We start from the raw sequence: 57,671 nt of genomic DNA, 5'->3' as shown, positions 1-57,671 counted from the left end.
GTTCTCGCGACCTGCCGACCGGGGCTCGCGGAATCGGATGTTGACGCCGCGCTCTCGGATGTGTATTTTCCAGTTATACGAATAACCGAGACCACGAGGAGGTGGGTCATGGCCGGACGGACGGCGACGATGAGGCAGGTCGCGGAGCGCGCCGGCGTCTCCCAGGCCACCGTGTCCCTCGTGCTCAACAACGCTCCCGGCAACCGCGTCACCGAGGCCACCCGAGCCCGTGTGATGGAGGCGGTCGAGGATCTCGGCTATCGCACCAACGCGTTCGCGAAGTCGCTCCGCAGCGGGCAGTCGGGGATGATCGGCTTCGTCTCGGACGAGGTCGCCAGCTCCCCCTTCGCCGGCCGCCTGCTGAAGGGCGCGCAGATGCGGGCCTGGGAGAGCGGCCACATCATCCTCAGCGTCGACACCTTCGGCGAGCGCGCCCTCGAGGAGTCGGCGATCGACATGATGCTGTCGTACCGCGTGCTCGGCGTCATCTACGCCTCGATGTACCACCGCGTCGTCGAGGTGCCGGAGGCGCTGGGCGACGTGCCCACCGTGGTCGTGAACGCCCAGTCCGCCGGCGGGCGCTTCTCCAGCGTCTTCCCGGACGAGGAGGAGGGCGGGTACACCGCCACCCGCCAGCTGACGGGCGCCGGCCACCGCCGCATCGCCTACATCGACATCCAGCCCGCCGACAGCGACCTCCCTGCGGGTGTCGGACGGCGGGCGGGCTACCGCCGCGCCCTCGAGGAGGCGGGCCTCACCGTGGACCCGCGCCTCGTCCGGCACGGCTCCGGCGGCACCGTCGAGGACGGCCTCGCGCTCACCGCGGAGCTCCTCGACGAGGCCGATCCCCCCACCGCGATCTTCTGCGGCAACGACCGCACCGCCTGGGGCGCCTACCGGGCTCTCGAGGCGCGCGGCCTCCGCGTGCCCGAGGACTGCTCCATCGTCGGCTTCGACGACCAGGAGACCCTCGCCTCCTACCTCGACCCCGGCCTCACGACCGTCGCGCTCCCCCACGAGCGCATGGCCCGCGACGCCGTCTCCCTCCTCCTCGCGGAACCGCGCGAGGAGCCCCGACCCCATCCCATCCATTGCTCACCGGTCCTCCGCGGATCGGTGACGAGTGCAGAGGTGCGCGCATGACGACGATGAAGTCCGCCCCCGGGATCCCCCGGCCACGGCGCCTCCTGAGCCCGAGGCAGCGCCTCGGCTCCGCTGCGAGGCGCGCCCTGCGCTCCTGGCAGTTATACGTACTACTGACCCCGGCGCTCGTCTTCGTGGCGCTGTTCAAGTACTGGCCGATGTACGGCGCCCAGATCGCCTTCCGCGACTACAACCCGTCGCTCGGCTTCTCGGGCAGCCCGTGGGTGGGCCTGGACAACTTCACCCGCTTCGTCTCGTCGTTCCAGTTCGGGCGCCTGATCGAGAACACCCTGACGGTGAACGCCCTGGGGCTGCTCATCGCCTTCCCGGTGCCGATCGTGCTCGCGCTGATCGTCAACCAGCTGCAGAGCGAGCGGTTCAAGAAGTTCACGCAGACGGTGCTCTACTCGCCGTCCTTCATCTCGGTCGTCGTGGTCGTGGGCATGATCCACCTGCTCTTCTCGCCGCGGTCCGGGATCGTGAACAGCGCGATCGTCGCCCTCGGGGGAGAGCCGGTGTTCTTCATGGGCTCGCCGGACTGGTTCCGGCCCCTCTACATCGGCTCCGACATCTGGCAGAACGCCGGATTCTCGATGATCGTCTACCTCGCCGCCCTCACCGCGATCGACCCGGCTCTGCACGAGGCCGCCCGCGTCGACGGAGCGAGCAAGTGGCAGCGGATCCGCCACATCGACATCCCGGGCATCCTGCCGGTGATCACGATCCTGTTCATCCTGGCGATCGGCAATCTCTTCAACCTCGGATTCGAGAAGGTCCTGCTCATGCAGACCGACCTCAACCTCCCGACCTCCGAGGTGATCCAGACCTACGTCTACAAGGCGGGGCTGCAGCAGGCGCAGTTCAGCTACTCGGCCGCCATCGGCCTCTTCAACTCCCTGATCAACCTCGTCCTGCTGGCGACCTTCAACCAGGTCGCCCGCCGTGCGGGCCAATCGAGCCTCTGGTGACGACGCCATGACACAGACCATCCACCCCGACCGCGCCGTCCGCGAGCCGTCGGCACCGACTCCCCCTCGCCGCACCGCCCCGGCGAAGCGCACCGGACGGTACGCGGACCCCGTGTTCAACACGATCGCGATCGCCGTCCTGCTCCTGGCGATCGTCGCGATCGTCTACCCGATGTACTTCATCGTGATCGCCTCGTTCAGCGAGCCGTCGCAGATCCTCAACGGGAACGTCTGGCTCTGGCCGGCCGGCTTCACGCTCGAGGGCTACGGGCGCATCTTCTCGGACGGCGCGATCTGGCAGGGCTTCGGCAACTCGGTCCTGTACACGGTCGTCGGCACCGCGATCAGCGTCAGCACGATCCTCTGCGCGGCCTACGCCCTGTCGAGGAAGGACCTCTACGGGCGGACCGTCTTCCTCCTGATCTTCATCCTCACGATGTTCATCGACGGAGGCCTGATCGCCCGCTACCTGGTGGTGCGCGACCTCGGGATGCTGGACACGATCTGGGCCGTGGTCCTGCCCGGCGCGGTCGGGGTCTGGAACCTGATCATCGCCCGCGCCTTCTTCGAGAACAACGTGCCGGGCGAGCTGCGCGACGCCGCTCAGATGGACGGCGCGAGCGACTTCCGCTTCTTCTTCAGCATCGTCCTGCCGCTGTCGAAGCCGCTGATCTTCCTCATGATCATGATCCACCTCGTGGCCAACTGGAACGCCTTCTTCGACGCCCTGATCTACCTCGACGACGAGAGCAAGTACCCGCTCCAGCTGGTGCTGCGCAACGTCCTGATCCAGTCCGAGGTCACCTCCGCAGGCGGCTCCGGAGCGATGGACTCCTACGCCGCCGCCCAGCGCCTGGGCGAGCTGATCAAGTACGGAATGATCGTCGTCTCGACGATCCCCCTCTTGATCGTCCTGCCCTTCATGCAGAAGCACTTCACCAAGGGCGCCCTTCTCGGCGCCGTGAAGAGCTGACCTTCCACCCCTCCCGCACCACCCTTTCGACAAGAGGAACACGAACGATGAGACACCGCAGTTTCTTCACCACCACCGCACTCGCCCTCTCCGGCGGACTGCTCCTGGCCGGCTGCACGACCGGCGGCGGGAACGACCCCGTCCAGGACCGCTCGAGCGAGGTCGGCTTCAACGAGACCGGCCTGCCGATCGTCGACGACACGCTGTCGCTGACCTTCGGCGGCACCAAGTCCGCCCTGTCCCCCGACTACTCCTCGATGCAGCTCGTGCAGCAGTGGGAGGAGGACACCAACATCTCGATCGACTGGAAGAACCTCCCGGAGCAGGTCTACGCCGAGAAGAAGAACCTCCTCCTCGCCAGCGACGACGTGCCGAACGTGCTGTTCAACTCGGGCCTCACCGACGCCGAGATCGTGCAGTACGGCGAGAACGGCACGCTCCTCCCACTCGAGGACCTGATCGAGGAGCACGCGCCGACCCTCTCCGCGATCCTCGAGGACCGGCCCGACATCCGCGCCGCGCTCACCGCCTCGGACGGCCACATCTACACGCTGCCCTCGGTCGAGGAGCTCGGGATCCTCCAGTACCCGAACTTCCTCTTCATCAACACCGCCTGGCTCGACGCGCTCGGCCTCCCGATGCCGACGACGATCGAGGAGTACCGGGCCGCACTCGAGGCCTTCAGAACCGGCGACCCCAACGGCAACGGCAAGGCCGACGAGATCCCGCTGTCCTTCCGCACCGACTCCTTCTGCGGCAACCCGCACGACCTGATCGCGGCGCTCGGCGGCCAGCCGGAGAACAACGACCACCGCATCGTGGTCGACGGGAAGGTGCAGTTCACGGCCGACACCGACGGCTACAAGCAGGGCGTCGAGGCGCTCTCCGACTGGTACGCCGACGGGCTCATCGACCCCGAGTCGTTCTCGCAGGACGACGTCGCCTTCCTCTCCAAGGGCAAGGCCGACACCCCGGTCCTCGGCTCCTTCTTCTGGTGGGAGGCGAAGGAGATGGTCGGCGAGGACCGCCTCGGCGACTACGCGATCCTCGGCGTGCTCGAGGGCGTCGACGGCGAGAAGCGCGCCAGCGTCACCAGCAACCAGGAGATCAACCGCGGCGCGATGGCGATCACCCGCTCCAACGAGTACCCCGCCGCCACGATGCGCTGGGCAGACCGCCTCTTCGACCCCGAGATGAGTGCCCAGAGCAGCTGGGGACCCCTCGGCGTGACCCTCCAGAAGGACGAGGCCACCGGCCTCCTCGTGCAGATCCCCGCCGCCGCCGGCGAGGCCGAGGGCGAGCGCCGCCAGAAGGTCGCCCCGGGCGGCCCGAAGATCACCACCGAGAAGGACTTCGAGACCGTCGTGGCCCCCGAGCCGCGCGCGAAGGAGCGCCAGGACCTGGTGAACGAGTACTACCTCCCCTACAAGGCGAACGACGCCTACCCGCCGGTGATGCTCTCGAACGACGAGCTCGACCGCGTCTCGTACGCGCTGACCGACATCAACACCCTGGTGAAGGAGAAGTTCGCCGCCTGGATCGTCAACGGGACCGTCGACAGCGAGTGGGACTCCTACGTCTCGCAGCTGGAGTCGATGGGCGCCTCCGACGTGACCGCGACGTACCAGCAGGCCTACGACCGCTTCCAGAACGGCGGCGAGTAGTCCCCGGGGGCGCGGGCGGCAGCCGCCCGCGCCCCTCGTCCGGCCGCACCGAACCCCTCTCCTCAGGAGCCCTTGTGACCATCACCACGACGACCGACGCCTGGCGTCCGTCCGCCCACTTCACCGCCCGATCCACCTGGCTGAACGACCCGAACGGGCTCCTCTTCCACAACGGCACCTACCACCTGTTCTTCCAGAACAACCCGACCGGCAGCACCTGGGGCAACATGTCCTGGGGCCACGCGACCTCGACCGATCTGGTGTCGTGGAGCGAGCAGCCCGTCGCGATCCCCGTCCTCGACGGCGAGATGGCCTTCTCCGGCAGCGCCGTCGCCGACGTCCGCAACACGGCGGGCTTCGCCGGCCCCGGCGAGACGGCCCTCGTCGCGGTCTACACGGCCGCCCGCGACGCCCTCCCGGACGGCACCGGGGCCTCGCAGGCCCAGGCACTGGCCTACAGCGTCGACGACGGCGCCACCTGGACCCGGTACGCAGGCAACCCCGTCCTCGACATCGGCTCCGCGGAGTTCCGCGATCCGAAGGTCTTCTGGTTCGGCGGGGACGACGGCCACTGGGCGATGGTCGCCGTCGAGGCGGTCGACCGCCGCGTCGCGGTCTACACCTCGCCCGACCTGATCGCGTGGACCCGGCGCTCCCACTTCGGCCCCGCCCATGCCACGGGCGGCGTCTGGGAGTGCCCGGACCTCTTCCCGCTGCGCGTGCGCGGCACCGACGAGGTCCGCTGGTTGATGATCGTGAGCCTCAACCCGGGCGGCATCGCCGGCGGCTCCGGCAGCCAGTACTTCCTCGGCGACTTCGACGGAGCCGAGTTCACCGCCGACCGGATCAGCGCGTCCGAGGACCCCGCCGACTACGACTGGCTCGACTACGGCCGGGACTACTACGCGGCCGTCTCCTTCAACGACGCCCCCGAGGGCCGCCGCCTCACGATCGCGTGGGCCAGCAACTGGGACTACGCGAACGAGACGCCCACCGGCCCGTGGCGCTCGTCGATGTCGCTCGTGCGCGAGCTCGACCTCGTCCGCGGGGCCGACGGCCGTCTCCGCCTCGCGCAGCGGGCGGTCCTCCCGACCGGGCCGGCGTCCCGCGACGTCCGCGTCTTCGACGTCGACGTGTCCCGCCTCCCCGGCGACCGCACCGAGCTGCGCCTGCTCACCGGCACGACCGACGACGAAGTGGTGCTCACGGTCGACGGCGACGAGGGAGTGCTGACCTGCGACCGCACGCGCAGCGGCGCGGTCGACTTCGCGGCGTCCTTCCCCTCGGTCGACTGGGCTCCGCTGCCCGGGCCGGACGAGTCGGGGCGGATCCCGGTCCGCATCGTCGTCGACGCCTCGGTGGTCGAGGTGTTCCTCGGCGGGGGTCTCAGCACCCTCACCCAGCTCGTCTTCCCGTCGGCGCCGTTCACGACGCTGCAGGTCCGCGCGGCCGCGGAATGAGCGGGCCCGGCGCGGGCTCCGGCAGCGGCCCCGGCGCGGGCTCCGGCTCGCGCGTCCTCGTCGTCGGCGAGACCGTCGTCGACGTCGTCGAGCGGGACGGGAGCCGGTCGGAGCACGTCGGCGGCTCGCCCGCGACCGTCGCCGTCGCCCTCTCACGGCTCGGCCGCTCCGTCCGCTTCGCCACCGCCCTGGGCGACGACGAGCGCGGACACCGGGCCCGGGCGCACCTGGAGGAGTCCGGAGTCGCGGTGTCGGCGCCCGCGCGCGGCACCACGTCGACCGCGGCGGCGGTCATCGGCGCCGACGGGTCGGCCCGGTACGAGTTCGACCTCAGCTGGGACCCGGACCGCATCGATCCCGACGGAGCCGCGCACCTCCACACCGGGTCGATCGCCGCCTTGCTGCATCCCGGCGCGGACGCGGTCGCGGACCTGCTCGACCGTCTGCCGCCCGCGACCTCCGTCAGCCTCGACCCCAACATCCGGCCCGAGGTGCTCCCTGCGCGCGCTGAGGTCCACCGCGTCCTCGAGCGGCTCCTCCGGCGCTGCGATCTGGTGAAGCTGAGCGACGAGGACGCCGAGTGGCTCCACCCCGGCGACTCCGTCGACGCCGTCCTCGACCGCCTCCTGGCCGCCGGCCCTTCGCTGGCGGTCGTCACGCGCGGCGGCGAGGGGATGGTCCTCGCGTCCCGCCGGGCCCGGGTCGTCGTCCCCGCCTCCCGCATCGCCGTCGCGGACACCATCGGCGCGGGCGACACGGCGATGGCCGGGCTGATCGACGCCCTCCTCGACAGCGGGACCACCGCTCTCGACGAGGACGCCCTCCTCGCGGCGGGCCGGTGGGCGGCCCGGACGGCGGGAGTCACCGCCTCCCGCATCGGCGCGGACCCGCCCCTCCGAGCCGAGCTGGCCGGGGTCTGACGGCCGGGCGGAGCGGACCCCGGCATCGAGCGGACGCACGCGTTCCGAGCAGAGCGGTCGCGCACTCCTCGCATGCCGCCTTCCGCCCCGAGACACTGGCCCTACCGCGATGTCCCGGCGATCGGAGCGGCGTCTCGACCCACGAGCGGGCCCGACGGCACCGGGGTACTCCCGTGTCAGGAGCAGTGCGTGCTCACCCGGACGCGCACCCGCCTCCCTCCCAGACACCGCCCCGCATCCGAGACACCGCCTGCTCAGCGGTGTCCCGACACTCGGAGCGGCGTCTCGACGCACGAGCGGGCCTGCGCGCATCGGCGAGGACACCCGAGAGACGGGCGGAGCGCGATCGTGGGCGCAGACGTGCGCCGGACCCCTCGGGAGTCCGGCGCACGGCCTGGCGGTGATCAGCTACCGGTGATCAGCCGGGATCAGCTGCCGGTGCGCTCACCGCGGCGTCGGAGGGTGAGGAGCATCAGACCGCCGCCGACGAGGGCGAGCAGGCCCAGCACTCCGGCGGTCGCCGTAGCTGCGGCGTCCACTCCGGTCGAGGCGAGAGCCGGACCGCGGGGACCGTTCGACCCGGACACGGGAACAACCGCGGCGTGGGAGGGCGCCGGTCGCGGCGCTGTGGTCGCGGTCGGCGTGGTGGTGGGGGTCACCGTCGGCGTGGTGGTGGGAGTCACCGTCGGCGTGGTCGTCGGCGTGACCGTCGGAGCCACGGTGGGCGCGATCGTCGGGGTCACCGTCGGAGTGATGGTGGGCGTGACCGTCGGAGTCACCGTCGGAGCCACGGTGGGCGCGATCGTCGGGGTCACCGTCGGAGTGATGGTGGGCGTGACCGTCGGAGTCACCGTCGGCGTCACAGTCGGCACGACGGTGGGAGTCACCGTCGGGGTGACGGTGGGAGTCACGGTCGGCGTGACGGTCGGGGTGATAGTGGGCGTGACCGTCGGCGTCACGGTCGGAGTGACCGTCGGCGTCACGGTCGGAGTGACCGTCGGCGTCACGGTCGGAGTGACTGTCGGCGTGACGGTGGGGGTCACGGTCGGCGTGATGGTCGGAGTGACCGTGGGCGTCACGGTCGGCGTGACCGTCGGCGTGACGGTGGGGGTCACCGTCGGGGTCACGGTCGGCGTGACCGTGGGCGTCACGGTCGGTGTGACCGTGGGGGTCACGGTCGGGGCCACCGTCGGCGTCACGGTCGGCGTCACGGTCGGCGTGACCGTCGGAGTCACTGTCGGCGTCACGGTCGGCGTGACCGTCGGAGTCACTGTCGGCGTGACCGTCGGAGTCGCCGTCGGCGACGATCCGCCGTCGGTGGGCTCGCAGCCCGGCTCGGTGAAGTCGTTGGAATCGAGTGTGACCGCTCCCGTGCGGGCCAGTGCGCGGCCCTCGACGGAGACGCCCGTCGTCACCGTGATCGAGACCGAGGCGAGCACGGAGCCCACGAAGTCCGAGTCGGTGCCGAGCGTCGCGGAGCTGCCGATCTGCCAGTAGACGTTGCAGGCCTGCGCTCCGTTGATCAGGGCCACCGTGCTCGACGAGGCCGTCGTCAGCGTCGACGCGGCGCGGATCACGAAGACCGCCTCGTTGACGCCCTCGGCGTCGAGCGTGAGCGTCCCCGTCACTCCGACCGGTCCGGCCGCGGTGTAGACCCCGGGCTTCAGCGTGCTGCCGCCGATCTCGGCGTCGATCTGCGCGGTCGTCGCCTGCGAGGCGAGCTGTCCGTAGGCGGTGCCCACGTCGGCCTGGGCCTGAGCCGCCTCCGCGTCTCCGCGGTGGATCACTCCGTCCGTCCGCCCGGGCGGGAACCCGGTGACGGCGGTCAGCGGGCTGACCCCGACGTTCTGGTCGAGGACGCTCGACCCCGTGTTCGTCACGGTCGACGCGGCCAGGACCGAGTAGTCCTCCGCCGTGCCGAGGTCGGGAGCAGTGGCCGCCTGCGCCGAGACGCCGGCGAAGAGCGCGGCGCCGACGACGGCGAGGACGACACCCGTCCCGATCGCCCCTCTTCTGCGGTTCTGCCGATGACGGCGGAGCGAGGTACGAGAGGACACGTGCGGCATGAGGCCAGCGATCTGCCCACGTCAGCGTGAGCTCAATAACCCGAGGTGGGAGGCTCGAACCGTAGGTCGCGCTCCTCGCCCGCGTCTACGCCGCGACCCTGACGGGGGGCAGGATCCGCCGACGGCGTCCCCCGACCCGGGACATGGCCGCCACCGGAGTCCTCGCGCCGGTGACGGCGGACCCGGCCGGCGGAGCGGATCAGCGGTGACGCCCGCGGCACCCGAACCGGTCGGAGTGCCGTGCGTCCCGGAGCCCTCAGCCGAGAGCCGCCACCCGCTCGATCACGCCCTCGCCCAGCCGGGCGACGTACCCCTCCGGATCCGGCCCGGCCGGCGCCAGCTGCACGTGGTCGATCCCCAGCGCCGCGTACTCCTCCATCGCGCGGACGAAGCCGTCGGGGTCGCCGATCGGATCGCCGCCCCCGGTGATGGTCTTCGTGATCGTCGCGTAGTCGCGCCCGAGGTCGTCGCAGTGCCGCTTCAGCACGTCGAGCTTGTGCGCCACGTCGTCCGCGCCGGTGCCGAACAGGTTGCAGGCGTCGCCGTACTGCGCGACCAGCCGCAGCGTCTTCCTCTCGCCGCCGCCGCCGATGAGGATGGGCGGGCCGGGCTGCTGGATCGGCGCCGGGTGGTTCAGCGTCTCGGCGAGCCGGTAGTGCGTCCCCTCGAACGGCCCGTCGTCGTCGCTCCACATCTGACGGCAGATCCGCAGCGTCTCCTCCAGCCGCTCGAACCGCTCCTTCAGCGGCGGGTACGGCACGCCGAGCCCGAGGTGCTCGCGCTCGTACCAGGCGGCGCCGATGCCGAGCATCGCGCGTCCGCCGGAGAGCACGTCGAGGGTGGTGACGATCTTCGCGAGCAGTCCCGGATGGCGGTACGTCACGCCGGTGACGAGGAGCCCCAGCCGCATCCGCTCCGTCCGGCCGGCGACGAAGCCGAGCGAGGTGTAGCCCTCGAGCATCGGATCCTCGCTCGTCGCGAAGTGCTCCATCTGGAAGTAGTGGTCCATCAGCGTGAACCAGGCGCAGCCGACGTCCTCGGCCGTCCGCGCGGTCGCTCCGAGGATCGGCGCGATCTGCGCGCTCCCGCCCGGAAGGGTGAAGTCCATGAAGTGAATGCCGAGCTGCACGCGCGTCTCCTGTCGTCCCGGGATGTCCAGGAGCCAGTGTGCGCCGAGCCACCGCTCAACACGCCGACGCGGCCGCCTCTGAGCGGCGTCTCATCCGTTCCGCGGCGTCTCGGCCGATCGCACCCGCCGAGCGGCGGTCGCCCTCACTCGCAGACGCGGAAGCGGTTCCGGTCGAACCCGACGACGTCGCCGACGGCGAGCTGGCGCCCGCGGCGCAGATCGACTTCGCCGTTGACGGTCACCATCCCCTCGGCGACCGCCTCCTTGGCCTCGCCGCCCGAGAGGATCCCCGCGAACTTGAGGAACTGGCCCAGGCGGATCGACCCGCCGCCCAGCGGGACGTCGACGGGCTCGGGGACGGCAGCGGCGCCCTTCACGTCTGTGAACGCGCCCGCGAAATGTCGCCGCAGGCCCCCTGGATCAGCGGGTTTCCCACGTAAGTGTCGCCGCAGTTTCCAGCACAACGTGTCGCTCCGAACATGCCCGCGTGATTCCGCGGATCTGAGGCCTCGATGGGGTCATTCGGTGGCCCCTCGCCGCGCAGGAAGTGCCCGGCGGCCATACGAGGTCGGGTTGGCACAGACTTCGGGTTCAGTCTCCACGAAGCCTTCCTCGGCGTCGCGGTCGGCGTCGGAGCTGCCGCCCTGCGCGGCCTGCTCGAACGGGCTGGCTGCCGGAAAAGCCGCAACAAGCGAGGCGTCAGGGCGATGTCGGTGCGGCTGTTTCGCATGCATGCCTGCGGGCGAAGCACTAGAGGGCGTTCTTCGTGGTCGCCAGGTACTCCGGCGTGGCGAGCGCTTGCATGGAGAACCAATGTGTCGCCTCGAGGCTCGCCTCCAGGTGTCGCCAACCGTTCGAGACGAACGAGCTCGTCTGCGCGCCGGTGAACATATAGACGACGGCTCGAGCGGCAGTCGGGATATCGACCTCGGCGCGAAGATTGCCTTCAGCTCGTGCCTGTTCGAGAAACAACGCTATCGCGTCGAGCCAGACTGGATCCGGCAACTTCGCAACGCCGGGGAATTCAGATGAGGCTTGTGCGACGAGACGCAGGCCTGCTTGCGCCGTTGGATCGTGCTGCACTGCTCTCGCGAGGGACCGGGACAGCGTGAGCAGTGAAGCGAGGCCGTCGTCGCCCGACTCCAGAATCGAATCCCGGAGGAGGATGAAGCCCTGGTCCTGGCGGCGGATGATCTCCTCCGCCACCTCGATCTTGCCCCTGCGGAAATGAAAGTAGAAACCACCCTGCGTGACGGATGCTGCTTCTAGGATATCGGCGACGCGAGCGGTCGAGTAGTGCAGGCGCGCAAACACCTTCGCCCCACCGAGAACAATCGCCTCTCGTGTGGCGATCCCGCGTTCCTGTTGTGCCACGCGCACCTCCGACTGATCCCAAAGCCACTCTATCGGCCCATGGTTCAGCGTCTCTGCCGTCTGGTCCCCGTTCGGGAGGGTTCACGCTGAGTAGCCGAACGCCGCGCTGGCGCTCGCACCGTGCTCGGATGTCGAGACCAACCTCACGTCGCGGAGGGTTCGGCCGCCGATGACGACCTCGGCGTTCCTGCGCACGGACGTGCGAGTGGAGAATCGAGCCTGGCCGCCGGACGGAGCGGGCGTCCGAGAGACGGAGGCGCGCCTGAGCCAGAGGTTCGGTACAGCGGAGCGGCTGGTGTCATTGACGGCGTCGATGAGGACTTGCGCCAACTGACCGAACATGACGAGTTCATCGACGGCGTCAAGGCGGGGCGGGGCGGCTGCGTACCCTGCCTGGGATGATGTGACGGAATGGGACGTCTCGAGGTGTCCATCGACGAGGTCCACGCGATCGACGTGGGACGACATCTGGATCGAGTCGCCTGCTGCCGCATGGGTGAGGCCGGGTGCCGCCTCGGCTGCGCCCGGTCGGGCTCGGCTCGGGGCGCACTCCAAGTCGACGTTCAGTCCGCCGATACGAGCCCGCAATGACTTGGTGCTGACGAGCGGTCCGCCGTGATCGGTCGTGATGCCGATGGGGACAGAGCCCACATCAGTCGTCGCCACACGTCCGGCGACGACTGAGAACCCTGTGACATCGAACGGCCCTTCCCACCAAGCGCCGCGATTCGTGTTCTCACACAGGCTGATGGTCTTCAGCGCCAGGCTGATCGCATCGATAGAACTGAGATGGACCTCGCGGGGATCTCCTGCCGCGTCCAGCGACCAGCGTGGCGGATAGATCGCCTGCTTAACCGCCGAAAGTCGGATCCTGTCACCGTCGACGTGTTCGGCCACCTGGCTGACGGTACGCCTGATGTGTCGATGACCCGAACCGAAGTATCGGCCGGGCTCCTTGCCGAGTATCTCCTTTAAAGGCCGCCCATCAAAGTGGTGCATCTCGTCCCTTCGGATCTTCTGATCGGTCTGGTGATATGTGCACGCCTGGAAGGTGTCTCGCCGGATTCGATCCCAGGATCTCGAGCTGCGTCATGCACCCGGACCGTGCCTCGGCTGCGAGGGCTGCCGGTACTTCCAGGCAGATCGCAGCCGCAAAGGCTGTTCAAGACCCAGCAGTCAGAACGAACGATGCTCGATCGCCGGCGCTGCCTTCCACGGTGACTCGGAGACGAGGCTTGATGATGGTGCTCGCGGTCGACGTGAGCATCCGAGGCCGCGTTCGCCGATGTGATGGAAGCCTGAGAGGGCGAACTCGGTGCAGCGAAGACAGCACTCGCAGGAGCGGGAGTAGCAGGAGGAGCTGGCCGCGAGGCAACCCGAGCTCGGCGAACACCTGGATGTCGGTCGCCGCCGTCGTCCTCCGCAGAGCGAACAGGTCGCCGGTGTGCAGTGTCAGGTGAGAGCTCGTCTCAGAGGTCTCAACTGCTCTTCCACCTCTCAGCCTGACCAGCGTCCCGGACCGGAAGCGCCAGCTTCCTGAAGCGAGAACTGCCTGCGACGAAGCTGTGACGCCTGGTGACTTCGAAGTCCTGCCACTCGCGAGGCTCGTCAGGCTGACCTTCTGCGGCTGGTCTATCGTTCGGAGCGCATGCTCGGCGAGCACTTCGGCCAGATACGTGCCGAACCCCGCGCCGGGTACCACGGCGATGCCGCATTCTCGCCAGTGGGCATCCCGTTTTCACGCGTACTCGTGTGTGCGGCCCTCATTCGACAGGTCAGCGTAGGAGACGCAACCTTCCGCGCTGGCCTCCATGAGCGGCTGCGCGGTGGAGGACTATGGTCCGGCTGCGTTGAGCACCCCGCTGACGCCGTCGAGGTGTTGCGTCAGGGAGCTCGCACGCTGCCGGAGGTCGAGCTGCATCCTCGCGACGCCGTACCGGTCAGCCAGCATGTCGAGACTCGCGCCGTCGCGCCCGGCGAGGAGGAACGGCATGCCCCGGCGCCTTGCCTGCATCGCGAGTTCCGCTGCAACCGAGCCCGTGCCGTAGATCAGCCAAGGTGTCACCGGATCGACAGGGATGGTGCTCTCCCGGAGTGCATCGTGCTGGACGCTAGGGGAGGGGCGCTGCTCGCCGGTCGTCGTCGACGCCCGGCGGGGGGACCTGGTGTGCCGCGCGCACGGCGATCGCGCTTCCGAGCAGCACGAAGATCAGAAACGCCGACAGGCCTGCGAGCACGAACGCGTTCGAGTGCGTGGGGTCGACCACGAGGCTGAGCGAGCCCCCCGTGACTGCCAAGAATGCGCCGATCCACACGCAGGGTCGGGCTGCCTGATGGCCCCGCTGCCAGGCTTCATCGGAAGCCATGACCGAGGCTGCTCTGATCCCGACCAGGTTGTTCGGGCCGAGTCGCCCTCGGGCGGCGCATTCGACGGCTACGACGACGGCAGCAGCAGCGAACACGAGGACGAGCACTCCGAAGACCATGAACCAAACATACATGCACGGTTGTATTTCGTCGTTCGCGCCGTCGGTCATCGCGCCAATTTTCGCGCCCAGAAACAAAGCACCGTACATGTTCGGTTTGATTCGACGAGTCTGCGCCGCTCGCGCCGGCCTGCTGACGCTCGCCTGGTGGGACCAGCACAGAACCGGACCGTCCCGCATCGAGCTTCTCGACGCGATGTTCGACCATCCCGACTGGGATGGCGCCATCGGCGACACCGGACGAACTCTCCTCGAACGCAACGAGCAACTCGACCTGCTGCAGCGCTGGCTGATCAGCTACTGGAGCCGACTCGGGACGATCGCCTACATTCCGGGGCACGACGACGTCATCAGGCCTGGCCGCGTGATCGTGACCGTCGACGCCGAAGATAGCGAGCCTCGCTAAGCTGGCGGGCTCTGATCGAGGAGGACGCATGCGCGAGATCGTCATCGGCGGCCGCTCCGCTACGGTCACGCACCTTGATACGAAAACGACCGCGCACGGTGACATTCAGCGCTACCGCATTGACGTATCGGGTTCGGATGTCTCGACCCAACTATCGAGTCTTCGCACGTCCCCTGACGTCGACGCGCGCGTCATGATCTCTGCGATCGACGCAGAGCTGATCCTCGAATACGAGGGAAGCGCGGAATCGGCCCTCCTGCGAGATCCCGCGATCCGCGCGTGGCGCGATCAGAACCGTCAAGCCATCGAGGACGTACTGGTCCGCCTCCGCGACGAGGTGGCGAAACTCGCTCCGGAGCCCGTGAGCGACATCGAACGGATGCTTCACCGCGCATTCGGCGTGGGCGAGGAGGACGACCGTGCCTGAGTACACAACCTTCGACTTCGACCAGATCGACTTCGTCACCTCCGACACCCACTTCAGCCACGCTCGTATCAGCGAACTCACGGGACGCCCCTTCAGCACGGTCGCCGAGATGGATGCTGAGCTGATCCGCCGTTGGAACGACACTGTCGCGCCCGAAAGTGTCGTTTTGCATCTCGGCGACCTCGCGCTTGGTCGCATCGCGGAATCCCTGCCGATCACCGCGCAGCTGCACGGCCGGCGGTTCCTGGTGCCCGGAAACCACGACAGAGTCTCTCCCGCGACGCAGAGCAACCATGCCGTCGAACGGTTCACGCCGCTGTACTTAGCCGCCGGGTGGGAGATCCTTCCCGAGGTCATTACCGGTACCCGCGCGGGACACCGCGTAATCAAGTCTCACTACCCCTACTCCGGCGACACTCAAGACGAGGATCGACACTCGTCGCACCGCCCAATCGATCGCGGGCTGCCTCTCCTGCACGGGCACACGCACGCCCGCGAGAACGGGCCTGTTGGGTACCAGTTTCATGTCGGCGTCGACGCGTTTGAGCTCGCACCCGTACCCATGAGTCTTGTCGACGAGTGGCTCGACGACCTTCGCCGTCGCGAAAGCCTCCAGCAGGACATCGCGGTCGTGAAGGACGCTCTCCAGGCAACGTGGATTGATAGCGTCACCGACCGGTGGCTCGAAAGCTCCAACGCCTTCCTCGACGGGGCGCGCCCGATCGATGTCCTGCGGGCGAACGACCTCACGGCGGTCATGGAGGCTGTCGGCCAAGAAGTTGGCGGCGGGTACCGGTAGGTATCGCTCTGCACGGGTCTGCTTTTCGCTTCCGCTCACGGGGCGAGGACGTGCGCCGCATTAGCGCGCGCCTGGCAGAGTGGGAGCAGGCCGGAAACGGCTTGCTGACGCGCCCGAATAGCTGTGGCGCATCAGCAGACCAACGAAGGGCGATCTAGGTGCCGAGTTCAGCCGCAACCCCTCCGCTTCCCGAGGCAGGCCAGGTTGTTGAAGTCCGGGGCTCGACCTGGGCGGTCTCGAACGTGCAGGCGCAGGGTCTGCCTCGCAGCCCCGCAGACGAGGCGATCGCACAACTCAGCCACGTCGTCGATCTTCAGTCGCTCGATGAAGGCAGCCTTGGCGCGCAACTGAGCGTCGTGTGGGAGCTCGAGGTTGGACACACCGTCACGCCTGCGCAAGGACTCCCGGACATGATCCACGCTGACGGTTTCGACCAGCCTGAGACACTCGCCGGGTTCATCGACGCAATGCGGTGGGGCGCGGTGACCAGCGCTGACCCGAACCGATACCAGGCACCCTTCTGGTCGGGAGTGAACGTCGAGGCCTACCAGCTCGAACCTCTTCGCCGCGCGCTCGGCGCCCCGCGGGCGAACCTGCTGCTCGCCGACGATGTTGGGCTAGGCAAGACCATCGAGGCAGGCCTAGTGATCCAGGAGCTGTTCCTGCGGCACCGCGCACGGACGGCGGTGATCGTGTGCCCGCCGAGCCTGTCGCTGAAGTGGCGGGACGAGATGCGGGAGAAATTCGGCCTCGAGTTCACGATCGTCAACTCCGAACTGATGGCCGAGGTGCGCCGCACACACGGCTTGCAGGCTAACCCGTTCCAGATCTTCCCGCGCGTGATCGTCAGCATGGCTTGGCTCCCGCAGATGCGAGCTCAGCGGCTGCTGCGCGATATCTACGCCCAGGCGAACCATCCGAAGACGGGCAGCCGGTATGCCTTCGACGTTCTGGTCGTCGACGAAGCCCACCATGTCGCCCCGTCCAGCCCGTCCACCATTGCCGGTGGTCGCGGCTATGCGGTCGACACCCAGCGCACCATCGCGGCGCGCCAGCTCGCCGAACAGTGCGAGCACCGCCTGTTCCTCAGCGCCACACCCCACAACGGGCACCCCGAGTCATTCACTGCACTACTGGAGATGATTGACCCCCGGCGCTTCGCCCGCGGCGCCCACCTCGACTCCACGGCGCTAAGGGACGTCACCGTGCGACGCCTCAAAACCGACCTCACCGGCAAGGGCTTCAAGAAGCGCAAGGTCCACACCATCCCATTCGACGCGTCAGACGACGAGCAGCAGATGTTCTCCCTGCTCGACGAGATTGTCGCCAAGAGCGCGAAGCTCAACGGCACCAAGCCCACCGGCGACATCGTGACGATGCTGCTGAAGAAGCGGTTCCTGTCCAGCCCCTACGCGTTCGGGACGACGCTGAGCAACTACCTCGGCTCGCACGCTGGGCGCGGACTGTCGGACGACGAGTACGACGACACCTTCGGTGAGGGCCAGCCCGACGAGGAGGAGGGTCTGTGGGAACAGGACGAGTCCGAACGGCTGCGCGAGTCGAAGGGCTCTGACCCGCTGGTCGGCGCAGACCCCGGCCAACTCGAAATGCTCGCCAACTGGGGCCTCGGCTACGAGAGCCGAGCCGACTCGCGGCTGGAAGAGCTCATCGGATTCCTCGACGCCACCTGCCGCCCAGACGGCAAGAACTGGTCGAACGAGCGCATTGTCGTCTTCACGGAGTACGCCGACACCCTCGAGTGGCTCACCCGCGTGCTGCGCTCCAAGGGCTACGCCGACGACCGCCTCGCGGTCATCCAGGGCTCGACTCCCCCCGAAGATCGCGAATACATCCGCTCGCAGTTCACCGCCGATCCGTCCAAGGAGCCGGTGCGTGTTCTGCTCGCCACCGACGCCGCGGGCGAAGGCATCGACCTCCAGACCTACTGTCACCGGCTGGTGAACTTCGACATCCCGTTCAACCCGTCGCGCCTAGAACAGCGCATCGGCCGCATCGACCGCTACGGACAGACCGAGGAGCCGCTGGTCTACCACTTCGCGCCCGAGCGCGACTCGTCCACGTACGATTCCGATCTGAAGTTCATGGAGATCATCGCGCGCAAGATCGCCCAGGTGGAATACGACCTCGGGTCGGCCAACCAGGTCGTGGGCGCCGAGATCCAAGGCCACTTCGGCAGCCGTCGCGCAGGCAAGACTAAGGCGAAGGGCGTTGACACCAACGACGTCATCAACGCCGCCCTCGCCGGCGGCATGGAGCTCAACGCCCGGCTGACCCAGTTGGAGCAGGGCTACGACGAGTCCCGCACAGAGCTGCACCTCGACCCGGCGAACCTGCGCCGAGTGGTCGATACCGCCCTGCGGATCAACCACCAGTCAGCGCTCGTCCCGAACTATGACTTCGCCCAGGACACCGACGCGGAGGTCTTCACCGTCCCCGCAGTGACAGCGGGCTGGCGTGACACCCTGCGCGGACTCGACACCCGGCTCGACCCCGGCGTGCTGCGCCCGATCACTTTCGACGCAGCTGCCGCCGAGGGCCGCGTGGATCTCGTGTACGTGCACCTTGGCCACCCCATCGTGCAGAAGTCCCAGCGCCTACTCCGCCGGTCGCTGTGGAGCGTGGACTCCACTCTGCGGCGCGTGACAGCGGTGATCGTAGACGACCTAGAAGAGTCCTTCGTTGCCGCGGTCACGCGGATGGTACTCGTCGGCCGAGGTGGTGTCCGGCTTCACGAAGAGGTCTTCCTCGCAGGCGTCCGCCTTCACGGCCGCCGCGCGATGGCCGAGGAGCGCGCCGAGTCAGCACTCGACACCGCCCTCGACGAGGAGAACCTCAACCTCGCCGACGCCCGCGTGCGCGACCAGCTCTGCGACCTGTGGAACGTCGCAGACGCGCCCCTGCGCATGGGACTGGAGCGGGCGATGAGCGAACGCGCCGAGCGCAAGCAGACCCAGGTGACCAAGCAGCTCCGTGACCGTGAGGCGGCCGATGTGCAGCGCGCGACTGAGATCTTCGCTGCCTTCCGCACCAACCTTCGCGAGTCCCTCGCGGCGCTGCGCGCGCAGGAAGCCGAGGCCAAGGGCCAGCTCTTCACCGACCCCGACCAGGATCGTCAGTGGCGCCGCGACCGCGAGGCAATGCAGCGCCGCCTTGACGAACTCGACGACGAGGAAGCGCGCGAGATCGCCGCCATCAAGGACAGGTACGCCGACGTGAAACCCCACACGACCGCCGCCGCCGTGGTATTCGCCTTGACCAGCGCCGACGCAGACGGGTGGCGTGAGTGATGGCGAGCAAGACCGCATACAAGCCGAGGACGCTCAGCGTCGCCGATCAGCACCGTGCGTGGCTCGAACTTGTCGACACCGAGGGCCCGTTCCTCGCGATCCCGCCCCTCAAGCGCGTCTGGCCGCAGGGCATGCCCGCCCTTTCCAGCGTGCGCAAGGCCGCGCTGGTTGATGCCCGCAAGGCCTTCGAGACGGCGTGGGAACGCTACGACCGCGCCCACGGCTCCGAGTCCGCCCTCGATGCCTACCGCGCCGAGCGCGACAAGTGGGTTGAGACCGTCCTGCGCGATGTCGCCGGATGGTCTGAGTCGCTGTCCTGGGGTGAGGTTGCCGGCATCGAGGCCTACTCGCCGAACCGCTTCGTCGCCGTCCGAGCCCAGGCATCCCTCCAGAGCAACGACGGCATCGGCGCCCTCGTCCACGTCATCGACCCGGTCGACTCCCTACGCGACGTGCCAGGCGACCTGTGGGCGGCGAACCCGATTGACCGCGCCGAGGTACTGCTGCGCGAGAACCGCATACCCATCGGTATCGTCACCGATGGCCGTTGGTGGGGACTGGTCTGTGCTCGCGACAACGCGATGGCCGCCTCCGGCATCATCGACGCCCTCACCTGGATCGAGGAGCCGCGCGCCCGCGACGCCTTCCTCGCCCTCATCGGCCGTCAGTACATCATCGGTGGCGACGAGAGCGAGCGCCTGCCCGTGCTCTTCGAGGAGTCCGTCGCTGCCGCGGAGGAGATCACCGAGGCGCTGGGCGCACAGGTGCGCCGAGCGGTGGAGCTGCTCGTTCAGTCGTTCTCCGAGTCCGCCGCGGACGCCAGGCGCCGTAGCTTGCCGGATCCGCTCCCGGCCCGCCCGCATGATGCCTACGAGGCGGCAGTCACGGTGATGATGCGGGTAGTGTTCCTCCTCTTCGCCGAGGAGCGCGGCCTGCTTCCGCAGGGCGAGCTGTTCGACCAGGGCTACGGCATCGCCCGAGAACTCGACCAGCTCATCACCCGCGAGTCCGAGGAAAGCGAGGAAGCCCTCGACGCGACATCGCTGGCCTGGCACCGCCTCCTCGCCACCAGCAATGCCCTTTACCGGGGCGCAAGCTTCGAGAACCTTCGCATGCCCGCCTACGGCGGCTCACTGTTCGATCCGCTCCGCTTCCCGTTCCTCACTTCGACAAACGAACTCGGCACACTCGGTGTCACGGTCTCCGACCGGGTAATGCTGCACGTGCTCCGGTCCGTGCAGATCGCTGATATCAAGGGCGAGGCCCGCCGCATCTCCTTCCGCGACGTCGACGTCGAGCAGATCGGCTATATGTACGAGGGCCTACTCGGCTACACCGCCGTCGTCGCACCCGGGGTCATCGTCGGCATTACCGGCGCCCGCGGCGAAGAACCCGAGATCCCGCTCGCCAAGCTGGAAGAACTCGCCGCCGCAACCAGCGACCGTAGACAGCTTGCCAAGGAGATCCGCGCCTTCATCGAGACCGACCAGCCCTCCGCCAAGCCCTCGTCGGAAGCCGCCATCGCAAAGGCGATCGACGCCGCCGTTGACCCGATCATTGTCAGCTCCCTCACCCAGGCCGTCGGCGACGATCCGGCTCTCCGAGAGCGCGTCAGGCCGTGGCTCGGACTCGTCCGGCGCGACCTGCGCAACCGCCCCTTCGTCGTGCTCGACGGTGCGTTGCTCGTTAGAGAAACCCCGTCGCGGAAGAACGCGGGCGCCCATTACACGCCGAAGTCGCTCGCCGAGGACGTCGTGAAGTACGCCCTTGAACCGCTGTGCTACCTACCCGGCCCACACCAGACCGCCAACCGCGACGAGTGGAAGCCGAAGTCGCCTGCCGACATCCTCAACCTCAAGGTCGCCGACATCGCGTGCGGCTCCGGCGCCTTCCTCGTGGCTGCCGGCCGCTTCCTGGCCGATCGACTCGTCGAAGCATGGGTTAGCGAAAACCCCGCCTTCGCCGGGCGCAAGGACCTGCGTACCCTCGCGATCCGTGAGGTTGTCGCCAAGTGCCTATACGGCGCCGACATCAACGACATGGCCATCGAGATGTGCAAGCTCTCGCTCTGGCTCGTCTCCCTCGACCGCGACCTGCCTTTCTCGTTCGTCGACGATAAGGTATTCCTCGGCAATTCGTTGCTCGGCCTCACAGATCTCAGGCAGCTCCGAGCGATGCACATCGATCCGGCGAAGGCCAACCCGCAGCAGGGAACGCTCGACATCTTCGACGTGGACGTCGACTCGATCATCAAGCGTGCGGTAGAACTGCGCGAGAGTCTCGCCTCCCCCGTCGAGTCGGACGACAGCCCAGCGCGCTCTGCGGCGGCGAAGCACCGTCAGCTTGCACAGCTCCACGAGGTCACAGCCGATCTGCGCAAGCTCGCAGACGGCGTCGTTGCCACAGGACTCGCCTTGGGTGGCAGACCCGGCCGCGCCCTCGACGCCGCCTACGAAGGCCTGCGCGACGCATCTCGAGAGGCATATCCCAGCCCGCGCGGCGGCGAGGCAGACTCGACGTGGCTGGACGCCAAGATCGACCAAGGGCTCACGCCAGCTGTCGAGACGGACTACCTTCGGTGGCGGCCCCTCCACTGGATTATCGAAGCCGCCGACGTCTTGGTCGACCACGGTGGCTTTGACGCGATAGTTGGAAATCCGCCGTTCTTGGCGGGCAAAAAGATCGCCATCGCAAACGGACCGAACATGGAAGGTTGGACCAAGGTCGATCTGGGGGGCGTGCGCGGGTCTGCCGACCTATGCGCCCACTTCATCCGACGAGCGTGGACGTTGGTTCGCGGCCGCAAGGGATCGATTGGCCTTATCGCCAACGACCGAGTTGGTCAGGGCGACACCTCCGCGATGAGCACACAGATACTGGCGACCGAAGGGACCATATATCGTGCCGTATCTCAGTTCCGGTGGCCGGGCGCAGCGTCAACCTCGGCGTCCATCGTCTGGGCCACTCACCTGAAGGGGTCGCGGATTGAGACCGTTCTCGACGGCGAGCCAGTCGAGACGATCTCGCCCGCCTTAGCAAACGGCGACGAGGCGGATCTCTCCGGTGCCAAGCCGCTTCCGGCAGAGTTCCTCGCGGGCATGGGCGTGAGCATGTACGGGGAGGGCTTCGTTCTGCAGACTCACGACCCGATGCTGGAGAGTCTCGGGCCCGTGGAGAGGTCGCACCTTCGTCGGTTTGTGAACGGCGAGTCGTTACTCTCAGGGCGTGACTCTGGGCGACTGGCCGTGGATGTCAACCGCTATTCAACTGAAGCGGCGCTTTTTCAAGCGGTCCCCACACTCGGTGAGCACCTGCGGAAGACGGTGAAACCCGTCCGTGACGAGGTCACGAGCCAAGTCCATGACTCACGTTACTGGGGGCATTGGGACAAGCGCGATGCTCTCTTTGCCTCGCTCTCCGGACTCGAGTGGTTTGTGGTGACGGCCCAAACTACTCGCTTGCCAGTGTTCCTCCGTCAGACAGACCCCAGCCCGCTGTTCACCGACAAGGTGATTGTCTTCGCGACCGACTCCTTTGCTCACTTAGGCGCTCTCTCATCCGCCGCGCATTTCGCTTGGTTCGAAGAGACAAGGACGCCGCGCGGGGCCACAAGCAGTTACACAGTTTCACGGGTGCTTCGTCCGTTCCCCTTCCCTAGCGTCAGCGCGGCCGTCGAGCGCACGGCCGAGAACTTCGACTCGCTACGTGCCGCTGCGCTGGCCAAGTATGTCTCGGTGACGAAGTTGTACAACGCCTTCGACGATCGCGCTGAGACCGATCCGCTGGTCGTGGCTCTCCGTGACGCCCAGGATCGCTTGGACGTGGAGGTGTGCCGCGCTTACGGTTGGGAGGATCTGGACCTTGATCACGGCTTCTTCGACTTCTCGGCAGGCAAGCACTACACCGTGTCCCCTGAAGTCCGAGCAAAGATGCGTCGTCGCCTGCTCGACCTGAACAAGGCAAGGTCGTCGTCCAATACTTCCTCGCAGGCAGGTCGCGCGAACGCCTCAGCCACGACTCCGCAGATGCCTTTGTTCGGGGAGGTCTGATGGTCTCCAGCGCGTCTGACGGACAGGCTCTCCAAGTGGGCACGCGCCCACACTGATATGAGCGGAGCGGCGCTCGAGAGGAGAGGACATGACGAAGGTGCCGCAGCGCCCCAAGCGACATCACGTGGTCTCTGCGTTCTACCTGCGCGGGTTCGCTGACGAGCGCGACCAGTTGCAGTGCGCGCCCCGCGACGGGTCTCCCGAGTTTCGGACGGCGGTTGGCAACGCCACGGTCCACACAGACTTCTACACGTTCGACGACACAGATGGAGAGCCCAGCGGCGATTTCGAAGACTGGATGGCAGGTATTGAGCGGGACGCCGCGCCGGTCTTGCTGTCACTCGTCGCCGGCAACGCACCTCCGCCGGTCGGTGACGAGCGGATGGCACTCGCCGGTTGGATCGCGCTCCAGTATCTCCGCACAGAGTCGCAGCGCGCGATGATGAGTCAGCTCGACGCCTTGGTGCGAACTATCACGGAGCAGCGACCGGGTGTGTTTCGGCCGGAACCCGTGGCCGAGGCAGTTCGCCACGCGCCGACCTCCGCCAACGCCGCATCTGAGCCGCACCTGGATCAGACCCGGATGCTCATGCCGCTTTTCGCCGCGGTGATCATGGCCAGCCCATGGGTGATCTCCCACTTCACGGACGACTACCTCATCACCGGTGATCACCCCGTGCATTTGATGGCGCACCCGGACGCCGGGAACAACCGGCCGCTGGCATTCGGGACAGCGCGGGCTCTGGCTTTGCCGCTGTCCCGACGGGCGAGCCTAATTGCGGTGACATCGCAACCCGCCAAACCGCCGACGGACCCGCCCCCAGAGGACGGCTCGGCGGACGAAGCGCGATACATGAACTTGCAGACCATACTCAACACCAGGCGTCTAGTTCTCCGACATCCTGATGACCCGCTACCGATTCCCGTCGCGGAGTTCCCGCCTCCCCAGACGGACGAGGTGGCCTTCACGATTGCATTGCCGAGCGAACAGTGACCAGCGGGCGCGCTCGTCATCCTCACGTCCCTGGACTCCGGCAGACTGGGACCCATGGCAGAGAGCACGGACACCCCAGCGGAGTCGGGCTACGTGCTCAACTTCCCGACGAATGGCACCGCGTTCGGCGTGCGCGAAAACCTCGTCGACATCTTGGAGCGAGAGCTGCTCGGCCCAATCAACGGCGAAAACGAAATCCTGCCATTTAGCCCGAAGCAGATGTATCTGGCGGGCTTGATCGCTCCGGTGAAACTCACCAGCACGAGCGGGTCGGCCCTCGGTCAGGATGACGCGGACGACCTGACTGAAGTGCGCCTCGACGACGGTGGCGCCACCGAGGGTCGAGGTGTGCCGACGGTTGCGGTCGACGAGAGCGACGCTGACACCGAAGAGGACGACGTCGAGGACCGTGCGCCGAAGCAGGGTCTGATGATCCCGGCGTCGATGGGCCTGCGGTTCCAGGTTCCGACCGATCTGGCGTTGTTTACCGTGACCGCCTCGTGGGGGACCTACGAGACTGTCGAGACAGAGGAAATCTCGAAGAAGACTGGCCGCCCGATCCGGAAGTATCAACGGACCCCGATCGAAGAGACACGCTCCATCGCGGTGTCGACGCTCACTCAGGGACGCACCGAGACCATCGTGCTGCGCGACGCGATCTGCCTACGCATCGACCGCTACGACGACCCCGAGTACGGGAGGGTGCTCGTTGAGATCGCGTTGTGTAACGACCGCGAGACGCCTCTGCCGATCCCATCGAACATGTGGATGTTCCAAACCAAGGTGCTCATCGACGCTGGCGGCGCAGAGGTGTTCCTGCCGGTTCGCGACGTGCTGGAGCAGGAGTGGCCCGAGCACGACGATGAGGTTCGAAGGCTCGATCTCCAGTACAAAAACCGCCTGGAGTTCGCGATCGGCCGCACCTGTTCGGCAGACTGGGTCGTGCGTAAGGACTCGCGCCGAGCAACGTCGGTATCGACAACCTGGCTGCCGACCGCCGAGACCCCTCAGACCCGTGCCGGGGAGGTCGAGGGCGCGATGCTGTTGATGAACGCACTTGCCGTGGCGACGCCCGACGAGTTGCGGGCCGGGCTGGCACCGCTCGTGGCTGGCTATGGCGAGTGGCTCGACCGGCAGGAGACGGCGGCAGGAAAACTGCCTGGGCACCTGCGGGATACCGCCGAGGTCGTGTTGTGGGAGGCTCGGCAGGCGCACCAGCGGTTGGTCGCGGGACTGGAGTTCGTCACCACCGACCCCACAGCCCTGCAATGCTTCCAGTTCATGAACGTTGTCATGCGCGATCAGCGTCTGGCCTCCCAGGTCGCGGAGACCCGCAAGACCGAGTCGTCATTGTCGATCGCGCAGGCGTGGCAGAACCTCGAAGCTGACGAGGCGGAGGGCAAACCGGTCGCGTCGTGGCGTCCGTTCCAGCTCGCCTTCATCCTCATGCAGCTCGGTGCGCTCACCGACCCGACGACGCCGCTGCGCAGCGCAAAGGACCTGGCCCGGGTCGAGCTGCTGTTTTTCCCCACTGGTGGTGGCAAGACCGAGGCCTATCTCGGCCTGGCGGCCTACACATTCGCTATCCGGCGGCGCCAGGCAGTCGTTGCCTCGTCGGATGGCCCGCTGAACGGCAGCGACGGTGTTGCGGTGCTGATGCGGTACACGCTGCGGCTACTCACCGCGCAGCAGTTCCAGCGCGCAACCGCGCTCGTTTGTGCTGCCGAACTCGCCCGCCGCGCAGACGAATCCACCTGGGGCACCGAGCCGTTCCGCATCGGCTTGTGGGTTGGTACCGACGTAAGCCCTAAGCGGTTCGAGGAAGCCGACGAGCAGCTCAAGAAGATCAATGACGGGGCGTCGCACCGGCTAACCGTCCTCCAGATTCAGCGCTGCCCGTGGTGTGGCACCGAGATCACCCCGGCGAACGTGAAGGGCGACCCGACCAGCCGACGGGTCTTCGTCCACTGCGGTGACGAACTCGGCCGCTGCCCGTTCTCGAAGGGCGGGGCCGTCAAGGAAGGCCTGCCGGTGCTGACGGTCGACGAGGAGATCTACCGGCTCGCCCCGGCCTTTGTCATCGCCACTGTCGACAAGTTCGCCCGGCTCGCCCGCGAAGGCGAAGCGGCATCGCTATTCGGCTTCGTCAGCAAGCGCTGCGGTCGCCACGGTTACGTGCACACCGACTACTCGGCATGTACCGTCAGCTCGCACCCTGCCAACAACGGCCACCCCGCCGCGACCGTGACGCCGGTAGGACGGCTGCGCCCGCCGGACCTGATCATCCAGGACGAGCTGCATCTGATTACCGGGGCCCTCGGTACTGCGGTCGGGCTCTTCGAGGTCGCCGTCGAGACGCTGTGCTCGTGGGAAACCCCCCAGGGCCAGCCGGTCAAGCCGCTGATCGTCGCCTCCACCGCGACCGTGCGCAACGCGATCGAACAGGTGCGCCAGCTCTATGGTCGCAAGGTGGAGATCTTCCCGCCGCAGTTGCTTGATGTCGCCGACACGTTCTTCTCCCGCGAGGTCGAAGTCTCCGACGAGAACCCGGGACGTCGGTACATCGGCGTCAGCGCACCAGGCGTGCGCCTGTCCAGCGCCGAGATCCGGCTCGCCGAGGTGCTGCTGCTCGCGGGCCAGTTGCTGTTCGACCGCGCCGGTGAGAAGGCCGATCCGTATATGACGCTTGTGGGATACTTCAACGCCACCCGCGAGCTGGCCGGCATGCGGCGGTATGTCGATGACGACGTAAGTACCCGGGTCGGCAACCCGCGCCGTGACTCCGGCTTCCCGCGCCGCTATGGCACCGCGTTCGGCAGCCTCAATGTCGCAGAGCTGACATCCCGCATCTCCGGTGCCGACATCGGCAAGACTCTCGACAAGCTCGGGCTCGAGTTCGCCCCGGGCTACGACACTACCGACGCCTTTAACGCGCGCATCGCGCTGCGCCGCGAAGACAAGGCCGCGCCGAAACGCGACGGCGAGACGCCGTTCGACGTGGTGCTCGCGACGTCGATGCTCCAGGTCGGCGTCGACGTGCAGCGACTCGGGCTGATGCTCGTGGTCGGCCAACCGAAGAACACCGCCGAGTACATCCAGGCCTCCTCCCGCGTCGGCCGCGACGCCGCCCGGCCGGGTCTGGTCGTGTCGCTCGCAAACTGGGCGCGCCCCCGCGACCTGGCCCACTTCGAGCAGTTCCGGCACTACCACGACACCTTTTACAAGCAGGTCGAGGCCCTGTCGGTGACGCCGTTCTCGCCGACCTCCCTGGAGCGTGGCATCGACGGGCTGCTAACTAGTGTCGTCCGCGTTGCACAGGCAACGGTCGCCGACGGGCTGTCGCCCGAGAACCAGGCCGGGAAGATCACGCCGCAGCACTCCGCCGTCTTCGCGATCATCGACCGGCTCAAGGCGCGCATCCTCGCTGCGTCCCAGGACGACGATCTCACAAAGAAGGCCAGCGACCTGCTCACCAATCGGGTCGACCGGTGGACCAGCCGCGCCGGGTATGCCCGCGAGATCCACAAGACTCTGATCTACGAGCGCACCGGCGAGGGCGACAAGTACCTGCCGCTGGTCATCAGCCCCGAGAACCACCGAGCCAACGTGGGTAGTTCGGTCGAGGCGCCGTTCGTGATCGCGAACTCAATGCGCGAGGTGCAGCCCGAGATCAACATTCTGGTGTCGCCGATACCGGACCGGCTCTTCGTCCGAACCCCGGCAGGCGTGGACGACTGGGCAATGCCCGCTGGGGAGGACGACTGATGACCGACACCGCTACCGCCGCGCTGCCCGACAATAACGCCGCCCTCGACCCGCTCGGCGACGCCGATCAGGACGTGGCAAAGAACCGCGCGAAAGTCGGCTCCGCCCGACCCTCGTCGCTGCTCTACACCTATGGCCCTGGCGCGATCATGGACCTGCCCAACTTCTCAGTGATGCCTGCAGGGCTCGACGATTGGGAGCCCATCTGGAAGCGCCGCGAGGTGGTTCCGACGATCCTCGAGCCGCGCCTGCTCAACGTCGTGCGCCTGCACCTCGGTGCCCAGGTGGACGCACTGCGCCCGTTCCCCTGGCAGCCGACGAAGAGCACCAGGTCGAACGAGGGCACCGACCTCGGCCTGCCCGCCCGAGTGTTCCCCCAATGGTTCCGATGCACCGGATGCGACTACCTCGGCCCGCTCACCCGGTTCACCTACTCCAACACGCACCCGTTCCGGCCCGACCTCGCACAATTCACCCATAAGCCCTGCCCCGGCCGCGGCGGCCGCGGACGACGAGAGGGAAGCCCCGCCGTTCCCGCCCAGCACTTGCTGACCTGCACCAACGGCCACCTCGACGAGTTTCCGTACACACTCTGGGTACATAAGGGACAGAAGTGCCCCAGTGCCGAGAACCCCGACCTCAAGATGCGCGACGCCAACGTCGGCAAGAGCGTCGGCTCGACGATCATCTGCCAGTCCTGCAACGCCACCCGCGGCATGGCCGAGGCGCAGGGGGTCAGGGGACGTCTCAAGCTGCCCCAGACCTGCCGCGGCCGGCACCCGCACCTCGGCGCGTTCTACCCCGGCTGCAAGGCACAGCCATCGCTGATCATGATGGGCGCCTCGAACCTGTGGTTCGGCTCGACGCAGAGCATCATCGTCATGCCGCGCTCCGAGGAGGAGAAGAAGGAAGTACTCGCCGACCAACTGCGCGTCGAGCTCGGCATCGAGCAGATCCAGCAGTTCGCCTCCCAGATTTCCGTCATCCGCGCACTTGCGGCCGCTCGCAACATCGCCGTCACGGGGCTGAGCGATGAGGACATCGCCCAGGCTATAGCCGACGTGCTCGCGCCGCCGGAGTCTGATGAAGCGCGCGAGGAGCGTCGCGCGAGCTGGGACCCAATCGAGTTGCTGGTCCCAGAGTGGAACTATCTCCAAAAGCCCGCCCTCTTCCCCGAACAGCAGAACAACACTGGCCTTATGGTCACCGAGATGCAGCGAAGCGACCAGTTGCATTCACGCATCACGCGCGTGGTGGGGGTGAACCGGATGAAGCGCGTCAACGCCGTCCTCGGCTTCACCCGGCTCGATGAGATGGACCGCGTCAACGATGCGGCCTCGCGCCTAGTCGACCTGACTCGCGGAGGCAGGCCAACCTGGGTGCCTGCTACCGAGGATCGCGGCGAAGGCATCTTCCTGCAGCTGGATCTCGCTGCCGTCGACCGGTGGGAACGCCAGATCGCGACCACTGCACTATGGGACGCGCACGTCCAGTCGCACCGCCGGAACTTTGCGCGACGGTTCTCCGAGACCGCTGCCGCTGTGAACCCCGACACCCGGTTGCCCGACCCGCGGTACTGGCTCGTGCACACTCTCTCGCACATCCTCATACGAGAAATGGCCATGTACTCCGGTTACGGTGCCGCGAGCCTCACCGAACGCATCTACGCCTGGGGTGAGGCTCCTGGCCGCGCTGCCGCTGCCGGACTGCTCATATGCACGACCGCTTCGGACAGCGAAGGAACCCTCGGCGGCCTTGTCGCTCTGTCCGAGCCTGCCCGTCTTCAGGGGATTGTGCTCTCGGCGCTTCGTCGGGCCTGGCGGTGCTCGTCCGACCCGGTGTGCGCCCAGCGCACTCCGTCAGACCCCGAGGACTTCTTGCACGGCGCGGCGTGCCACTCCTGCGCCTTCGCCTCTGAGACCTCGTGTGAGAAAGCCAACCGCTTCCTCGACCGCCGGTTCCTCCTCGCGCTCCCGACCTCGAACGGCCCGATCGTCCCCGGGTTCTTCGGCGACGTCCATGGATTCTGATCCGCTCGCCGAACTCGGCAGCTTCCTCACTGGCACAGAGGCGGAACGGCTCGCCGTGCAGTTCGAGAGCGGGACACCGATCAGCATCGCCGCGCAGGTGATCTCGATGAACCGCCGAGACCAAGTCAAGGCACTGCTCGTAGCTGCCGGTCTCGGACCGGGCGATCGGGACCGGGCGCTCAACGTTCTCAGAGCCTTAGTCGGTGCGAAAACTGCCCTGCGCGAGTTGACTCCAGTGTGGACGATGCCCGGAAACGAAGCGAACACCGGGCATCTGACGAGCGAGTTCCACCGGATCATCGGAGCAGCACGGCAGTCGGTCACTGCTGCCACCTACAACTTCCAGGACACCTCGCAGATGTGGAGCGCGCTCAAAGCGGCCTCAGACCAGCCGGGAGTCGTTGCCACCGTATACGTCGACGCCGGGGTCGCCGATGCCACGACGGTCAAGGCACAACTCCCGAAGGCAACCGTCTACCGCTCAGCGGTCCTGCCCACCGGCAAGCAAGTAGTAAGTCACGCGAAGTTCGTCGTAGTTGACCACGAACTGCTGCTGATCACCAGCGCGAACTTCAGCTACTCAGCCGAGAACCGAAATGTTGAGTTCGGAATGCTCATTCGCGACACAGCCCTCGCCACCTCCGTCGAGGCCACGATGAAGAGCAAGCACGGCTCACTCTACGAGCTCATCAAAGCCTGAGTGAAGCCTTGAAACGCGGCGCAATCATCGCTCACTGATGCCTGAGACATGCAGAAATGTCCAGATGGACATCGCGTAGACATTTCATCTCCGAAATGGACAACTTCAAAAAAACCTACAGTAGCGCACGTCAGACCGCCGGGATGTCGGCGAAGCGCGAGAAGTGGCCGTGGAAGCCCACGGTCACCGTGCGGGTCGGGCCGTTGCGGTGCTTGGCGACGATGAGGTCGGCCTCGCCCGCGCGCGGGTTGTCCTTCTCGTAGGCGCTCTCGCGGTGCAGGAGGATCACCATGTCGGCGTCCTGCTCGATCGAGCCGGACTCGCGGAGGTCCGAGATGGCGGGGAGCTTGTCGGCGCGCTGCTCGGGGCCTCGGTTCAGCTGCGAGAGCGCGATGACCGGCACCTGCAGCTCCTTCGCGAGGAGCTTGAGGGCACGGGAGAACTCCGAGACCTCCTGCTGGCGGCTCTCGACCTTCTTCCCGGAGGTCATCAGCTGCAGGTAGTCGATGACGACCATCTTGAGCCCGACCCGCTGCTTGAGCCGGCGGCACTTCGCCCGGATCTCGACGAGGGTCATGTTGGGCGAGTCGTCGATGTAGAGCGGCGCGTCGTTGATCCGGCCGCGGGTGGAGGCGATGGTCGTCCAGTCGCGCTGGTCGACCGTGCCCTTCCGCATGTGCTGCAGCGGCACGGACGCCTCGGCCGAGAGGAGGCGCATCGCGATCTCGCTGCGCCCCATCTCGAGGGAGAAGAAGATCGTGGCCATGTTGTGCTTGATCGCGGCGGCACGGGCGAAGTCGAGCGCCAGCGTCGACTTTCCGAGCGCGGGGCGCGCGGCGACGATGATCATCTGCCCGGCGTGGAAGCCGTTGGTCAGGTCGTCGAGGTCGGCGAAGCCGGTGGGGACGCCGGTGAAGCTGCCGTCCTTGTGAGCGGCCGCCTCGATCTCGTCGATCGCGACGGTCACCGCGTCGGTCAGCGGGACGTAGTCCTCCGCCGTCTCGGAGCCGGTGACGTTGTAGATCTCGGCCTGCGCCGTGTTGACCAGGTCGAGCACCTCGCCCTCGCCCTGGTAGCCCATCTGCGCGATGCGGGTGCCCGCCTCGACGAGGCGGCGCAGCAGAGCGCGCTCGGCGACGATGGAGGCGTAGTAGCCAGCGTTGGCCGCGGTGGGGACCATCGAGGTGAGCGTGTGCAGGTAGTCGGCGCCGCCGGCCCGCTGCAGCTCCCCCTGCTTCGTGAGCTCGTCGGTGACCGCGATGACGTCGGTCGGCTCGCCGTGCGAGTAGAGGGCGAGGATCGCGTCGAAGACGATCTCGTGCTTGGGGATGTAGAAGTCGGTGCCCTTGACGCTCTCGACGACGTCGGCGACCGCGTCCTTCGAGAGCAGCATGCCGCCCAGCGCCGACTGCTCGGCGAGGAGGTCGTGCGGAGGGGTCCGCTCGTTCCCGCGCGACTCGCCACGGTCTCCGCGACCGTCCCGTCCGTCCGAGCCGGGTACCGCCAGGTGCGCGATCGTCATGCCTTCGCCTCCTCCTGTCGGGTGCTGCGCGTCCGGTCGAGCCGGTGCCAGGATCCGGTCTACCAGCGACCTCCGACAGCGGCGCACGGGCGCCTGCCCGCACCCCTCGCGGGGCGCTGCGCCACCCTACGGACCGCCGCCCGCGGCACGCAAACCGCCCTGTGGAGAGAGCTGTGCAGAACCGAGGGGAAACGCCGGGCCCACTGTGGGCAACGTGTGGACAACCCTGTGGGATCAGCGGCCCTCAGCAAGTTTTTTCCGGCTTTTGACCAGGCATTTCCTGCTTTCCACAGGTGTGTGGGGAAAAGAGTCTCAAGACCACAGTGAAGGTTGGTCCCGCCGGAGGGTGTATGTGGATGGAGCTGTGGAGAACGGGAACGACGAAGGGCGGTGCGAGGGGACTCGGAAGTCCCGTCGCACCGCCCTCCGCGGCGTTCTCGCGGCCTTACTTGGCCGCGACCACCTGCAGCTTCACAGTGGCCTGGATGTCGTCGCGCAGACGCACCACGGCCTCGTGCTCGCCGACGTGCTTGATCGCGTTCGAGATGACGATCTTGCGCTTGTCGAGCTCGCCGAATCCGGCCGCCGCCACCGCGTTCGCGATGTCGGAGGTCTTCACCGAGCCGAACAGGCGGCCGTCCTTGCCGGCCTTGACCGTCAGCTTCACGCGGTTGGCCTCGAGGACCTGCTTGGTGTGCTGGGCCTCTTCGATGGTCTTGTGCTCACGGGCGGCTCGCGCCGACTTGATCTGCTCGACCTGCTTCTCGCCACCGCGGGTCCACGCGACGCCGAAGCCCTGCGGGATGAGGTAGTTGCGGGCGAACCCGTTCTTCACGTCGACGACGTCGCCGGCCGAGCCGAGTCCGTCGACCTCGTGGGTCAGGATGACCTTGGACATACCGTTACCTACCTTCCGCTGCCGGCGTAGGGCAGGAGCGCCATCTCGCGGGCGTTCTTGACGGCACGGGCGATGAGGCGCTGCTCCTGAACGGAGACGCCGGTGATACGACGGGCGCGGATCTTCCCGCGCTCCGAGATGAACTTGCGGAGGGTCGCGACGTCCTTGTAGTCGATGACACCCACGCGGACCGACTTCGCGGGGGCCGCGTTCTTCGCGCCCTTGCCGCGGATCGGCTTGCGGCGGTCGCCGCTGCTCTTTCCAGCCATAGTGGTTTCCTTAGATTCTGGTTCGCCCCTGCCCCGCCGCGAGCGATCGCGGTGCGGGGGAGGCGTGATTCAGGTGAGGAGAGCGTCCGAGCCGAGGCTCAGAACGGCGTCTCGTCGTTGTAGCTGCCCGGCGTGCTCCACACGTCGCCACCGGCGGGAGCGCTCGGCGCCCACGGCTCCTCGGCCTGACCGCCACGGTTGCCGCCGGCGTTGCCGGAGCCCCCCTGACCGCCGCCGCCGAAGCCGCCCTGGCCGCCGCCGATCTGACCGCCGTTGCCCTGGCCGCCACCGGCCTGGCCGCGTCCGCCTCCACCGGAGGCGCGCGTGACCTGCGCGGTCGCGTAGCGCAGCGAGGGCCCGATCTCGTCGATCTCGAGCTCGATGCTGGTGCGCTTCTCGCCTTCCTTCGTCTCGTAGGAGCGCTGCTTCAGGCGGCCGGTCGCGATGACGCGGCTGCCCTTGGTCAGCGTTCCTGCGACGTTCTCGGCGAACTCACGCCAGACGGAGGCGCGGAGGAACAGCGCTTCGCCGTCCTTCCAGTCGTTCGCCTGACGGTCGAAGGTGCGCGGCGTGGAGGCGATGGTGAAGTTCGCGACCGCGAGCCCGCCCTGCGTGTAGCGCAGCTCGGGGTCGGCGGTGAGGTTCCCCACCACGGTGATGATCGTCTCGCCGGCCATGAGCGCTACGCCTTGGGAGCGGCCGAGGCCTTGGCAGCCTTGCGGGCGGCCTTCTCGTCGGCGAGCTTCGCGGCGGCCGCGACCTGGGCGATGCCCTCTTCGGCCCGCAGCACCTTGGTGCGCATGACGGCCTCGGACAGCTTCAGCTGACGGTCGAGCTCGTTCGCTGCGGCGGAGGTCGACGTGAAGTCGACGACGGCGTAGATGCCCTCGGACTTCTTGTTGATCTCGTACGCCAGACGACGGCGGCCCCAGACGTCGACCTTGTCGATGGATCCACCATCGGTGCGGATGACGTTGAGGAACTTGTCGAGACTCGGAGCGACGGTGCGCTCATCGATCTCGGGGTCCAGGATGACCATGATCTCGTACTGATGCGTCACTAACCCACCTCCTTCGGACTGAACGGCCACGGTATTTCCGTGACAGGAGGGTATGTAGCATCTGCCCACTCCCGCGGACGCGAGTGCGTCTGGTCGTGGACAACCTGTACAGACTACAACAGGACCGCCGCGACGCGCCGGACGGATCCGCTCGAGGCGCACCATCCCGGGCGCAGGGCGAGGCGGGCACGGGGCCCGGCTCAGCGCCTCAGCGCGACGCCCACCACTCGCGGAGCCGCTGCGTCGCGACCTCCTCGCCGAGCGGCCCCTCCTCGAGCCGCAGCTCCAGCAGGAACCGGTACGCCTGCCCGACCTCGGGGCCCGGGGCGAGGCCGAGGATCTCCATGATCCGCGTGCCGTCGAGGTCGGGGCGCTTGGAGGCGAGCTCCTCCTTCTCGGCGAGCTCCGCGATGCGCGCCTCGAGGTCGTCGTATGCGTGCGCGAGCCGGTCGGCCTTGCGGCGGTTGCGCGTGGTCACGTCGGCGCGGGTGAGGATGTGCAGCCGCTCGAGCAGGGGCCCGGCGTCGGTCACGTAGCGGCGCACCGCGGAGTCGGTCCACGCGCCGTCCGTGTACCCGAAGAAGCGCAGGTGCAGCTCGATGAGGCGGGCCACGTCCTTCGTCGTCTGGTTGTCGAACTTCAGTGCGCGCATCCGCTTGATCGCGAGCTTGGAGCCGACCAGGTCGTGGTGGTGGAAGCTCACCGCTCCGGCCGGCTCGAGCCGCCGCGTGGCAGGCTTGCCGATGTCGTGCAGGAGAGCGGCGAGCCGCAGCACGACGTCGGGCGCGGCTCCGGGGTGCCGCGACTCCTCCAGCGCGATCGCCTGCTCCAGCACGGTGAGGCTGTGGGTGTAGACGTCCTTGTGGTGGTGGTGCTCGTCCTGCTCCAGGCGCAGCGCGGGCAGCTCCGGGAGGAAGCGACCGGCCAGACCGGTGTCGACCAGCAGCTCCAGGCCGGCGCGGGGCGAGGCGGTCGCGAGGAGCTTCCGCAGCTCCTCCTGCACGCGCTCCGCCGAGACGTCGTCGATCCGGCCGGCGAGCTCGGCCATGGCCCACTCGACCTCGTCGGTGGTGCGGAAGCCGAGCTGTGAGGTGAAGCGCGCGCCGCGGAGCATCCGGAGCGGATCGTCGCCGAAGGAGAGGTCGGCGGGGGAGGGGGTGCGCAGCCGGCCGGCGAGCAGGTCCTCCACTCCTCCCGAGGGATCGACGAGGACGACCTCCGGGAGCCGCAGCGCCATCGCGTTGACCGTGAAGTCGCGCCGCACCAGGTCGCCCTCGAGCGAGTCGCCGAACTCGACCTCGGGCTTGCGGCTCACCCCGTCGTAGCTGTCGCTGCGGTAGGTCGTGATCTCGACCGTCTCGCCGGCCACGCGAGCGCCGATCGTGCCGAAGGCCCGGCCGATGTCCCAGTGCGCCTCGGCGATCGGAGCGACGATCCGCACGATGTCGTCGGGGCGCGCGGAGGTGGTGAAGTCGAGGTCGTGCACGCCGTGGCCGAGGAAGGCGTCGCGGACCGGGCCGCCGACCAGCGCGAGCTCGTGGCCCTGGGCTGCGAACGCCTCCGCCAGCCGCGCCACCGTGGGCGTCCCCGCGAGCGCGCGGAGGGTCTCGAGAGCGGTCTGGACGCTGTGCATTCGCACGATCCTAGTGGCGGGGGGTGTCCCGTCAGCGGGTGACCGTGCCAGGGGGTTACAGGGGGATCCGCGTGCACAGCGGACGCACCGCCTGCCCCGAGGAGGGCTGCCCGTAGAATCACCCGCATGGAGGCCGAGTGAGTCCGATGCATCGGCGCGACCCCTCCCTCCGCTCCCGCCGCTCGCGGGCGGCCCTCCTCCTGCTCCGCTCGGCAGGTGCCGCCGCCCTCGCGCTCGGCCTGACCGGCGTGGCCTCCCCCGCCCTCGCGGCCCCGGTCGCCGCCGCGACGGCGACCTCGACGCCCGCTCCCGGCATCGTCACCACGACCGCGGGGGCCGGCAGCGACGGCGTCCTGCGGCCCGGCCAGGACCTCGAGCTCTCGATCGCCGTGCGCAACGGCACCACCGAGGCGATCGACAGCGCCGACGTGACGGTCGCCCTCTCCTACGCCACCCTCGACACCCGCGCGGAGCTGCACGACTGGCTCGACGCCGAGGCCGACAACGACACCGACCCGGTCCGTGCGACCGCCCAGCTGCGCCTGCTGCCCTCCAGCACCGCCGAGGCCGGCCTCACCGTGCCGGTCGACCAGATCCCCTTCTCCAACGACCGGACCGCGCTCGGCACCCACGCCGTCCTCGTCACGGTCACCGGTCCGGGTGGTGTCGTCTCGACCGCCCGCACGGCCGTCGAGCTGACCGACGACACGGCGGCCCCGGAGCGCGAGACCGGCGTCAGCGTCCTCGTCCCGCTCACCGTCCCGGACACGGCCGACGGCCTGCTCTCGGCCGAGGCCCTCGCCGACTACACCGACGGCACGGGGACCCTCACCCGGCAGCTCGACGCGGTCGCGGGGAAGGGCGTCACGATCGGGGTCGACCCGCGCATCCTCGCCTCGATCCGGATCCTCGGCAGCGCCGCTCCGGAGTCGGCCCTCGACTGGCTCGACCGGCTGCAGTCCGTGCCGAACGAGCGCTTCGCCCTGCCGTACGCCGACGCCGACGTCTCGGCCCAGGCGCAGGCCGGGCTCTCCGCGCTCCTCTCTCCCACCTCCTTCGAGTACGCGATCGACGACACCCGCTTCGCCGCGGTCCCCGGCACCGCCAGCCCGGCGCCCACGGTCGCCGTCGACTCCGACCAGCCGGCCGAGGAGCTGCCGGCGCGTCCGAGCACCGAGTCGCTGCTCGCCTCCGACTGGAGCACCTCCCTCGGCAGCGTCGCGTGGCCCGACGAGGGCACCCTCCGGGGGTCGGACCTCGACGTCTACGCGGCCAGCGGAGTGAACCGCACGGTCGTCCCCTCCTCCGGTCTCCTGCTGCCGGAGGAGGTGACCACGACCTCGCGCGCCACCGTCGGCGACTCGGACCTGGTCGTGGCCGACTCGCGCCTCACCGAGGCGTTCGACGCGGCCGCCACCGCCACCGACGACACCGAGTGGCGCGCCCGCATGTCCGAGATCGCCACCGATCTCGCCGAGGTGCAGGAGGAGGGGACCGCGCCGGACGTCGTGCTCACCCTCGGCCGCGGCTCGGCGATCGGCGCCGCGCGCCTCTCCGAGACCCTCGACGCGATCGAGTCGCTGCCCTGGGCCCGCGGAGTCGCCCTCTCCACCGCCCTCGCCGTCCCCGCGACCGAGGGCGCGAGCGTCGTCGACTCGCCGGAGTCGGAGTCGCGGCTCGACCGGGTGCGCGACCTGCTCGACGCCGGCTCCGAGGTCGAGGCGTTCTCCTCCGTGCTGCAGGAGCCGGAGCTGCTGTCGGGCAAGAGCCGCAACGACGTGCTGGCGCTGCTCTCGGTGACCTGGCGCGGAGACGGCAGCGGCTGGGGCGACGCCGTCGGCGCGGCCATGACCGAGGCCGACCGGACGCTCTCGCTGGTGTCGATCGACGCGACCGGCAGCATCCTGCAGGTCTCCCGCGACTCGAGCATCCCCGTGTACGTCCGCAACGAGCTCCCCTGGCCGATCGCCGTCCGCATCCAGGCCTCGACCTCGAACGCCGTCCTCGACATCGACGAGGAGGCGATCGAGACCACCGAGATCGACGCCCGCTCGCAGGGCCGCGTCCTCATCCCCGTGAAGGCCCGGGTCGGCAACGGCGAGACGAGCCTCGGCCTGCAGCTGACCTCGGCGCAGGGCGTCCCCATCGGCACCCCCACGGGCATGACGACCAGCGTCCGCGCCGACTGGGAGACCGTCGGCACCCTGGTCATCGGGATCGCGCTCGTCGTCGTCTTCGGAGCCGGCATCCTCCGCAACATCCGCCGTCGCCGTCGAGGCGACACCCCTGAGGACGAGGAGGACCCGAACGCCGTGCTCGAGGTCCAGCCCGATCTCGACGACCAGCGATCGGACCCGCGTGGCTAGCTTCTCCCTCGGACGCGCGAGCGCCGTCCTCGCCTCCGGCACGATGGTCTCGCGGATCCTCGGCTTCATCATGTCGATCGTCATGGCGAACACGATCGGAGCCGCGGTCGCGCCGGGCGCGGACGCCTTCACGACGGCGAACCTGCTCCCCAACACGATCTACTCGATCATCGCGGGCGGCGCTCTGAACGCCGTCCTCGTCCCGCAGATCGTGCGGGCGGGCCTCGACGCCGACGGCGGCCGCGGCTACATCAACCGCCTGCTGACCCTGGCGCTCGGCCTGCTCCTGGTGACCACGATCGCCGCCACGGTCCTCGCTCCCCTGCTCGTGCGCCTCTACGCGCCCGGCTACGGACCGGAGCAGTACCAGCTGGCCGTCGCCTTCGCGTTCTGGTGCCTGCCGCAGGTCTTCTTCTACGGCCTGTTCACGATCCTCGGCGAGGTGCTCAACGCCCGCGGCTCGTTCGGCCCCTTCACCTGGGCGCCCGTGCTGAACAACGTCGTGGTGATCGCCGGGCTCGTCGCCTTCATGGTGCTGTTCGGCGCCGATCCGGAGGGGAACCGTCCGGTCGACTCGTGGTCCCCGGCGATGGTCACCCTCCTCGGCGGGAGCGCGACGCTGGGCATCGTCGTCCAGTCGCTGTTCCTGATGCTCTTCTGGCGGAGGGTCGGCCTCAGCTACCGCCCCGACTTCCGCTTCCGGGGCGTCGGTCTCGGCACGGCCGGGCGGATGTCGCTGTGGTCGTTCGCCACGGTGCTGCTGACCATCGTCGCCGGCATCGTCGAGAGCCAGGTCTCCTCCACCGCGTCCGGCGAGGGGCCCTCGGCCGCGGCGCTGCAGAAGGCGTGGCTGATCTTCATGCTGCCCCACTCGGTCATCGCGATCTCGATCGCCATGGCGTACTTCACCAAGATGAGCGGCCACACCGCGCGGGGGGAGATGAAGGAGTTCCGCTCGGACGTCTCCACCTCGCTCCGCCTGGTGCTGATGATGCTCGTCTTCGCTGCCGCCGCGATCGTCGTGGTCGCGGTGCCGTTCGGCTCCGTCTTCACCGACTCGTTCGCGGACGCGCAGGCGATCGGAGCGATCGCCATGGCCTACGTGATCGCCCTGCCGCTGTTCTCCTCGATCGCCATCATGCAGCGCGCGTTCTACGCCCTGAGCGACGGAGCGCGGCCGTTCCTGTTCACCCTGGTGCAGGTCGTCGTGGCGGTCGCCGGGTACCTGATCGTGCTCCGGCTCCCCGCCGACCGCACCGCTGTCGGCATCGCCGCTGCGACCTCGCTCGGCATCTGCGTGCAGGCCCTCGTGGCGGCCCTCCTCCTGCGCCGCCGGCTCGGCGGCCGCGGAGGCAGGCGGATCCTCGTCAGGCTCGCGCAGTTCGTCCTCGCCGCGCTGCCCTCCGCCGCCGCCGGCTACGGCGTCCTGGTCGCCCTCGGCGGCACGCGCGCGGGCGGTTTCGCCGTCTCGAACTACGTGGAGCCGCTGCTCTCGATGGCCGCGATCGGCACCGTGATGGCGCTCGTCTACTTCGCGGTCCTCTGGTTCCTCCGGGTGCCGGAGCTGCGCGCCGTCCTCGCTCCGGTGCTCCGCCGACTGGGCCGCTGATGCTGCTCCGGTAAAAGCCCGGTCAGAGGCCCTTTCCGGTTCTGCTGAGTCGGCCGGACCGTAGCGCTGCCCACGCTCCCGGGCCCGCGGAATAGTGCCCGCCTAGGATGTGTTGTAGCCCACGGAGCCGCGGAACGATTCGAGCGACCGGCTCCGGGTGCTCGGCTCCCGCCCCACCCGTCACCGCTCGTACAGACCCCGAGGAGTTGCCGTGCGCGACATCGTCATCATCGGATCCGGCCCCGCCGGCTGGACCGCCGCCATCTACGCGGCGCGCGCCGAGCTGCACCCGGTGGTCGTGGCCTCGTCGGTCGAGATCGGCGGCGACCTGATGAACACGACCGACGTCGAGAACTTTCCCGGCTTCCCCGACGGCGTCCTCGGCCCCGAGCTGATGACCTCGATGCAGGCGCAGGCCGAGAAGTTCGGCGCCGAGACCTTCTACGACGACGTCACCTCCCTCGACCTCGAGGGCGAGGTCAAGACCGTCCACCTCGGCTCCGGCGAGAGCATCGAGGCGAAGACCGTCGTCGTCGCGACCGGATCCGCCTACCGCAAGCTGGGCCTCCACGACGAGGACCGCCTGTCGGGACACGGTGTCTCGTGGTGCGCCACCTGCGACGGCTTCTTCTTCAAGGGGAAGACCATCGCCGTCGTCGGCGGGGGCGACTCCGCCATGGAGGAGGCGACCTTCCTCACCAAGCACGCCGCGAAGGTCTATGTGATCCACCGCAAGGACTCGCTCCGCGCCTCGAAGGTCATGCAGAAGCGCGCCTTCGACAACGAGAGGATCGAGTTCATCTGGAACGCCGAGGTCACCGGCATCACCGGTGAGAACCACGTCGACGGCGTGAAGCTGCGCGACACGGTCGACGGCACCGAGTCCCACCTCGACCTCGACGGCCTGTTCATCGCGATCGGCAACGACCCGCGCACGCACGTCGTGCACGGCAAGCTCGACCTCACCACCGAGGGCACCATCTCGGTGGTCGGCCGCTCCTCCCAGACCTCCGTTCCCGGCGTCTTCGCCGCGGGCGACGTGATCGACCCGACCTACCGTCAGGCCGTCACCGCCGCGGCATCCGGAACGGTCGCCGCCCTCGACGCGGAGCACTACCTCGCTTCGCTCGCCGATGGCACCGCCCACACCGAAGGCTCACCCCGGGCCGAGCTCATCACCCGCTGACCGTCCGGTCATCGCACATCGGAGCCGGCAGCCCGCCGACTCGTGAAGGAGAGAACACCATGTCCACCGCGAAGAGCGTCACCGACGCATCGTTCCAGTCCGACGTCCTCGACTCCGAGAAGACCGTCCTGGTCGACTTCTGGGCCGAGTGGTGCGGCCCCTGCCGCATGGTCGCGCCGATCCTCGACCAGATCTCGGCCGAGCACGGCGACAAGATCGAGATCGTCAAGCTGAACGTCGACGAGAACCCGCAGACCGCTGCGAAGTACCAGATCACGTCGATCCCGGCGATGAAGGTCTACCAGAAGGGCGAGGTCGTGAAGACCGTCATCGGCGCCAAGCCGAAGCCGGCCCTCGAGGCCGACCTGGCCGCGTTCCTCTGAGTTCGCACCCCTGACCGCCCTCTGCGATCTCCGAGAGCCCCTGTCACGTCGTGACGGGGGCTCTCCTCGTTCCCGGGGCTGTTTCACGTGAAACAGCCCTGCCGGGGCGCAGGCCACGCTCCCTGCGGTGGCGCCCGACCGCCCCGCCGCAGCACAGGACCGGCCGGTACTGTGGATCCACCCGGCTCCGGCCGGAGAGACACTGTCCACCGAGCGAAGCGGAACCATCGTGACCAACCGCGGCACCAACCTCGACCCCTGGTACAACTCCTATGCGGAGCGCACGGCCGGTCTGGCCGCCAGCGAGGTCCGAGCCCTGTTCGCCGTCGCGTCACGCCCCGAAGTGGTCTCGCTCGCCGGCGGCATGCCGTTCGTGTCCGCGCTCCCCCAGGACCTGGTGACCGGCGCCATCGAGACGGTGATGCGGGAGCAGTGGCCCGTCGCGCTGCAGTACGGGTCGGGCCAGGGCGTCCCCGTCCTGCGCGAGCAGATCCTCGACGTCATGGCCCTCGAGGGCATCTCTGCCAGCGCGGACGACATCGTGGTCACCACGGGCTCTCAGCACGCGCTGGAGCTCGTCTCCAAGCTCTTCCTGGACCCGGGGGACGTCGTCCTCTCCGAGGGCCCCAGCTACGTCACGGCGATGGTCATCTTCCGGTCGTACCAGGCCGACGTCGAGCACGTCCCGATGGACGAGCACGGGCTCATCCCCGCCGCCCTCCGCGAGCACATCGCCCGCGTCCGCGCCGCCGGCAAGACGATCAAGTTCCTGTACACGATCCCCACCTTCCACAACCCCGCGGGCGTGACCCTCAGCTGGGAGCGCCGCGTCGAGATCCTCGAGATCTGCAAGTCCGAGGGAATCCTCGTGCTCGAGGACAACCCGTACGGCCTCCTCTACTTCGAGGACGTCCCGCCGAAGGCGATGCGCTCCCTGGAGGAGGACGGGGTGATCTACCTCGGCACGTTCTCGAAGACGCTCGCTCCCGGCTTCCGGGTGGGCTGGGCTCTCGCTCCGCACGCGATCCGCGAGCGGCTGATCCTCGCCAACGAGGCGGCCGTCCTCAGCCCGTCGTCCTTCAGCCAGCTGGTCATCTCGAAGTACCTCGAGACGGCCGACTGGCGCGGACAGATCGACACCTTCCGGGGCGTCTACCGCGAACGGAAGGAGGCGATGCTGAAGGGCCTGCAGACCCATCTGCCCGGCCTCAGCTGGACGAACCCGAACGGCGGCTTCTACGTCTGGGTCACGCTGCCCGAGGAGCTCGACTCCAAGGCGATGCTGCCGCGCGCGGTGAAGGAGCTCGTCGCCTACACGCCGGGCACCGCGTTCTACGGCAACGGGGACGGACGTCAGAATATCCGCCTCTCGTTCTGCTACCCGACGCCGGAGCGCATCGGAGACGGCATCCGCCGCCTCGCCACGGTCATCAACGGGGAGCTCGACCTGCTGTCGACCTTCGCGGGTACGGGCCGGCTGAGCAGCGCCGACGCGAGCAAGCGCGACGCCGTCCTGCCGCCGAATGTCTCCTGACACCGCTCCTTCGATAAGAAAGCCCTGGTCATGACTGATTTCTCTGTACTCGACCGTACTCTCGACATCGTCGTCATCAGCGGTGGCATCAGCCACGAGCGCGACGTCTCCCTGCGGTCGGGTCGTCGCGTGGCGGACCGTTTGTCCGCCATGGGCCACCGCGTCTCCCTGCACGAACCGGACGCCGGCCTCCTCTCGACGCTGCTGCAGAAGCGTCCCGACGTCGTCTGGCCCGCGGTGCACGGAGCGAGCGGCGAGGACGGTGCACTCCTCGGGCTCCTCGAGGCCGCGGGCTTCGCCTACGTCGGCTCGCAGACGGACGCGGCGCGCCTGGCCTGGTTCAAGCCGACCGCGAAGACGCTCGTCGCTCGCGCCGGCTTCTCGACCCCGCGCTCCGTCACCCTCCCCCGCGAGACCTTCCGCGAGCTCGGAGCCGCCGGAATCCTGGAGCAGGTCGAAGCGCACCTGCCCGGCTCCCTCGTGGTGAAGCCCGCTCAGGGCGGTTCGGCCCAGGGCGTCAGCATCGTGACGGACTCGGCGCAGCTCCCGCGAGCGATGGTGGAGGCGTACACCTACGGCGACGTCGTGCTCATCGAACAGCAGATCCATGGGATCGAGGTCTCCGTCGGTGTTCTCGACCTCGGTGACGGTCCTTTCGCCCTGCCGCCTGTCGAGATCGCACCCGTCGCGGGCCAGTACACCTTCGAGGCGCGCTACAACGCGGGGGAGACGCACTTCTACACGCCGGCACGGATCTCGCCGGAGATCACGGAGGAGGTGTCCCGCGTGGCCGTTGCGATCCACGAACTGCTGGGACTCCGCCACCTGTCGCGGCTCGACTTCATCATCGACGACGCCGGACTCCCCTGGTTCTTCGACGCGAACGTCCTTCCTGGAATGACCGAGACCTCACTCGTTCCCCAGGCCATTGAGGCATCCGGCCGCTACCTCGGCGACGTCTACTCCACCCTCGCGAAGCTCGCAGCCTCCTGACCTCCACCGTTTCACGTGAAACGGTCCGCTGCGCGTACGCTCCTGATCATGTGGCTGCTGATGTCTGAACACTGCTCGAATCCATGCCAGACGAGTAATTGCGTCGCGGCCGATCAGGACCCTCTATCGCCGCCTTCTCCCTACAATGCGGGTCGAGTAGCCGCTCAATAACGGGTCCACGTCTCATCAGCAGACCAGTAGTGCCAACCCGGGGAAGAACCCGAGGCCGCGTATCGACTCCCACCAACATTAGACTTCTGTCGCCGCGCCGGTCGATTATCCGCAGATCAGCGTGATACATCCCGCCCCCGCCGCCACCTTTTCACCAGGCCCACGGGCAACCATCGCCACCTGGTCCTCGTCGTCATGCTGGTCGAGTAGACGCATTGCCGCGTATCGAGGCCTGGCCACCCCCAGTGGGTCCCTGGTTAGCGTTGCCTGGAGCGGTGTATCCACGCCAACTGTCTAGCCATATCCGCAGACTTACCGGTGAAGAGCAGTAGTGCGTCGAATCGAGGCTCACCACGATCGCCTTCCGCGCCATATCTGGGGAGAAGCAACATGTTCGATCGACGCTGATCGACACCAGGCACCCGTCGCCATGCTGGTCGAGTAGCCACAACGCGAGGTATCGAGACCCACGGCCCGAAGGGACCCTTTTCGCTTGGTTCTCCGACCTCAACTCCGCCTCGGGGGGGGGCGTGGTGTCTCTATTCCGCTGGTCAGGCGAGCAATCTCTTTCGAGCATTGCGGTCGAAGTCGGTCCCACGATGATCCGCATGGGCGTCCAATGTTTTCGGCAGGGGCGTTTCACGTGAAACGCTTCCGCAGCCGTTGAGGAACTTCAATCCGAAATGTTGCGTCCGTTGGAGCGAGTCGAGCCGATGAGGGCCTCACCTCCTACATGACAAGCTCGTAGCTCTTCAATGGCTAGGCCGCCCTAGAGCGCACCGTTCCACGTGAAACGGCCCTTCCATCGTCTCTTTCAGTGCTCTCCGGGGGCGACCGCCGACTGGGTCCTCCGTCAAACCTCGGCGAACCCACTCATCACATCCGCGTCGATCCGCGAGAACGAAGCGATACTGCATTCCGTCTTAACTTGCCCCCCCCCGCCGGCCAATTTATGGAGGCTCAGGAAGCACTCCTCACCGGCGACTTGGGATGCACGGAGAGCCGAGGGGGTCCTCATCTCAGCGGCCAACGTAGGAATGTTTCACGTGAAACACTCCGCACGGGAATATCGGCGACCATGACGTCGCCCTGGGCAGCGGAGAGCGCCACCGAGTACGACCCGCCCAGGCACCCGTCCTGCGCCCGCCAGCGAGTCACCGAAAGCGACATGAACTCCGGAGGTCAACGAGGTCTGAACTCAGCCAACCCTAGATCCGGCGCTCCACGACTACTCAACCGCCATATAGGCGCATCGTAAGCTGCTTTATCCAGAGATCGATGCCCCAGATACCCGGCGATCGTCGCCGTTCGGCTATACCAGCCGTATTCGCGACCAGGCCCGGAGTCAGCAGGGCCTCGCAGATCCTGGGGCCACCTCATCAGGCTGTACCGGTCATAAGGGCTTATCAATCAGAGAAATGGTGACGACCGAGAGTGCCGAGCTCACACGGCAGCTCGTAGGTCACCTCAAGCGTGCTGATCTCTGTGATCGTGATGCTGACGAGGGGAGCAGATACCGCCTCATCGGCGATTACTGCCAACACCACAGCGAGAGTGCGCCCTCGCCACCCCACGGTTGATCAGTAGCGGCCGCTAGGCCGACCCTCTACGGAGCGAGTGACACCTCGGTCGGCTCCCCGATCTCGGCGAGGATGCGGTTCAAGTCCTGGATGGTGGCGAAGTCGATGACCATCTGGCCCTTACGTGCGCCCAGGGTGACCTTGACGCGCGTGTTCAACCGGTCGCCGAGGTGATCCGCGATCGACGAGAGGTGTCCGGAGTGCCCGCCCTGCTCCTCCACCACGGGACGCACGGTCGTCCGCGGCGCCTTCATCTGCGCGGCGGCAGCCTCGGCGGCACGGACGGACAGGTCCTCGTTGACGATCTTGTCGGCCAGGCGGCGCATCATCTCGACGTCGTCGAGGGACAGAACCGCACGCGCGTGTCCTGCGGTCAGGACGCCGGCAGCGACGCGGGCCTGCACATCGGCCGGGAGCCGCAGGAGACGGAGCGTGTTCGAGATCTGCGGCCGCGAACGTCCGAGCCGCGTCGCCAGGGCCTCCTGGGTGATCCCGAAGTCGCTGAGGAGCTGCTGGTAGGCGGACGCCTCCTCGAGCGGGTTGAGGTCGGCGCGGTGCAGGTTCTCCAGCAGCGCGTCGCGGAGCATGTTCTCGTCGGCCGTATCCTTGACGACCGCGGGGATGGTGGTCAGTCCCGCGGCCTTCGAGGCGCGGAACCGGCGCTCACCCATGACGAGCTCGTACTTCGCTCCGCCGCGAGCCGTCACGGGCCGGACGACGATCGGCTGCAGCACTCCGAACTCGCGGATGCTGTGGACGAGTTCCGCGAGGTCGTCCTCGTCGAACACCGACCGCGGCTGCGCCGTGTTGGGGGTGATGTCGGCGAGGGGGAGTCGCGCCAAGCGCGCTCCGGGGACCTCGAGGAGCTCCTCGGCGCGGGCCGAATCGCCGACCTGATCAGGGAAGAAGACGTCGACGGGCCGGGAGCGCGACTCGTCGCTGGTCGGGATGAGCGAGCCGATCCCCCGGCCGAGTCCCGTGCGCTTGGTCGCCATCAGCGTGCCTCTCCTTCGTGTGCCGTCTCGGGTGTCTTCCGGGCTCCGCGTCGTGCGATCTCCGCGGCCGCCTCCAGATACGCCAGCGAACCGGACGACTGCGGGTCGTAGCTGATCACGCTCTGTCCGTAGCTCGGCGCCTCCGAGATCCTCACGTTGCGCGGGATCACCGCGCGCAGCACCTCCTTCGGGAAGTGCTCTCGGACATCCGCTGCCACCTGCTGGGAGAGGTTCGTGCGGCCGTCGTACATCGTCAGGAGGATCGTCGAGACACCGAGGTTCGGATTGAGGTGCCGCTCGATCAAGTCGATGTTCTTGAGCAGCTGGCTGAGCCCCTCGAGCGCGTAGTACTCGCACTGGATCGGGATGAGCACCTCGCGAGCGGCGACGAACGCGTTGATGGTCAGCAGACCGAGCGACGGCGGGCAGTCGATGAAGACGTAGTCGAACGGCTCGTCCATGGTGTCGAGCATGCGGTCGAGCGCACGGCGGAGACGCTGCTCGCGTGCGACGAGCGAGACCAGCTCGATCTCGGCGCCGGCCAGGTGGATGGTCGCCGGCACACCGTAGAGCGAGGCGAACTCCGGGCTCTTCTGCACGACGTCCGCGAGGGGAGTGTCGTTGACGATCACGTCGTACACGCTGGCCGTCTCGGCGCGGTGCTCGATGCCCAGGGCCGTCGACGCGTTGCCCTGCGGATCGAGGTCGATGACGAGCACCTTCGCCTCACCGCGGGCGAGCCCGGCGGCGAGGTTGACGGTCGTCGTCGTCTTGCCGACGCCGCCCTTCTGGTTCGAGATCGTGATGACGCGCGTCGACTCGGGCTTGGGCAGCGGCTGGGCGTTCAGCAGTGCGCGCCGACGGGTCATGTCCGCGATCTCCCGGGCCAGGGGAGTCGAGGAATCGAAGCCTCCGGTCAGACCGGCGGAATCGGTTTGTTTCACGTGAAACCTTCGCTCAGCGAGTGGGACGGACATCAGCACCGAGGAGTCGACGGACGAGGAGTCGGGGGCTCACTGCGGCGTCGTGGCGATCAACCCACTGTAGCCCGGACGACCCTCGTCACCTCGGAGAGCACGCCGTCGCCGAGCACGACGACCTCGGGCGGGGAGAGCCGGAAACGACGGATCTGCTTGGCCGCCGCCTCGATCTCCTTCTCGGCGTTGATGCCCTTCAGCAGGACCAGCTCGCCTCCGGGCCGCAGCAGCGGCGCGGTCAGCGGGATCAGCTTCGAGAGGGCGCTGACCGCCCGAGCGGTCACCTGGTCGAGAGGCTCCGCGAGCTCCGCCTCTTCAGCACGGGCTCGAAGAACTGAGACATTCTCGATTCCGAGTCCGTCGACCTGCTCTTGAAGCCAGACGACGCGACGCTCCATCGGCTCGATGAGCACGAAGCGGACGTCCGGCCGCACGATGGCCAGGACGAGCCCGGGAAGGCCCGCGCCACTGCCGACATCACCGACCAGTCCCGGACGCAGGAGAGGGGCCACCAGGGCGCTGTTGAGCACGTGCCGCGTCCAGAGCCGGGGGAGCTCCAACGGCCCGATCAGGCCGCGCTCCTCGCCCTGGTCGGCGAGAGCCTCCGTGAAGCGCCGCAGAACGGGCAGGCGGTCGCCGGCGATCGCCGCAGCGGCTGCAGGCTCGGCCTCGAGGGTCGACTCCACGCCGCTCAGCCGCGGGTGATGACGGTGTGGCGCTCGCGCGCCTCGCCGCGCGACTCCGACACGAAGCCGCGCTCGCCCACCATGTCGTGGACCAGCTTGCGCTCGTACGACGACATGGGCGGGAGCGAGGCCGACGTGGCGCCGTCCTCGATCCGCTCGATCGCGCGGTCGACCAGCTGGGCCAGCTCCGCCTCGCGGGCGTCGCGGGAGCCGCCGATGTCGAGGATGAGGCGGGAGAACGCGCCGGTCTTCGTCTGGACCGCCAGGCGGGTGAGCTCCTGCAGCGCCTGGACGGCGTCGGGGCGGGAGAGCACCCGGAGGTTCGTGTCGCCGGAGGCGGTGACAGAGAGGTAGGCGCGGCCGTTGCGGACCTCGATGTCGATGTCCCCGTCGAGGTCGCAGATGTCGAGGAACTCCTCGATGTAGTCGGCGGCGACGTCTCCCTCGTCCTCGAGCTGCGAGAGCGTGGACTCGGGCGCCTCGTCGACGGCGGACGCGTCCACGTCCGCGGGTGCGGACGCGTCGTCGGTGATGGTCTGCATCGGATCGGTCATGGCGGCTCTACTTCTTTCCGGCTTGCTTCTTGGAGCGGTTCTTGCTCACGGGCTGCGTGCGCTGCACGGCCTTCTTCTCGACGAGGGTGACGTCGCCGGCGGCCGTGGTCTCCTCGACCAGCTTGCCCTTGCGGCGCAGGCGCTCCTCCCGGGCCTTGGCGGCCTCGCTGCCCGGGGTCGGCATGTTCCGGATGACGATGAACTGCTGGATCATCGTCCAGATGTTCGAGGTCAGCCAGTAGAACATCACGCCGAGGGGGAAGGCGAAGCCCGAGAAGGCGAAGACGAGGGGGAGGATGTAGAGCAGGATCCGCTGCTGCTTGAACGTCGGCGAGGCCTTCGCCTCGGGCGACATGTTCTTCGAGACGATCTGCAGCTGCGTGATGAACTGCGACGCGGTCATCAGGACGACCATGATCACCGCGATGATGATGACCGGCTCCTGGCCGCCCTCGGCGAGTGCGCCCTGGATCGACTGGTGCAGCGGTGCGACGCCGAAGAGGTTCGCCTCGCCGAACTGGCGGGCGAGCGTCTCGTCGAGCGGGCCCACGCCCTTCTGGCTGTGCTGCGCCGCGTTCAGCACCGAGAACAGGCTGAAGAAGATCGGCATCTGGATCAGCAGGGGCAGGCAGGAGGCGAGCGGGTTGGTGCCCGTCTTCTTGTAGAGCTCCATGGTCTCGCGGGACATCGCCTCGCGGGACAGCTGGTCGCGCTTGCCCTTGTACTTGTCCTGGATCTTCTTGAGCTGGGGTGCGACCTCGAGCATCCGGCGCTGGCTCTTGATCTGCTTGACGAAGATCGGGATGAGCGCGGCGCGGATGACGATGACCAGGCCGACGATCGAGAGGACCCAGGTGATTCCCGCGGCCGCCTCCATGCCGGTGAAGGTCAGCAGCTGGTGGAAGGCGACGAGGAGCAGCTCGACCACCCACTTGAGGGGCCAGAGGATCGTGCCGAGGAGGTCCATGGAGTGGGGTCAGTCCTTTCGAGGGCCCACGACGAACCCGGCTCGCGTCACGGCGAAGCGGGTCCGGCCGGAAGCCGGTCGGTGCAGGGGGATCGAGGTCGGGACGTCGTCGATGCCGCCGGCCGCCCACGGGTGGCAGCGGAGCAGACGGCGGGCCGCGAGGACGGAGCCGAGGACGAGCCCGTGGAGCTGGACCGCCTGGAGCGCGTACGCGGAGCACGAGGGGTAGTAACGGCAGACGTCCCCGTAGAGAGGGGACACGACCGCCCGGTAGACGATCAGGAGCAGGACGCCGATGTTCCGCGGCAGCAGGAGGATCGCCCACCCGAGCCGGGCGAGCGGCGCCTCGCGGCGGGGGAGCACGGCGGTCACGAGGACGCCCCGCTCTTCCGCGCGGCTCGCGCCATGGCGGACCACACCTCGGAGCGCAGCTCCGACCAGGGGGCGTCGGCGCTGCCGGGCAGCGCGCGGACGACGACCTGGGTGCCGGGGTCGATCTCGGGGACGAGCTCGAACGCCACGGCCTTGAGCCGGCGGCGGACGGTGTTGCGCGTCACCGCGGTGCCGACCGTCTTGGCGACGATGAACCCGAACCGCGCCGGATCGCCCGCGGAGGACCGGCGGACATACGTGACGGTGTGCGGTCCTGTGGACCGCACACCGCGACGGACGACTGTCCGGTACTCGCCTCCGTGGACGATGCGATTGGCTCTGGCCAGCACCGCTGGTCGGTACCGCTCGCTGCTAGGCGGAGAGCTCGGTGCGCCCCTTGGCGCGGCGCGCGCTGAGGATGCCGCGGCCGGCACGGGTGCGCATGCGCAGACGGAAGCCGTGCACCTTGGCGCGACGACGGTTGTTCGGCTGGAAGGTTCGCTTGCTCATAATCAGATCTCCACGTACGTGTTCCGCGGCGCGAACCGGCACCACCCGCTCGGGCGGAGACTCGGATCCTCCGGGAAGAAGGGGTGCCCGGCTGCGGAATCCGCTCGGCCTGCGAGGGCCGCACGGACGACACCGGGCAGGCGTCAACTGATTTAAACTACGGCCTGTTCCGCCACCGGTCAAATGTGGACGGCGCGAAACCTCGATCATGCACACGCGACACGGGGTTCCGCGCATTGACACGCGGGTGTCGCTGTGGTGGATTTGTCTCCCGTCGGCTCCGTTCGTTACGGTGTTGAGCCGCAGTTATCCACAGGTGGGATCCGCGTCCTCCCGCGCCCGCACAGGCATCGCTCGAGGCCGGTGGACAACCCTGTGGAGAGAGCGGCACTCGAGACCCGGCTCCGCGCCCGGACCGCGACGCCCCTGCAGCGGGCGGTGACGGGTCCGGCGGAGACGGCGATCCCGCAGCGACTTCACAGCGACAGCACCCAGGACCGGAGACAGATGGCAGACGACACGTCGATGGTCGACGCGTGGAACGTGATCCTCGGCGCACTGTCCCAGGACGAGCGGATCACCGCTCCCCTCTACGGGTTCGTCTCGCTCGTGGAGCCCAAGGGCATCATGGCGGGCACCTTCTACCTGGAGGTCCCGAACGAGTTCACCCGCGGGATGCTCGAGCAGCGCGTGCGCGTGCCCCTGCTCAGCGCGATCGGGACGCTCGACGACTCCTTCGGCGTCACGACGTTCGCCTTCGTGGTGAACCCCGACATCGAGCACGAGCCCCTCAGCTCCCCGTCGTCGCAGGAGTCGATGAACCCGTTCGAGCCGATCACCGCCTCCTCGGCGACGGTCGCGCCGACCCGCGGGGTCGAGGAGCTGCGGACCGTGCCGGCGACCGACACCCGGCTGAACCCGAAGTACAGCTTCGACAACTTCGTCATCGGAGGCTCCAACCGGTTCGCGCACGCCGCGGCCGTCGCGGTCGCCGAGGCTCCCGCCAAGGCCTACAACCCGCTCTTCGTCTACGGCGACTCCGGGCTCGGCAAGACGCACCTCCTCCACGCCATCGGCCACTACGCGATGAGCCTCTACCCGGGGATCCGCGTGCGGTACGTCTCGAGCGAGGAGTTCACGAACGACTTCATCAACTCGATCGCGAACAACCGGGGCAACGCCTTCCACGGCCGCTACCGCAACGTCGACATCCTCCTGATCGACGACATCCAGTTCCTGCAGGGGAAGGCGGAGACGCAGGAGGCGTTCTTCCACACCTTCAACCAGCTGCACGACCACAACAAGCAGGTCGTGATCACGTCCGATCTGCCGCCGAAGGCACTGACGGGCTTCGAGGACCGGATGCGCTCGCGCTTCGAGTGGGGCCTCATCACCGATGTGCAGGCTCCCGACCTCGAGACCCGCATCGCGATCCTCCGCAAGAAGGCGGTCAGCGAGAAGCTGCTCGTGCCCGACGACATCCTCGAGTTCATGGCGTCGAAGGTGTCGAGCAACATCCGCGAGCTCGAGGGGACGCTCATCCGCGTCACCGCGTTCGCGAGCCTGAACCGGACGCCGGTCGACATGTCGCTCGTGCAGACCGTGCTGAAGGACCTGATCACGCTCGACGAGGACAACGTCATCTCGCCGGTCGACATCATCAACCACACCGCGGACTACTTCAAGCTCACGGTCGACGACCTCTACGGCTCGTCGCGCTCGCAGGCCGTCGCCACCGCGCGCCAGATCGCCATGTACCTGTGCCGCGAGCTGACGAACCTCTCGCTGCCCAAGATCGGCCAGCTGTTCGGCAACCGCGACCACACCACGGTCATGTACGCGAACAAGAAGATCTCGGAGCTCATGAAGGAGCGCCGCAGCATCTACAACCAGGTCACCGAGCTGACCACCCGCATCAAGACGAACCGCTAGCCGGCAGTCGTACGGTCCCCGGGACCGCCTGTCGCGGGTGGCGCGCCTGGGGGTCCATCGGCGTACGAGCCCGGTGGTCGGGTGGTCGCTCTCCTTCCTCGCGTGAGGGGAGGCGGAGGCGACGGGGGTCGCGGCGCGAGCAGCAGGACGTCGGTGTCGGCGCGCGTCGAGATCGGGCGAAGGAGCCGGCGGGGGTCTCGATACGCCGCACTGCGGCTACTCGACCAGCATGAACCGCACGTGCTCAAGGGGTCCGGGTGAGCGGCTGAGCGGCCGGCGTGCGATCGGACGGTGTCGATCCGCCGTGCGTTGGCCCGGAGGGCAACGCGGGGGAGAGGGAGCGCGCACTGTCTTCCGGGCCGCTCGGACGGCGGCAGCTGCCCTCGACGGTCTCCGTCGTGACCGGAGAAGTCGTCGACGGACTCCTCGGACCTGCCTCGCGCGCCCCGGACACGCCGCCTCGCGCCCCCCCGGAGGGCCGATTTCCACAGTGTGAGGAACCTGTGGATAACTGTGGACAACCGCCTCGGGACTGTGCGCCGGGAGAGCCCGCCTGTGGAGGGCGACCGGTCGGCCCGGATCGCTCCACAGGGCGTCCACGGGCCCGCTCACACTCCCTCCACAGGGGCAGGTCCCTCCGATCCCACCCAGGAGTAGGGGTCCGAAGCGTTTTCCACAGTTTCCACACGTGTTAACACTGTTAACGCAGTTCTCTCTTTAATGAAGCCTCGACCGGCAACCTCTCCACAGCGGCTCGGGAGTGCTCGGCGGTCCACCCCCTTCCGAGCTCGTCGAGCCCGGCGGGTACGATGGGCGACGGTCTTCGTCCGCGACTCGTCAGGGGTGTACTCGTGAGGTTCCAAGCCAACCGCGATGTCTTCAGCGAGGCGGTGTCCTTCGCGGTCAAGCTGCTTCCGCAGCGCACGACCCTGCCGATCCTCTCCGGAGTCCTCATCGAGGCGACCGCCGAGGGTCTGACGCTGTCCTCCTTCGACTACGAGGTGTCCGCGCAGACGCAGATCGCCGCCGATGTGGAGGAGACGGGGACCGTGCTCGTCTCGGGCCGTCTGCTCGCCGACATCGCAAACCGCCTCCCCAACGCTCCCGTGCGCATCGCCACGGAGGAGTCGCGCGTCTCGGTCTCGGCCGGCTCGGCGCACTTCACGCTCCTGCAGATGCCCGTGGAGGAGTACCCGAGCATCCCCGAGATCGACGCCTCCACCGGCCTCGTCCCGGCCGACGCCTTCGCGGCCGCTGTCTCGCAGGTGGCGGTCGCCGCCTCCCGCGACGACGTGACCCCCGTCATCACCGGCGTGCAGCTCGAGATCACCGAGAACACGATCGGCCTCGTCGCGACGGACCGCTACCGCGTGGCCGTCCGCGAGATCGACTGGGACAACGGGGACAACCCCGCGCCCACCCAGCCGCTCACCGCCCTCGTGCCCGCGCGCACGCTGCAGGAGGTCGGCAAGACCTTCGGCCACTCCGGCACCGTCTCCGTCGCGATCACCAACCGTGACGAGCGCGAGCTGATCGCCTTCACCGCGGACCGCAAGACCGTCACCTCGCTGCTGATCAAGGGCAACTTCCCGCCCGTGAAGCGCCTCTTCCCCGCCTCCGTCGAGAACTACGCGGTCATGTCGACCAGCGACCTCATCGAGGCCACCCGCCGCGTCTCGCTCGTGCTCGAGCGCGAGGCGGCCCTCCGCTTCAGCTTCAGCAGCGACGGCCTCACCCTCGAGGCCATCGGCTCGGAGCAGGCGCAGGCGTCCGAGAGCATCGACGCGATCGTGACCGGCGACGACGTGGTCGTCTCGCTCAAGCCGCAGTTCCTGCTCGACGGCCTCGCCGCCGTCCACTCGGAGTTCGTGCGCATCGCGTTCACGAAGACCGAGAACCCCAACAAGCCCGGCCCCGTCCTGATCACCGCGCAGACCTCGCGGGAGCAGCCCGGCAGCGACAGCTACCGCTACCTGCTCCAGCCCAACCTGCTGCTGCGCTGACCACTCCCCGGATCGCAGAGCCGCGACCGCCCCGCTCCCGACGAGCGCCCGCCCGCCGGACAACGAATCCAGGAAGGTTCACCATGCACATCGGACTCGTCGGCCTCGGCAAGATGGGCGACAACATGCGCTCCCGCCTCCGCTCCAAGGGGCTCGAGGTCACCGGCTACGACCGCAATCCCGACGTCTCGGACGCGGCCTCTCTCGACGAGATGATCGCCGCACTCCCCTCGCCCCGCATCGTCTGGGTGATGGTGCCGGCGGGCGAGATCACCGACGCGGTCGTCAAGGACCTGTCGGAGAAGCTCAGCGAGGGCGACCTCGTCATCGACGGCGGCAACTCCCGCTTCACCGAGGACTTCAAGCACGACGCGCTGCTGAAGCCCAAGGGCATCCACTACATCGACGCGGGCGTCTCCGGCGGCGTCTGGGGACTCCAGAACGGCTACGGCCTGATGGTCGGCGGCCCGAAGGAGCTCGTCGAGTACGCCATGCCCGTCTTCGACGCGCTGCGCCCGGAGGGCCCCCGCGAGGAGGGCTTCGTCCACGTCGGCGAGGTCGGCGCCGGCCACTACGCGAAGATGGTCCACAACGGCATCGAGTACGCCCTGATGCAGGCGTTCGCCGAGGGCTACGAGCTGCTCGAGACCCGCAGCGACATCATCAAGGACGTCACCGGCACCTTCAAGGCCTGGCAGCGCGGCACGGTCGTGCGCTCCTGGCTGCTCGAGCTCCTCGTCCGCGCCCTCGAGCAGGACCCGGACTTCAAGAACATCGAGGGCTACGTGCAGGACTCGGGCGAGGGCCGCTGGACCATCGAGGAGGCCATCAACAACGCCGTCCCGGTGCCCACGATCAGCGCCTCGATCTTCGCCCGCTTCGTCTCCCGTCAGGAGGACTCCCCCGCGATGAAGGCCGTCGCAGCGCTCCGCAACCAGTTCGGCGGGCACTCCGTCAAGGCCGTCGACTGAGTGGGCTGGTGAGGACTGCCTCCGGCAGTCCTCACGGCGGTCGGCTTCCCGAGGGGGGCGCGTTCCGTAGAGCCGGTGACGGACGGCGGACGGCGGCCCGCCGCCCCCGTGAGGCAGGGATGCTCTCACGGAGGCGGCGGGCCTCCGGCCGCCTCCACCCTGCTATCGGCGTCGGGCGGCGAGCCTGCGGCCGCCTTCACGGGCGGGGACGGGGCTCCGCCGATCACGCTGGTCGAGTAACGCCGCGACGGCGCATGGAGACCAGCCCGACGGATGGTCTTGCCAGCATGCTGGTCGAGTAGCCCCGCAGGGCGTGTCGAGATCCGGGGACGAAGGCCTGGTCGGCAGTGGGACAGCGGGCCGCAGGCGCCGGAGCGGGTGGATCGGCCGATCGGGACGGGCGAGGACCCGCAGGGGTGCAGGGAAGGCCCGCGACGACGGGTGGAGGAGAGGAGCGCGACGTGCAGGTGACGCAGCTGGCGCTCAGCGACTTCCGGAACTACGAGTCGGTCGATGTCGAGCTCGTGCCCGGACCGAACCTCTTCGTCGGCCGCAACGGCCAGGGCAAGACGAACCTCGTCGAATCTCTCGGCTACCTCTCCACCCTGGGCTCGCACCGCGTGTCGAGCGACCAGGCGCTCATCCGCGCCGGCCGGGACAGCGCCGTGGTGCGCGCCCGCCTCCGCAACGGCGAGCGCGACCTGCTGGCCGAGGTGCAGATCAACCGCTCCTCCCCCAACCGCGCGCAGATCAACCGCGGCGGGATCAAGCCGCGCGAGCTCCCCCGCTTCTTCTCCAGCGTCCTCTTCGCGCCGGAGGACCTCCTCCTCATCCGCGGCGACCCGTCGGCCCGCCGCCGCTTCCTCGACCAGCTGGTGATCCTCCGCTCCCCGCGGATGAGCGCCGTCCAGGCCGACTACGAGCGGGTGCTGCGCCAGCGCAACTCGCTGCTCAAGTCGGCGCGCGCGAGCGGCGTCCGCGACCCGTCGAAGCTCGGCACCCTCGACATCTGGGACGAGCGCCTGATCGCGCTCGGGACCGAGATCATGCAGTCGCGCCTCACCCTGGTGGAGGAGCTGAGCGGACCGGTGCGCGCCGCGTACGAGGCGGTCGCCGGTGCCGACCAGCGTCCGGTGCTCCGCTCCCGCCTGAGCATCGAGGGCGCGGTCGACGACGACGGCGAGCCCGTGGAGCAGCCGGGCGCCGCGTCACCGGCGGCGGGCGAGGGACTGGCGGAGGCGTTCGCGTCCGCGCTGGCCGGGGTGCGACGCCGCGAGCTCGACCGGGGCGTCTCCCTCGTCGGCCCGCACCGCGACGACGTGCAGTTCGAGCTGAACGCGCTGCCGGCCAAGGGCTACGCCAGCCACGGTGAGAGCTGGTCGTTCGCCCTGGCGCTGAAGCTGGGCGCTGCGGAGCTGCTCCGGCGCGACTCCCCCATGGGCGATCCGGTGCTGATGCTCGACGACGTCTTCGCCGAGCTGGACGCGCGCCGGCGCGAGCGCCTCGCCTCGGTGGTCGCCGACTACGAGCAGGTCCTGATCACCGCGGCCGTCTTCGACGACGTCCCGGAGGCGCTGGCCGCGCACACCGTGCGGATCGAGGCCGGCCGGATCGTCGGCACGGGCGCCGCCGGCGCGCCGATCGCCGTGCCGGAGCCGACCGCACCCGACTCCGCCTCGTCCGATCCGGCGTCCTCCGACTCCGCTCCTCCGGGTCCGGTCTCGTCCGACTCCCCTTCTCCTGGTGCGCGCCGTAGTCGCCGGACGACTTGGTCGACATGCTCTCGTGCGGAGCGGAGGGGGCTGCTGAGCCGTTCGCGTCCAGGTCGTTCGCTGCGGG

General features: G+C 68.3%; 45 protein-coding genes and 1 pseudogene. 25 read left to right on the top strand and 21 right to left on the bottom strand.

What is annotated here, in order from left to right; genetic code table 11:
* Nucleotides 1-108 precede the first annotated feature (108 nt).
* The 6 genes from C5C82_RS07240 to C5C82_RS07215 all read left to right on the top strand — a co-directional run bounded on the left by C5C82_RS07240 (nucleotide 109) and on the right by C5C82_RS07215 (nucleotide 7,128).
* Nucleotides 109-1,143, top strand: coding sequence for a LacI family DNA-binding transcriptional regulator (locus C5C82_RS07240; RefSeq protein ID WP_104282809.1), 1,035 nt, complete (start codon nucleotides 109-111; stop codon nucleotides 1,141-1,143).
* Nucleotides 1,140-2,111: a sugar ABC transporter permease gene (locus C5C82_RS07235; RefSeq protein WP_244229528.1), complete on the top strand. Its 972-nt coding sequence runs from the start codon at nucleotides 1,140-1,142 to the stop codon at nucleotides 2,109-2,111. The genes C5C82_RS07240 and C5C82_RS07235 overlap by 4 nt, the downstream gene beginning before the upstream one ends.
* Before the next feature lie 7 nt (nucleotides 2,112-2,118).
* Complete coding sequence (locus C5C82_RS07230) at nucleotides 2,119-3,084, top strand: carbohydrate ABC transporter permease (RefSeq protein WP_104268804.1); 966 nt, start codon at nucleotides 2,119-2,121, stop codon at nucleotides 3,082-3,084.
* A gap of 47 nt (nucleotides 3,085-3,131) precedes the next feature.
* Nucleotides 3,132-4,748 (top strand): ABC transporter substrate-binding protein, encoded by a 1,617-nt coding sequence (locus C5C82_RS07225; protein WP_104288931.1) that lies wholly within the window; start codon nucleotides 3,132-3,134, stop codon nucleotides 4,746-4,748.
* 74 nt (nucleotides 4,749-4,822) lie between these two features.
* On the top strand, nucleotides 4,823-6,208 hold the full coding sequence (locus C5C82_RS07220; RefSeq protein ID WP_104354855.1) for a glycoside hydrolase family 32 protein: 1,386 nt from the start codon (nucleotides 4,823-4,825) through the stop codon (nucleotides 6,206-6,208).
* Nucleotides 6,205-7,128, top strand: coding sequence for a PfkB family carbohydrate kinase (locus tag C5C82_RS07215; protein ID WP_104354854.1), 924 nt, complete (start codon nucleotides 6,205-6,207; stop codon nucleotides 7,126-7,128). Before C5C82_RS07220 ends, C5C82_RS07215 begins: the two co-directional genes overlap by 4 nt.
* Nucleotides 7,129-7,556: 428 nt before the next feature.
* Here C5C82_RS07215 and C5C82_RS07210 read toward each other — a convergent pair whose 3' ends face one another.
* The 7 genes from C5C82_RS07210 to C5C82_RS07180 form a co-directional block, all read right to left on the bottom strand.
* Nucleotides 7,557-9,185 carry an ice-binding family protein gene (locus C5C82_RS07210; protein ID WP_181134413.1) on the bottom strand — a complete coding sequence of 543 codons (1,629 nt, stop codon included), beginning with the start codon at nucleotides 9,183-9,185 and terminating at the stop codon, nucleotides 7,557-7,559.
* Nucleotides 9,186-9,450: 265 nt separating this feature from the next.
* A complete protein-coding gene (locus tag C5C82_RS07205; RefSeq protein ID WP_258066011.1) occupies nucleotides 9,451-10,323 on the bottom strand; it encodes an LLM class F420-dependent oxidoreductase in 873 nt (290 codons plus the stop codon).
* A 143-nt stretch (nucleotides 10,324-10,466) separates the two neighbouring features.
* Nucleotides 10,467-10,700 (bottom strand): RNA-binding S4 domain-containing protein, encoded by a 234-nt coding sequence (locus C5C82_RS07200; protein ID WP_104222694.1) that lies wholly within the window; start codon nucleotides 10,698-10,700, stop codon nucleotides 10,467-10,469.
* 373 nt (nucleotides 10,701-11,073) lie between these two features.
* Entirely contained in the window at nucleotides 11,074-11,697 is a 624-nt protein-coding gene (locus C5C82_RS07195) for a TetR family transcriptional regulator (RefSeq protein WP_104266558.1), read from the bottom strand.
* 81 nt (nucleotides 11,698-11,778) lie between these two features.
* Nucleotides 11,779-12,696 carry an AvrD family protein gene (locus C5C82_RS17255; RefSeq protein WP_146085964.1) on the bottom strand — a complete coding sequence of 306 codons (918 nt, stop codon included), beginning with the start codon at nucleotides 12,694-12,696 and terminating at the stop codon, nucleotides 11,779-11,781.
* 835 nt (nucleotides 12,697-13,531) lie between these two features.
* Nucleotides 13,532-13,762: a hypothetical protein gene (locus C5C82_RS07185; RefSeq protein WP_146085963.1), complete on the bottom strand. Its 231-nt coding sequence runs from the start codon at nucleotides 13,760-13,762 to the stop codon at nucleotides 13,532-13,534.
* A gap of 46 nt (nucleotides 13,763-13,808) precedes the next feature.
* The gene (locus tag C5C82_RS07180) at nucleotides 13,809-14,234 is read right to left on the bottom strand and encodes an SdpI family protein (RefSeq protein WP_181134412.1); all 426 of its coding nucleotides are present in this window, start codon (nucleotides 14,232-14,234) and stop codon (nucleotides 13,809-13,811) included.
* A 37-nt stretch (nucleotides 14,235-14,271) separates the two neighbouring features.
* Between C5C82_RS07180 and C5C82_RS07175 the strand changes: the two genes are divergently transcribed.
* The 9 genes from C5C82_RS07175 to drmC all read left to right on the top strand — a co-directional run bounded on the left by C5C82_RS07175 (nucleotide 14,272) and on the right by drmC (nucleotide 30,661).
* The gene (locus C5C82_RS07175) at nucleotides 14,272-14,589 is read left to right on the top strand and encodes a hypothetical protein (RefSeq protein WP_181134411.1); all 318 of its coding nucleotides are present in this window, start codon (nucleotides 14,272-14,274) and stop codon (nucleotides 14,587-14,589) included.
* 28 nt (nucleotides 14,590-14,617) lie between these two features.
* The gene (locus C5C82_RS07170; protein WP_104354849.1) at nucleotides 14,618-15,016 is read left to right on the top strand and encodes a hypothetical protein; all 399 of its coding nucleotides are present in this window, start codon (nucleotides 14,618-14,620) and stop codon (nucleotides 15,014-15,016) included.
* The gene (locus C5C82_RS07165; protein ID WP_104354848.1) at nucleotides 15,009-15,815 is read left to right on the top strand and encodes a metallophosphoesterase; all 807 of its coding nucleotides are present in this window, start codon (nucleotides 15,009-15,011) and stop codon (nucleotides 15,813-15,815) included. The genes C5C82_RS07170 and C5C82_RS07165 overlap by 8 nt, the downstream gene beginning before the upstream one ends.
* Before the next feature lie 158 nt (nucleotides 15,816-15,973).
* On the top strand, nucleotides 15,974-19,123 hold the full coding sequence (gene drmD, locus C5C82_RS07160) for a DISARM system SNF2-like helicase DrmD (protein WP_104354847.1): 3,150 nt from the start codon (nucleotides 15,974-15,976) through the stop codon (nucleotides 19,121-19,123).
* Nucleotides 19,123-23,172: a DNA methyltransferase gene (locus C5C82_RS07155; protein WP_146085962.1), complete on the top strand. Its 4,050-nt coding sequence runs from the start codon at nucleotides 19,123-19,125 to the stop codon at nucleotides 23,170-23,172. The genes drmD and C5C82_RS07155 overlap by 1 nt, the downstream gene beginning before the upstream one ends.
* A gap of 88 nt (nucleotides 23,173-23,260) precedes the next feature.
* Nucleotides 23,261-24,166 (top strand): DUF4238 domain-containing protein, encoded by a 906-nt coding sequence (locus C5C82_RS07150; protein WP_104354846.1) that lies wholly within the window; start codon nucleotides 23,261-23,263, stop codon nucleotides 24,164-24,166.
* A gap of 54 nt (nucleotides 24,167-24,220) precedes the next feature.
* Nucleotides 24,221-27,931 (top strand): DISARM system helicase DrmA, encoded by a 3,711-nt coding sequence (gene drmA / locus C5C82_RS07145; protein ID WP_104354845.1) that lies wholly within the window; start codon nucleotides 24,221-24,223, stop codon nucleotides 27,929-27,931.
* Entirely contained in the window at nucleotides 27,931-29,961 is a 2,031-nt protein-coding gene (gene drmB, locus C5C82_RS07140) for a DUF1998 domain-containing protein (RefSeq protein WP_104354844.1), read from the top strand. Before drmA ends, drmB begins: the two co-directional genes overlap by 1 nt.
* Nucleotides 29,951-30,661, top strand: coding sequence for a DISARM system phospholipase D-like protein DrmC (gene drmC, locus C5C82_RS07135; RefSeq protein WP_104354843.1), 711 nt, complete (start codon nucleotides 29,951-29,953; stop codon nucleotides 30,659-30,661). The genes drmB and drmC overlap by 11 nt, the downstream gene beginning before the upstream one ends.
* Nucleotides 30,662-30,791: 130 nt before the next feature.
* On the opposite strand, the gene dnaB is transcribed toward drmC, so the two are convergent.
* The 6 genes from dnaB to C5C82_RS07105 all read right to left on the bottom strand — a co-directional run bounded on the left by dnaB (nucleotide 30,792) and on the right by C5C82_RS07105 (nucleotide 36,043).
* Complete coding sequence (gene dnaB / locus C5C82_RS07130; RefSeq protein WP_104225797.1) at nucleotides 30,792-32,183, bottom strand: replicative DNA helicase; 1,392 nt, start codon at nucleotides 32,181-32,183, stop codon at nucleotides 30,792-30,794.
* 445 nt (nucleotides 32,184-32,628) lie between these two features.
* Nucleotides 32,629-33,081: a 50S ribosomal protein L9 gene (rplI, locus tag C5C82_RS07125; RefSeq protein WP_104222692.1), complete on the bottom strand. Its 453-nt coding sequence runs from the start codon at nucleotides 33,079-33,081 to the stop codon at nucleotides 32,629-32,631.
* Nucleotides 33,082-33,089: 8 nt separating this feature from the next.
* Nucleotides 33,090-33,350 carry a 30S ribosomal protein S18 gene (gene rpsR, locus C5C82_RS07120; RefSeq protein WP_055784551.1) on the bottom strand — a complete coding sequence of 87 codons (261 nt, stop codon included), beginning with the start codon at nucleotides 33,348-33,350 and terminating at the stop codon, nucleotides 33,090-33,092.
* 98 nt (nucleotides 33,351-33,448) lie between these two features.
* The gene (locus tag C5C82_RS07115) at nucleotides 33,449-34,027 is read right to left on the bottom strand and encodes a single-stranded DNA-binding protein (RefSeq protein ID WP_104222691.1); all 579 of its coding nucleotides are present in this window, start codon (nucleotides 34,025-34,027) and stop codon (nucleotides 33,449-33,451) included.
* Between the two features lie 5 nt (nucleotides 34,028-34,032).
* On the bottom strand, nucleotides 34,033-34,410 hold the full coding sequence (gene rpsF / locus C5C82_RS07110; protein WP_068207796.1) for a 30S ribosomal protein S6: 378 nt from the start codon (nucleotides 34,408-34,410) through the stop codon (nucleotides 34,033-34,035).
* A 208-nt stretch (nucleotides 34,411-34,618) separates the two neighbouring features.
* Nucleotides 34,619-36,043, bottom strand: coding sequence for a CCA tRNA nucleotidyltransferase (locus C5C82_RS07105; RefSeq protein ID WP_104225796.1), 1,425 nt, complete (start codon nucleotides 36,041-36,043; stop codon nucleotides 34,619-34,621).
* A gap of 146 nt (nucleotides 36,044-36,189) precedes the next feature.
* On the opposite strand from C5C82_RS07105, the gene C5C82_RS07100 reads away from it, so the two are divergent.
* From C5C82_RS07100 to C5C82_RS07075, 6 genes are all read left to right on the top strand, one after another.
* Nucleotides 36,190-38,409 carry a DUF6049 family protein gene (locus C5C82_RS07100; protein WP_104354842.1) on the top strand — a complete coding sequence of 740 codons (2,220 nt, stop codon included), beginning with the start codon at nucleotides 36,190-36,192 and terminating at the stop codon, nucleotides 38,407-38,409.
* Nucleotides 38,402-40,018: a murein biosynthesis integral membrane protein MurJ gene (gene murJ, locus C5C82_RS07095; protein ID WP_244230550.1), complete on the top strand. Its 1,617-nt coding sequence runs from the start codon at nucleotides 38,402-38,404 to the stop codon at nucleotides 40,016-40,018. Before C5C82_RS07100 ends, murJ begins: the two co-directional genes overlap by 8 nt.
* A gap of 211 nt (nucleotides 40,019-40,229) precedes the next feature.
* Complete coding sequence (gene trxB, locus C5C82_RS07090) at nucleotides 40,230-41,204, top strand: thioredoxin-disulfide reductase (protein ID WP_104225794.1); 975 nt, start codon at nucleotides 40,230-40,232, stop codon at nucleotides 41,202-41,204.
* 59 nt (nucleotides 41,205-41,263) lie between these two features.
* Complete coding sequence (gene trxA / locus C5C82_RS07085) at nucleotides 41,264-41,587, top strand: thioredoxin (protein ID WP_104222687.1); 324 nt, start codon at nucleotides 41,264-41,266, stop codon at nucleotides 41,585-41,587.
* Between the two features lie 229 nt (nucleotides 41,588-41,816).
* On the top strand, nucleotides 41,817-43,121 hold the full coding sequence (locus C5C82_RS07080; RefSeq protein ID WP_104354841.1) for a PLP-dependent aminotransferase family protein: 1,305 nt from the start codon (nucleotides 41,817-41,819) through the stop codon (nucleotides 43,119-43,121).
* Nucleotides 43,122-43,151: 30 nt separating this feature from the next.
* A complete protein-coding gene (locus tag C5C82_RS07075) occupies nucleotides 43,152-44,114 on the top strand; it encodes an ATP-grasp domain-containing protein (protein WP_104354840.1) in 963 nt (320 codons plus the stop codon).
* Nucleotides 44,115-45,891: 1,777 nt separating this feature from the next.
* Here the strand turns inward: C5C82_RS07075 and C5C82_RS07070 are convergent.
* The 8 genes from C5C82_RS07070 to rpmH form a co-directional block, all read right to left on the bottom strand.
* Nucleotides 45,892-46,860 (bottom strand): ParB/RepB/Spo0J family partition protein, encoded by a 969-nt coding sequence (locus C5C82_RS07070; protein WP_104247022.1) that lies wholly within the window; start codon nucleotides 46,858-46,860, stop codon nucleotides 45,892-45,894.
* Nucleotides 46,860-47,729 carry a ParA family protein gene (locus C5C82_RS07065; RefSeq protein WP_104247021.1) on the bottom strand — a complete coding sequence of 290 codons (870 nt, stop codon included), beginning with the start codon at nucleotides 47,727-47,729 and terminating at the stop codon, nucleotides 46,860-46,862. The genes C5C82_RS07070 and C5C82_RS07065 overlap by 1 nt, the downstream gene beginning before the upstream one ends.
* Nucleotides 47,730-47,893: 164 nt before the next feature.
* Nucleotides 47,894-48,523, bottom strand: coding sequence for a 16S rRNA (guanine(527)-N(7))-methyltransferase RsmG (rsmG, locus tag C5C82_RS07060; RefSeq protein ID WP_104354839.1), 630 nt, complete (start codon nucleotides 48,521-48,523; stop codon nucleotides 47,894-47,896).
* Between the two features lie 5 nt (nucleotides 48,524-48,528).
* Nucleotides 48,529-49,077: a R3H domain-containing nucleic acid-binding protein gene (locus tag C5C82_RS07055; RefSeq protein WP_244229531.1), complete on the bottom strand. Its 549-nt coding sequence runs from the start codon at nucleotides 49,075-49,077 to the stop codon at nucleotides 48,529-48,531.
* A gap of 7 nt (nucleotides 49,078-49,084) precedes the next feature.
* Nucleotides 49,085-50,044: a membrane protein insertase YidC gene (yidC, locus tag C5C82_RS07050; RefSeq protein WP_104222681.1), complete on the bottom strand. Its 960-nt coding sequence runs from the start codon at nucleotides 50,042-50,044 to the stop codon at nucleotides 49,085-49,087.
* Between the two features lie 9 nt (nucleotides 50,045-50,053).
* Nucleotides 50,054-50,407, bottom strand: a complete 354-nt coding sequence (gene yidD, locus C5C82_RS07045; protein ID WP_244229684.1) for a membrane protein insertion efficiency factor YidD — start codon at nucleotides 50,405-50,407, stop codon at nucleotides 50,054-50,056.
* A gap of 5 nt (nucleotides 50,408-50,412) precedes the next feature.
* Nucleotides 50,413-50,766, bottom strand: a complete 354-nt coding sequence (rnpA, locus tag C5C82_RS07040; RefSeq protein ID WP_104222680.1) for a ribonuclease P protein component — start codon at nucleotides 50,764-50,766, stop codon at nucleotides 50,413-50,415.
* A 22-nt stretch (nucleotides 50,767-50,788) separates the two neighbouring features.
* Nucleotides 50,789-50,926 (bottom strand): 50S ribosomal protein L34, encoded by a 138-nt coding sequence (gene rpmH / locus C5C82_RS07035; protein ID WP_055784512.1) that lies wholly within the window; start codon nucleotides 50,924-50,926, stop codon nucleotides 50,789-50,791.
* A 507-nt stretch (nucleotides 50,927-51,433) separates the two neighbouring features.
* Between rpmH and dnaA the strand changes: the two genes are divergently transcribed.
* From dnaA to recF, 4 genes and pseudogenes are all read left to right on the top strand, one after another.
* Nucleotides 51,434-52,858 carry a chromosomal replication initiator protein DnaA gene (gene dnaA, locus C5C82_RS07030; RefSeq protein ID WP_104225789.1) on the top strand — a complete coding sequence of 475 codons (1,425 nt, stop codon included), beginning with the start codon at nucleotides 51,434-51,436 and terminating at the stop codon, nucleotides 52,856-52,858.
* 851 nt (nucleotides 52,859-53,709) lie between these two features.
* The gene (gene dnaN / locus C5C82_RS07025) at nucleotides 53,710-54,861 is read left to right on the top strand and encodes a DNA polymerase III subunit beta (protein WP_104232992.1); all 1,152 of its coding nucleotides are present in this window, start codon (nucleotides 53,710-53,712) and stop codon (nucleotides 54,859-54,861) included.
* Between the two features lie 83 nt (nucleotides 54,862-54,944).
* The gene (gnd, locus tag C5C82_RS07020) at nucleotides 54,945-55,832 is read left to right on the top strand and encodes a phosphogluconate dehydrogenase (NAD(+)-dependent, decarboxylating) (RefSeq protein ID WP_104222677.1); all 888 of its coding nucleotides are present in this window, start codon (nucleotides 54,945-54,947) and stop codon (nucleotides 55,830-55,832) included.
* A gap of 461 nt (nucleotides 55,833-56,293) precedes the next feature.
* A pseudogene (recF, locus tag C5C82_RS07015) lies at nucleotides 56,294-57,448 on the top strand (DNA replication/repair protein RecF); the annotation flags it as partial.
* Between the last annotated feature and the right edge of the window lie 223 nt (nucleotides 57,449-57,671).

The sequence above is a fragment of the Rathayibacter sp. AY1D5 genome, assembly GCF_002932515.1.
GTDB lineage: Bacteria > Actinomycetota > Actinomycetes > Actinomycetales > Microbacteriaceae > Rathayibacter.
The sequence above is the reverse complement of the archived record's forward strand: the minus strand, read 5'-3'. Positions and strand labels throughout refer to the sequence as shown.

What these genes read in the sequence shown, in the direction of transcription:
- C5C82_RS07240 (WP_104282809.1), top strand. Translation starts at nt 109, where the DNA reads ATGGCCGGACGGACGGCGACGATGAGGCAGGTCGCGGAGCGCGCCGGC.
- C5C82_RS07235 (WP_244229528.1), top strand. Translation starts at nt 1,140, where the DNA reads ATGACGACGATGAAGTCCGCCCCCGGGATCCCCCGGCCACGGCGCCTC.
- C5C82_RS07230 (WP_104268804.1), top strand. Translation starts at nt 2,119, where the DNA reads ATGACACAGACCATCCACCCCGACCGCGCCGTCCGCGAGCCGTCGGCA.
- C5C82_RS07225 (WP_104288931.1), top strand. Translation starts at nt 3,132, where the DNA reads ATGAGACACCGCAGTTTCTTCACCACCACCGCACTCGCCCTCTCCGGC.
- C5C82_RS07215 (WP_104354854.1), top strand. Translation starts at nt 6,205, where the DNA reads ATGAGCGGGCCCGGCGCGGGCTCCGGCAGCGGCCCCGGCGCGGGCTCC.
- C5C82_RS17255 (WP_146085964.1), bottom strand. Translation starts at nt 12,696, where the DNA reads ATGCACCACTTTGATGGGCGGCCTTTAAAGGAGATACTCGGCAAGGAG.
- C5C82_RS07180 (WP_181134412.1), bottom strand. Translation starts at nt 14,234, where the DNA reads ATGACCGACGGCGCGAACGACGAAATACAACCGTGCATGTATGTTTGG.
- C5C82_RS07175 (WP_181134411.1), top strand. Translation starts at nt 14,272, where the DNA reads ATGTTCGGTTTGATTCGACGAGTCTGCGCCGCTCGCGCCGGCCTGCTG.
- C5C82_RS07170 (WP_104354849.1), top strand. Translation starts at nt 14,618, where the DNA reads ATGCGCGAGATCGTCATCGGCGGCCGCTCCGCTACGGTCACGCACCTT.
- C5C82_RS07155 (WP_146085962.1), top strand. Translation starts at nt 19,123, where the DNA reads ATGGCGAGCAAGACCGCATACAAGCCGAGGACGCTCAGCGTCGCCGAT.
- C5C82_RS07150 (WP_104354846.1), top strand. Translation starts at nt 23,261, where the DNA reads ATGACGAAGGTGCCGCAGCGCCCCAAGCGACATCACGTGGTCTCTGCG.
- drmA (WP_104354845.1), top strand. Translation starts at nt 24,221, where the DNA reads ATGGCAGAGAGCACGGACACCCCAGCGGAGTCGGGCTACGTGCTCAAC.
- drmB (WP_104354844.1), top strand. Translation starts at nt 27,931, where the DNA reads ATGACCGACACCGCTACCGCCGCGCTGCCCGACAATAACGCCGCCCTC.
- drmC (WP_104354843.1), top strand. Translation starts at nt 29,951, where the DNA reads ATGGATTCTGATCCGCTCGCCGAACTCGGCAGCTTCCTCACTGGCACA.
- dnaB (WP_104225797.1), bottom strand. Translation starts at nt 32,183, where the DNA reads ATGACGATCGCGCACCTGGCGGTACCCGGCTCGGACGGACGGGACGGT.
- rplI (WP_104222692.1), bottom strand. Translation starts at nt 33,081, where the DNA reads ATGTCCAAGGTCATCCTGACCCACGAGGTCGACGGACTCGGCTCGGCC.
- rpsR (WP_055784551.1), bottom strand. Translation starts at nt 33,350, where the DNA reads ATGGCTGGAAAGAGCAGCGGCGACCGCCGCAAGCCGATCCGCGGCAAG.
- C5C82_RS07115 (WP_104222691.1), bottom strand. Translation starts at nt 34,027, where the DNA reads ATGGCCGGCGAGACGATCATCACCGTGGTGGGGAACCTCACCGCCGAC.
- C5C82_RS07105 (WP_104225796.1), bottom strand. Translation starts at nt 36,043, where the DNA reads ATGCACAGCGTCCAGACCGCTCTCGAGACCCTCCGCGCGCTCGCGGGG.
- C5C82_RS07100 (WP_104354842.1), top strand. Translation starts at nt 36,190, where the DNA reads ATGCATCGGCGCGACCCCTCCCTCCGCTCCCGCCGCTCGCGGGCGGCC.
- trxA (WP_104222687.1), top strand. Translation starts at nt 41,264, where the DNA reads ATGTCCACCGCGAAGAGCGTCACCGACGCATCGTTCCAGTCCGACGTC.
- C5C82_RS07075 (WP_104354840.1), top strand. Translation starts at nt 43,152, where the DNA reads ATGACTGATTTCTCTGTACTCGACCGTACTCTCGACATCGTCGTCATC.
- C5C82_RS07070 (WP_104247022.1), bottom strand. Translation starts at nt 46,860, where the DNA reads ATGGCGACCAAGCGCACGGGACTCGGCCGGGGGATCGGCTCGCTCATC.
- C5C82_RS07065 (WP_104247021.1), bottom strand. Translation starts at nt 47,729, where the DNA reads ATGACCCGTCGGCGCGCACTGCTGAACGCCCAGCCGCTGCCCAAGCCC.
- C5C82_RS07055 (WP_244229531.1), bottom strand. Translation starts at nt 49,077, where the DNA reads ATGACCGATCCGATGCAGACCATCACCGACGACGCGTCCGCACCCGCG.
- yidC (WP_104222681.1), bottom strand. Translation starts at nt 50,044, where the DNA reads ATGGACCTCCTCGGCACGATCCTCTGGCCCCTCAAGTGGGTGGTCGAG.
- rpmH (WP_055784512.1), bottom strand. Translation starts at nt 50,926, where the DNA reads ATGAGCAAGCGAACCTTCCAGCCGAACAACCGTCGTCGCGCCAAGGTG.
- dnaA (WP_104225789.1), top strand. Translation starts at nt 51,434, where the DNA reads ATGGCAGACGACACGTCGATGGTCGACGCGTGGAACGTGATCCTCGGC.
- gnd (WP_104222677.1), top strand. Translation starts at nt 54,945, where the DNA reads ATGCACATCGGACTCGTCGGCCTCGGCAAGATGGGCGACAACATGCGC.